Source organism: Rhizobium sp. 62_C5_N11_2, from assembly GCF_051811185.1.
Lineage (GTDB): Bacteria > Pseudomonadota > Alphaproteobacteria > Rhizobiales > Rhizobiaceae > Rhizobium > Rhizobium leguminosarum.
In genome coordinates this window covers 516,206-565,647 of sequence record NZ_JBPWPW010000003.1, presented here as the reverse complement: position 1 = coordinate 565,647, position 49,442 = coordinate 516,206, and the positions used below count along the sequence as shown (strand labels likewise).

Sequence of the window (49,442 nt, the reverse complement as noted above, 5' to 3'; positions counted from 1 at the left end):
ATCTGTCGTCGATACGCTAATGTTGTCCAAAACACCCAATCCTTTTCGATGCGCTTTTCTGTCAACATAGCGTCAAAAAGCGTATCAAAAGTGACACGATTCGGGATTCGCAGCAACAATAGGGCTAAGCCACTATCCACAGGCCCGGTTGGCCGCGGCCAACTCATCGTTCAGCCCTTGCGACGTCCAAGCTTTTTCGGCATGACCGCCAGGACTCAACGGGGAGCATCCGCTTGAAGCATATCCATATCATCGGCATCGGCACGGGCAACCCGGAGCACCTGACCATACAGGCCATCAACGCTATGAACGCAGCCGACGTGGTCTTCCTGCCGGTCAAGGGCGTCGGCAAGGAAGAGCTCGCCGAAATCCGGCGGGATATCTGCGACCGCTATTTCACACGGCCGGCCGGCAGGATTTCAGAGTTCGCGGTGCCGCAAAGGCAGACGGCAGACAAGACCTATGTGCGGAGCGTCGACGCCTGGCACGGTGAGATCGCCGGCATCTATGCAGAACTGATCTCCGGTCTCCCTGATGATGGCAGCGGCGCCTTTCTCGTCTGGGGCGATCCCAGTCTCTACGACAGCACGATCCGCATCATCGAACGCGTGCGGCAGGAAAGCAGCCTGGATTTCGATTACAGCGTCATCCCCGGCATCACCAGCATCCAGGCGCTGGCGGCCAGCCACAGAATCCCCGTCAACCTCGTCGGCAAACCGATCGAGATCACCACAGGGCGCAGGCTGGCACAGGATGGACTTCTAACCGACAGCACCGTCGTCATGCTTGACGGCGAACAGGCTTTTGCGAAGATCGACGATCCCGATGCCGAGATCTTCTGGGGCGCCTATCTCGGCACCAAGGACGAGATCGTCAGATCAGGACGACTTGGCGACATCGCCACCGACATTCTGACGCTCAGGGCCGAGGCCAGGCAGCGGCACGGCTGGATCATGGACATCTATCTTCTGCGCAAGGGACGGGATTTCGACGATTAGCCAGTGCGAAGCCTTTCCAGCATGCTTTGCCGGCCCGGCTGCGATCATGTAAGAAGTGGCCAGAGGATCGAGAATGAGCATTAAGGCCGCAAAGGCAAGCGACAGGACAGGCGAGGCGGATCTGCACGGTCGCCCGGCGGCAAAGATGGGTAGACGCGGCGCCTGCCCCGCCCTTGCCGCGCCGATGCCGACCGGCGACGGTTTGCTGGTACGGCTGCGGCCGACCGGCGGCACGTTGACGCTGTCGCAGTTCGCAAGCCTTGCCCGCTCCGCCGCAGCACATGGAAACGGCATTCTCGAAATCACCGCCCGCGGCAATCTGCAGATCCGAGGCCTTCGGGCCGAGACCGTCGGACAGCTCGCGGCCGATATCGATGCCGCCGGTATCACCGTGCCGGAAGGGCCGGCAATCGAGACATCGCCGCTGCACGGCATCGACCCGGAAGAGATAAGCGATCCGGCCGTGATGGAAATGGCCTTGCGTGCTACGCTCCACGATCTGCTTGCCTCGCCGCGGCTCGCGCCGAAGCTCTCGCTTATCGTCGACGGCGGCGGTTCCTTCGGATTGTCAGCACTGTCCGCCGACATTCGTGTCGTCGCGCAATTCGGCGCGGATTGGCTTGTCGCGATCAATGGCGACGGTGGAACTGCAATCCCAGTCGCGATCGGCCCTGCGGAGGCGGCGATATCAGCCGTTGGCGAAATTCTGAGCTTGTTGGCGACCCTCGGGCAGGGCAGGCGAGCAAAGGATATCGACGCGACGCTTCTGCGGGCGCGTTTTCCCGCGATGGATGGCATTCAATTCATTTCGTCTCGCGCGGCAGTCATGCCGCTTGCCGGCTCGCACAGGCTTGACGACGGCAAAATCATACTCGGCGTCAGGCCGGAATTCGGGCAGATGAGAGCGCCCGATCTGGTCGCTTTGCTCGATCTGGCAAAGGCCCGTGGCGCAACAGCCATCCGGCTTGCGCCCGGTCGCGGTTTCTTCCTCATCGGGCTTTCCGACGATGCAGTGCTGGCTATGCAGATCGCCGCAGCCAGACATGGCTTCAGCAGCCAGCCTGGCGAGAATACCGAGCATATCGCCGCCTGTGCCGGCGCCGGCGCCTGCGGTTCCGCTTTCTACGAGACGCGGACCCTTGCGCGCCGTCTCATTGCCGCAGCACCTGCCCTTTTCGACGGTTCGCTGACGCTGCATCTATCCGGCTGCGCCAAGGGCTGCGCTCATGCCCGGCCGGCGCTGACCCTGACGGGCTCAGCGGAAGGTTATGGGCTCATCCTCAATGGGCTTGCGGCGGATCAGCCGGACGAACGGATCGCTGGCGGTCGGATCGATTTCGCTATAGAGAGGCTCGCCCGGTCCATCGAAGACAACAAAGACGCTGGCGAATCGACCGCCGCCTGCCTTACACGGCTCGGCGCCACCGGTGTTTCGAAGGCGCTGCGACAGGAATAGGAATGCCAGACTACGATTATATCCGCAACGGCGATGCGATCTACGAGCGTTCCTTTGCCATTATCCGTGCCGAGGCCGATCTTTCGCGCTTCACCGACGATCAAGCCGAAATCGCCGTGCGCATGATCCATGCCTGCGGGCTGGTCGAGGCAGCGGAACATTTCCTGTTTTCCGCCGATTTCGTCAGCGCTGCGCGCGATGCGCTGAAGGGTGGCGCGCCAATCTTCTGCGACGCGGAAATGGTGTCCCAGGGCGTCACCCGGGCGCGGCTGCCGGCGCTGAACGAGGTGATCTGCACGCTGCGCGATCCCGCGACACCGGAGCTTGCGCGCGAGACCGGCAATACGCGTTCGGCCGCCGCCATGCATCTCTGGCTCGATCGGCTCGGCGGCAGCGTTGTCGCGATCGGCAATGCGCCGACCGCCCTCTTCCATCTGCTTGAACTCCTGCGCGACGGCGCCCCGAAACCCGCGGCGATCCTCGGCATGCCTGTGGGCTTCGTCGGCGCGGCGGAATCCAAGGATGCATTGGCGGAAAATTCCTACGGCGTACCCTTTGCCATCGTCCGCGGCCGGCTCGGCGGCAGCGCCATGACGGCTGCCGCCATCAATGCATTGGCGAGGCCAGGCCTATGACGACAAGCGGCCGTCTCATCGGCGTTGGCACGGGTCCTGGCGACCCGGAGCTCCTCACCCTCAAAGCCGTGCGCGCCATCGAAGGCGCGGATGTGATTGCTTATTTCGCCAAGCAGGGCAGGGGCGGCAACGGCAAGGCGATCGTCGAGCCGCTGCTGAAATCAGGCGTGACGCTGCTGCCGCTCTATTATCCCGTGACGACCGAGATCGACAAGAACGACGAACGCTATCAGAGCCTGATCACCCAATTCTACGATCTGTCTGCCAAAGCGGTCGCCGGGTATCTCGATGCCGGACTGACCGTCGCCGTTCTCAGCGAAGGCGATCCGCTCTTCTACGGCTCCTATATGCATCTGCATGTCAGGCTTTCCCAGCGCTACCCGACGGAAGTGATCCCCGGCATCAGCGCCATGTCGGGCTGCTGGTCGCTTGCCGGCATGCCGATCGTCCAGGGCGACGACGTGCTTACCGTACTGCCCGGTACGATGGCCGAGACCGAGCTGACGCGCCGCCTTGCCGATACGCAGGCCGCCGTCATCATGAAGGTCGGCCGCAATCTGCCGAAGATCCGCCGGGCGCTCGCAGCGGCCGGCCGGCTTGCGGAAGCCGTCTATGTCGAGCGCGGCACCATGGCGAATGCGGCGATGGAAAAGCTTGCCGACAGGACAGATGGCGATGCCCCGTATTTTTCGCTGGTGCTGGTGCCGGGCTGGGAGGGCAGCCGATGAGCGGCAGGCTTTTCGTGATCGGCACCGGCCCCGGCAATCCCGAGCAGATGACGCCGGAGGCTTTGACCGTCGTCGACCAGGCAACGGATTTCTTCGGCTACGGACCCTATCTCGACAGGCTGCAGCTTCGCGACGATCAGCTGCGCCATGCCTCGGACAATCGCGAGGAGCTCGACAGGGCGGAGGCAGCCCTCGCCATGGCGGCTGACGGCGCGAAGGTCTGCGTCGTCTCCGGCGGCGACCCCGGCGTCTTCGCCATGGCGGCCGCCGTCTGCGAGGCAATCGAGAACGGGCCGGCCGCCTGGCGCTCGGTCGATCTCACCATTCTGCCCGGCATCACGGCGATGCTGGCCGTGGCGGCAAGAGCCGGTGCCCCGCTTGGCCACGATTTCTGCGCCATATCGCTGTCTGACAATCTAAAGCCTTGGAATATAATAGAAACACGCCTTGAACTGGCGGCAAAAGCGGGCTTCGTCATCGCGCTCTATAATCCGATCAGCCGGGCGCGGCCATGGCAGCTCGGCGACGCCTTCAAGCTGTTGCGCAACCATCTGCCTGCAGCAACGCCGGTTATATTCGGGCGCGCGGCCGGGCGGCCGGACGAGCGCATCGCGGTCCAGCCGCTGTCGCAGGCGGATGCGTCGATTGCCGATATGGCGACCTGCATCATCATCGGCTCGGCCGAGACACGCATCGTCACGCGGCCAGGCAGGCTGGACCTCGTCTATACGCCGCGTTTCATGGCGGGAGGAAACAGGTGATCGATCGCCGCCAGCGCCGCCTCGACAGTTTCGACCGCCTTGACCATAGAGGCCGGCGCGCGCACCACCATCATCACCTCGATACCGAGCAGACGGGCGGCCTCGATCTTCGCATAGGTGGCCGCACCGCCGCTGTTCTTGGCGACGATGACGTCGATATCGTGCTGTCTCAGCAGATCGCATTCACCGTCCAGCGTGAACGGACCCCGATCGAGGATGTAGTCGACATTATCAAGCGCAAGCGGCGGTTCGACGGGATCGACGCTGCGAATAAGATAGTGATGTTGCGGTGCGGCTTCCGCATGATGCGCACCCTGCCGGCCCGTCGCCAGGAAGACATGGCGGGGGGAGGGGCCAAGCGCATCGATGGCAGCCGGAATGCTCTGCACGTCCCGCCATCGATCGCCCGGTCGGCGTTGCCATTCGGGACGGCGCAGTGCGATGGCAGCGATACCGCTGGCCTCAGCCGCGAAAGCGGCATTGGCCGAAATGCGCTCGGCGAAAGGGTGCGTGGCGTCGAACAACAGGTCATATCCGCCGGCCTTCAGGAAATCGGCGAGTGCGGCAGCGCCGCCGAAACCGCCGATGCGGACCGGAACAGGCTGCGTGGCCGGTTTTTCGGTGCGTCCGGCAAGCGACAACAAAACATCGCAATCATCCCGCGCCGCGAGCGCCTCGGCCAGCAGCCGCGCCTCGCTGGTGCCGCCGAGGATCAAGATGCGGGGTCGTCCCATGTCTGATGTCGCCCCTCCGTCCGGCCAGCGTTGGCTGACTATTATCGGCATCGGCGAGGATGGTCCAGAAGGGCTGGGCGAGGCGGCGAAGAGGCTGATCGCAACCGCACCCGCCGTCTTCGGCGGTGCGCGACACCACGCACTCGCTGCCTCGCTGATCACAGGCGAAAGGCTTTCCTGGCAGAGCCCGTTCGAGCGCTCGGTCGACGCTATCCTCGAAAGGCGTGGCACGCCTGTTGTCGTGCTCGCCTCTGGCGATCCCTTTCTCTATGGCGTCGGCGCAACGCTCTCCCGCCACGTGGCGGCGGAAGAGATGCGCACCATCCCCGCACCCTCGGCCTTCAGCCTTGCTGCCTCCTGCCTTGGCTGGCCGCTGCAGGACGTCGCGACGATCTCGCTGCATGGGCGGCCGATCGACCTGATCCGGCCGCATCTGCACCCCGGGCGGCGCATCCTCGCGCTGACCTCGGACGAGAATGGGCCCGGCGAACTGGCTGCCCTCATGACTGCCGCTGGCTTCGGTCAGTCGCGACTTACGGTGCTCGAGGCGCTTGGCGGTGCTCGGGAACGGCAAAGAAGTGCTGTGGCAGCGGATTTCGATCTCGTGGACATCGATCCCCTAAATGTCTGCGCCGTCGATGTTGCGGCAGGGGAGGGGGCTCGCATCCTGCCTTTTGCCGCAGGGCTCGAAGACGAGCTGTTCGAGAATGACGGACAGATCACCAAGCGTGAAATCCGGGCGATGACGCTTTCCGCACTCGCGCCGCGTCACGGCGAGCTGCTCTGGGATATTGGCGCAGGCTCGGGATCGATCGGCATCGAATGGATGCTGGTCGATCCCAGCCTGAGGGCAATCGCCGTCGAACAATCGCCGGAACGGGCAGCACGGGTCGCCCGCAACGCAGGCGCCTTCGGCGTACCGCATCTCGCCGTCATTGAGGATACGGCGCCCGACGCGCTGAAGGGCCTGCCGGAACCGGATGTGATCTTCCTCGGCGGCGGCGGTAGCGAGCCGGGTGTTGTCGATACTGCAATTGCCGCGCTGAAGCGGGGAGGGCGGCTCGTTGCCAATGCCGTGACGCTGGAGATGGAAGCGGTGCTGCTCAGTGAACATGCCAAACGCGGCGGCTTCCTCACGCGGATCGAAATATCGCGCGCCCAGCCCGTCGGCGGCATGACCGGCTGGCGGCCGGCCATGCCGGTAACGCAGTGGCGCTGGACGAAAGGATGACGAGATGACGGTGCATTTCATCGGCGCGGGACCAGGTGCTGCGGATCTGATCACGGTGCGTGGCCGTGATCTCATCGCCCGGTGCCCGGTCTGTCTCTATGCCGGCTCGATCGTCTCGGCCGAACTGCTGCAATATTGTCCGGCGGGCGCGCGCATCGTCGATACGGCGCCGATGTCGCTCGACGAGATCGAGGCAGAATATCTTCGCGCTGCCGCGGCGGGCCAGGATGTCGCCCGGCTGCATTCCGGCGATCTCTCGGTCTGGAGTGCGGTCGCCGAGCAGGTGCGCCGGCTTCAAAAACACGGCATCGACTATACGATGACGCCAGGCGTTCCGGCCTTTGCCGCCGCAGCCTCAGCCCTCGGCCGAGAGCTGACGATCCCGGCCGTGGCGCAGAGCCTGGTGCTGACCCGCGTTTCCGGCCGCGCGTCACCAATGCCCAACGACGAGACACTGGCGAAGTTCGGCGCGACGGGCGCCACGCTGGCAATCCATCTGGCAATCCACGCGCTGCAGCAGGTGGTCGAAGAGTTGACGCCGCTTTACGGCGTCGACTGCCCGGTCGCCATCGTCGTCAAGGCCTCCTGGCCAGACGAGCGCATCCTGCGCGGCACGCTCGCCGATATCGAGGCAAAGGTTGCGGCCGAACCGATCGAACGCACAGCGATCATCTTCGTCGGCCCCTCGTTGGCAGTGGAGGATTTCCGCGAAAGCTCGCTCTACGATCCGGCCTATCAGCGCCGGTTCAGAGGTAGAGAGTAGCGTCAAGCGACCGCGCGGCTTTTAGACCCGCGCGCTGAGATACTCCATGCTGGCGCGCAGCGCGCCGGCCGGGTCTTTCAGCGCATGCACCTCCGCCGCAAAGGGCTCGAAGGAGAACGGGCCGGTATAGCCCGCCTGCAGCAGCGCCCTGACCTGCCCGGCATTGTCGAGCCGGTCGTCGGCATCCACGAGCACGCGACGGGAATCGCGCATGTCGGCAACGGAAACGGAGGGATCGCTGACCCCGGAAATGTGAACGAGGCCGGCCAGCTCAGGGAAGGTCGCCGCTTCGCCGGCAAGGTGATGGTGGAAGGTGTCGTGGACAAGCCTGAAGGTCGATTCCGCGCCAAGTTCCCTGATGGCCTCGGCCGCCTCGGTCTTCGAGCGCAGCGAGCAGATCTCGAAACCGAGCGGCTCGACGAGACCGATAATGCCGGCTTCCTCGAGCATCGGCTTCAGCGCAATCAGAGACTGGCGCAGATTGGCCTGCCGTTCGCCATCGGCGCAGCCGGTGCCGTCGTTCTTCGGAACGAGGACGAGCGCCTTGGCGCCCGACGCGCCGGCATAATCGATCAGTTCCTGCGCTTCAGCGGCCCGGGTCGCGTTCCACTCATTGAAGCGCTGCAGGGCGTTGATCGAGATGATCGTCACGCCATGGCGGGCGGCCGCTTGTCTGATCGTTTCGGGTTGGGTGCCGTCGAGGATGGCATTGCCGGAAAGGTCGTTGCGGATCTCGACGGCATCGATGCCGAGCGATCGGGCCAGCGCGAAAAAATCGTCGATGGCAAGCGACGGCGCGGCCATATGGTTGAGCGCAAAACGGATCGAAGTCATGACTGGTTCTCCTCCTGATCTCCGCGTCAGGGCGGAGCGGTCCTCGTGAATGGGTCAGCGAATCTCTATCGGAATTCGCGTCGCAATCCATCCGTCATCGCCGGCGCCGGCTTTCATTGCTGAGAGAATTTCGAACGGAATGATGGAATTCCATCACGCCTTAGATGTTCTCGGAAATATGAATATCGAAAGGCAGGAAGAGCTGTCCGGGAACAGCCGTTTCGCCGTTTTCGATGGCGCCGGTCATCAGGACCATCAACTCCTTACAGAGGGCGGGCAGGGGGGTGCCGATCGCCATGGCGACGATATCGTCGGCAAGGCCGGCTTTGCTGTCGGGCGTCAGCTCGTTGACCACGAGGACGATCTTGCCGCCGACGCCTTCTTCGCGGAATGCCGAAATTGCCCCCTCCATGCCGCCGCCGCAGACATAGAGGCCGACGAGATCGGGATGTTTCTGCAGCAGCGTCAACGTCGCCTCATGCGTGATCTCGGCAGTCTCGAGATTGATCAGCGTGTCGACGACATCGAACTCAGGCGCATTCTCGCGAAAATAGGAGCGAAAGCCGATCTCTCTGAGTTCATGGCCGTGAAAGCGGTGGCTGCCGACGAAACAGGCGACCTTGCCGGGCGTGTGTGCCGTGCGCGCAATCGTCCAGGCGGCAGTACGCCCGACCTTGCGGTTGTTGACGCCGACATAGGCGTCGCGCACACCCGTGGCGAGGTCGGAGAGCAACGAGAACACCGGAATACCGCGCTCCTTCAACTCCTCGACCGCCGTCGTCACCGCCGGATAATCCGGGCCAACGAGAGCCACGGCCTGGTTGCGGGCGCCAAGCGTCTTGATCTTTTCGACGATCGCAGCCGGTGTCGCGGCTGACGGAAAGTCGATCTGCGTCTGGATGCGCGCACTCGTCAGCGCGCGCGCGGCGGTTTCGATCTCGCGCACGAAGCTCTGATAGAAGGGCTGCATCGGCTTCTGCAGCAGGAAGGCGAGCCTGTATTGCGGCAGATCCTCGAAGACGCGCTGCTTGATCAGGCCGACGGCGTGATAGCCGATCGACTGCGCCGCATCATAGACCCGTCGCGCCGTTTCCTCGCGCACGCGGTGGCGGGCGTTGAGAACGCGGTCGACGGTGGCGACGCTGACGCCGGAGGCGCGGGCGAGATCGGATATGGTGGGACGGCGCATCGGCGTTCCTGATGGATTCGATCATGAATGCAAGTCATTCGTGATGGTTTTTGATAGATTATATCAAGCCTGCATTGAGCGCTTTCCAAAGTCAACCTATTCTCCGAGGCAAGGGCAACGGGAGGCGGATAATGGCGACCCAGACAAAGAAGCGCGACTACGACCTTCTCGGCGAAAGCGGCCGCACCGCCGTCGAGACGGGGCTGGCGGCAGCCGAATGGTATCACACCGACATTCCCCGCAAGGAGATGAAGGCGCTGATGCAGCGCTCCGATGCGCCGGCGATCCGCGACACGGCCCTCTGGCTCGGCAGCATGGTCGTCCTTGCCGGGCTCGGCATCTATTTCTGGGGCTCGTGGATCGCGCTGCCCTTCTTCCTCGCCTACGGCGTGCTTTACGGCTCGGCCTCCGATAGCCGCTGGCACGAATGCGGCCATGGCACCGCCTTCAAGACGCGCTGGATGAACGATGTCGTCTACCAGATTGCCTGCTTCATGATCATGCGCAATCCGGTGACCTGGCGCTGGAGCCATGCGCGCCATCACACGGATACGGTGATCGTCGGCCGCGATCCCGAGATCGCCGTCATGCGGCCGCCCGATCTCTTCCGGCTGGTGCTTAATTTCTTCGGCATCCTCGACGCCTGGCATGCAATCGTCGACATGCTGCGCAATGCCTTCGGCGGCGTCAGCGCGGCGGAAAAAACCTTCATTCCCGAGATGGAGCAGCCAAAGGCCATCCGCATCGCCCGCATCTGGCTGGCGATCTATCTTGCAACGATCGCGGCCGCGATCGCCATGGGTTCGATCCTGCCGCTGATGCTGATCGGCCTGCCGCGCCTCTATGGCGCCTGGCACCATGTGCTGACCGGACTGCTGCAGCATGGCGGCCTTGCCGACAATGTGACCGACCATCGGCTGAACAGCCGCACGGTCTATATGAACCCCATCAGCCGATTCATCTACTGGAACATGAACTACCACGTCGAGCATCACATGTTTCCGATGGTGCCCTACCACGCGCTGCCCCAGCTGCACGCGATGATCAAGCACGACCTGCCGGCACCGAACCCGTCGATCTTGTCCGGCTATCGCGAGATGATCCCTGCCTTCCTGCGCCAGCTGCGCAACGAGGACTATTTCCTTAAGCGCGAACTGCCGGCCACCGCGCGGCCCTATCGCGAGGAATTTCACAACGAGCTGGCCCCGGCCGCGCAATAACGACAATCAAGGGAGGACAAGATGAGCGGAAATTGGATCCAGGTCTGCGACAAGGACGAGATCGACGAGGAGGATGTCATCCGCTTCGATCACGGCGGGCGCACCTTCGCGGTCTATCGCAGCCCGGACGACGAATTCTTCGCGACCGACGGGCTCTGCACGCATGAACATATCCACCTCGCCGACGGGCTTGTCATGGATGAGATCATCGAATGTCCAAAACATAATGGCCGCTTCAACTACAAGACGGGCGAAGCCAAGGGTGCGCCGGTCTGCGTCAATCTCAAGACCTATCCTGTCAAGATCGAAGACGGCGCCGTCTTCATCTCGCTCTGAGGGAGGCCGGCATGGCTCATTACGTCATCCTGGGCGCGGGCGAATGCGGTGCGCGCGCCGCCTTCGCCTTGCGGGAAAAGGGCTTTGCCGGCGAGATAACGCTAGTCGGCGCCGAGCCGCTTCCGCCCTATGAACGGCCGCCGCTTTCGAAGGCCGGCTCCACCGATGCAAGCGATCCGAAATTCATCGCCGCGGCGGAAAAATATGTCGAAAACGGCATCCGGCTGCTGACCGGCCTGGAGGCAAGGGATTTCGATCCCGCATCCAGGACCGTCACGCTTTCGGACGGGACGGTGCTTTCCTACAGCAAGCTTCTGCTTGCGACGGGTGCGGCCGCGCGGTCGTTCCCCGGCGCACCCGAAGGCAGCCCGCATATTCGTTCGCTGCGGACGCATTACGATGCGGCAGCACTGCGCGATGCGATGAAGCCGGGACGGCATATCGCCATCATCGGTGGCGGGTTCATCGGACTGGAACTTGCGGCCACGGCGCGGCTACTTGGCGCCGAGGTCACCGTCATCGAAGGGCTGGAACGCGTGCTGAAGCGTGGCGTGCCGGAGGAGATCGCTCATCTGCTCACCGAGCGCCACCGCGCTGAAGGCGTCGATATCCGCTGCGGCGTCTCCATCGAGGCAATGACTGCGGAAAACGGCAACGCCCAGATCCGATTGTCGACCGGCGAGGTGATCGAAGCCGATCTCGTCCTCGTCGGCATCGGTGCACGCCCGAATGTCGAGATCGCCGAAAGGGCCGGGCTGGCAATCGACAACGGCATTGCCGTCGACACCTATCTCCAGACCTCTGCTCCTGATGTCTTCGCAGCCGGCGATTGCTGCTCCTTTCCGCTGTCGATCTATGGCGGCCGGCGGGTGCGGCTCGAATCCTGGCGCAATGCCCAGGAGCAGGGCACATTGGCGGCGGCCAACATGCTCGGCCTTAACGAGGCCGTTTCGGCGGTGCCGTGGTTCTGGTCGGATCAATACGACATGACGCTGCAGATATCAGGCCTTGCCGAAGGGGCCGCCACGCATCAGCGCCGCGAGCTCGGCGCAGGCGCCTTCATTCTCTTCCATCTCGACGCCGACGGACGATTGATCGCCGCAAGCGGCATCGGGCCGGGCAATGCGGTGGCGCGCGACATCAGGCTCGCCGAAATGCTGATCGCAGCGCGCGCCCATCCGAACCCGGCAGCACTCGCAGCCAGCGACATCAAGCTGAAATCCCTGCTGGCCGCCTGAGCTGCCCGATATTTTCACCCGATTTTTTCAAAGGAATTGATGATGAAAAAACATAGACGCGCAACCGTCGCCGATCTGCTTTCGGAAAAAGGCAAGCGCCAGCTCACCATGCTGCGCGTCACCTCGCTGGAGGAGGCGGAAGCCGCCGAAAAGGCCGGGATCGACATTGTCTCCGTGCCGCCCTCTCTGCTCGGCCCGGTCTTTCGCGAGATCGCCCCCACGCCCTTTGCCATTCCTGGGCTCGAATATGGCGACCATGTCTCGGCCGAGGACTATCTGCGTGCGGCCTTTGCGGCGCTGAAGGCAGGCGGCGACGCGGTCTATTGCGCCGCAAGCCTGCAGACGATCCGGCGCATGCGGGACGAGGGTATCCCAGTCTGCGGTCATCTCGGACTGATCCCTTCGAAGGCGACCTGGACAGGCGGCTTCCGCGCCGTCGGCAAGACGGCGGCGAGTGCCGCCGAGATCTGGCGGCAGACCAAGGCGCTGGAAGAGGCCGGCGCCTTCGCCGCCGAAATCGAAGTCGTCCCAGGGGATGTGGCTGCCGCCATCAGCAGCAACACCTCGATGCTGATGATCTCCATGGGCGCAGGCAGCGGCTGCGACGCCCAATATCTCTTCGCCGACGACGTGCTCGGCGCCAATCGCGACCACTATCCGCGCCACGCCAAGATCTATCGCGACTTTGCCACCGAACACGACCGGCTGCAGCGCGAGCGCATCGCCGCCTTTACGGAATTTGCCGAGGATGTCAGGACCGGCGCCTATCCGGAAAAGCGCCATCTCGTCGGTATCGACAACGCGGAACTGGAAATCTTCCTGCAGCGGCTGAAAAGCGAGACGGGCAATAGCTGAGGGCAAACGCGCGCTGTTGCCTCGATCATGTGGGAAGCGCCGCAAAGGCGCTTCCCCTCCATTGGCTTCCGTCCCGGCCTGTGTCAGAAATTATCCGTTCGATTCATTCGGAACGGAGTATTCGGTCCCCTGTGACGATCGGCTTTGCGCATGCGGAATTGATTGCGGTGCTCGTCGCGGTGACGGGGGACGAGCCGCGCGTAATGACCATCCGTTCCGGCAATGCGCTGCCGTCGGGGCCTTTCGAAATGGGTCATCGCACCCTGCAATCGGGCCTGCGCGAATGGGTGCAGGAGCAGACGGAACACCCCGTCGGTTATCTCGAACAGCTCTATACTTTCGCCGACCGCGACCGGAACAACGACATCCCAGGCGGGCGGACGATCTCGATCAGCTATCTCGGCCTCGTCAACGAGCAGTCAGGCGCCGGCCGGCCGGGATGGCACGGCTGGTACGAATATTTCCCCTGGGAAGACCACCGGCAGGGCCGGCCAGCCGTGCTTGACGAGATCATGGCGCGTCTGAGGAGCTGGGCCGATGCCGATCCGGCAAGGCGCGACCATCGCCATCGCCGGGCGGATTTCACCTTCGGCCTCGATGGCGGCGGCTGGAACGAGGATCTGGCCCTGCAGCGCTACGAACTGCTTTACGAGGCGGGGCTCGTCTCGGAAGCCGGATGCGGCGCGGAGGCCAATCTCGGCCTGGCAATGTTTGCCGATCACCGCCGTATTCTCGCAACCGGAATCGCCCGGCTGCGCGCCAAGATCAAATACCGCCCCGTCGTCTTCGAGTTGATGCCGGAGAGCTTCACGCTGCTGAGGCTTCAGCGCACCATCGAAGCCTTGGCGGGGCTGACGCTGCACAAGCAGAACTTCCGCCGCCTCATCGAACAGCAGGAACTGGTCGAGGAAACCGGCGGCACCGAAAGCGAAACCGGCGGCCGGCCGGCCAAGCTTTTCCGCTTTCGCCACACCGTGCTCGAAGAACGGGCGCTGGCAGGAACGAAATTACCGCTCTCCCGCAATTGACATATGCTCACCGTGAGAATATCTCTTTGCCTATGATATGCTCAATTGGAGCATAATTAGGAGCCGGTCATGAATTATCCTGTTTCCGCATCCTCGCTCTACGAGCGCGTCAGCCGCGTCATTCCCAAAGCCGAATGGATGACGTTCGAAAATGACATCGACGCGATCCTCGAACTCAAGCGCCGCCGCAACGCCGTCATTCTCGCGCATAACTATCAGACACCGGAGATCTTCCACGGCGTGGCCGATATCGTCGGCGACAGCCTGGCGCTCGCCCGCAAGGCAATCGAGGTCGATGCCGATGTCATCGTGCTTGCCGGCGTGCATTTCATGGCCGAGACCGCCAAGCTGCTGAACCCCGAGAAAACCGTGCTGATCCCGGATCTCGCCGCCGGCTGTTCGCTGGCGGATTCGATCACGCCCGAGGATATCGCCCTGCTGCGCCAGGCCCATCCCGGCGTGCCCATCGTCACCTATGTCAATACCTCGGCCGCAGTGAAGGCTGCCTCCGATATCTGCTGCACCTCGGGCAATGCCAAACAGGTGGTGGAATCGCTCGGTGTGCCGAAGGTGCTGATGATCCCGGACGAATATCTGGCGCGCAACGTCGCCCGCGAGACTGATGTCGAGATCATCGCCTGGCACGGCCATTGCGAAGTGCATGAACTCTTCACCGCCGAGGACGTGCGCCAGCTGCGCGAAAACCATCCCGGCGTAACAGTGCTCGCCCATCCCGAATGCCCGCCCGATGTGGTGGCCGAAGCTGATTTCGCTGGCTCCACCGCTGTCATGTCGGATTATGTCGGCAGGCAGAAACCGGCGCGCGTCGTGCTGCTCACCGAATGCTCGATGAGCGACAATGTCGCCGTGCACCATCCCGATGTCGAATTTATTCGCCCCTGCAATCTCTGCCCGCACATGAAGCGGATCACCCTGGCCAATATCCGCGCCGCCCTCGAGGAAAACCGCCACGAGGTCACCGTCGATCCGGCGATTGCTGTCGCTGCGCGCCGCGCCGTCGAAAGGATGCTGGCGATATGACCGAGATTCTCGAGCATCTTGCCGGACGCACGGTAATCGTCGGCAGCGGGCTTGCGGGGTTGATGACCGCGCTGACGCTGGCGCCCGAACCTTCCGTGATCGTCACCCGCGCGGCCCTTGGCGCGGAAACATCGAGCGCCTGGGCGCAGGGCGGCATCGCCGCCAGCGTCGGCGCCGACGACAGTGCGGTGCTGCATCTTGCCGATACGCTTGCCGCCGGCGACGGGCTTTGCGATCCGGCCATTGCCGCCGGTATCATCGCCGAGGCACCGGCAGCGATCGCCGCGCTGGAGCAAGCTGGCGTGCGGTTCGACCGGAATGCCGCCGGCGAACTCTCGCTCGGGCTGGAGGCTGCGCACAATCGCCGCCGTATTGTCCATGCCGAAGGCGATGGCTCGGGTGCGGCGATCATCGCCGCGCTGATCAAGGCGGTGATGACAACGCCGGCTATATCAGTGCTCGAAGGTTTCGAGGCGCGGCGGATTCTGATGGACGGCGAGCAGGTCGCCGGCCTGCTCTGCGCGACCGCGAATGGCGCCGCCATTCTGCCGACTTCACGGGTCGTGCTCACCACCGGCGGCATTGGCGGGCTTTACGACGCGACCACCAATCCGATGGGCAATTTTGGCCAGGGGATCGCGCTCGCAGCAAGGGCCGGTGCCGCGCTCGCCGATATGGAATTCGTTCAGTTCCATCCAACGGCGCTCGATTCACGCCGCAGGCCGCTGGCGCTCATCAGCGAGGCAGTGCGCGGGGAGGGGGCTTTGCTCGTCAACGAACGCGGCGAACGGTTCATGGCCCGCATTCCAGGGGCCGAGCTTGCATCGCGTGACGTGGTGGCGCGAGCGATCAGCGCCGAAATCGCCCGCGGCGGACGAGTCTTTCTCGATACCCGCGATGCTCTCGGCAGCCGCTTTGCCGCTCGCTTTCCTGTCATCTCGTGCCTTTGCGGTGAGGCCGGCATCGATCCGGCGAGAGACCTCATTCCTGTGCGCCCGGCCGTTCACTATCACATGGGCGGCGTGGCCACGGATGCAAATGGCCGCAGTTCGGTTCCCGGTCTCTGGGTCGCCGGAGAGGCGGCCTCGACCGGCCTGCACGGCGCAAACCGGCTTGCCAGCAATTCGCTGCTGGAGGCGGCTGTCATGGGCATGCGGGCGGCACGCGACATTTCAGGCATGCCGGCGAGTGGTACCGGCACTATCTCCGCCGGGAGTCTCCCGGCGCCGGCCGATGCGTCAGTCGTGCGGCCGATCGTCTCGCGCCATCTCGGCGTGTTGCGCAATGCCGGCGCCCTTCATGGCGCGATCGCCTCCCTGCTGCCGCTGGCCGAAGGGAACGGCGCTGCCGCCGATCCGGCTATCGTCGCGCTGCTGATCGCCGTCTTTGCCAGCCTGCGAATGGAATCGCGCGGTGCCCATGCCCGCACCGACTTTCCGCTGAAGCTCGCCGACGCCAACCGGCGCCAGATGCACCTTTCCCAAGCGCTGGAGATCGCCCGCGCGACGCCGCCCTATGCCCTTGCAAGGAGTGCCTGAGATGAGCCTTGTTCCCCTTCCGCGCCTGATCGTCGAACCCTTGGTGCGGGCCGCCCTTCTCGAAGATCTGGGTCTTGCCGGCGATATCACCTCTGCATCGGTTATCCCTCGCGATCACCACTCGACGGTGGTAATGGCGGCCCGCCAGCCGGGCGTGATTGCCGGTCTCGATGCGGCCGAACTCGCCTTCGCCCTCGTCGATCCCGAGATCGTCATGCGCCGCCATCTCCAGGACGGCGACGCGGTCAAACCCGGCGATGTGATCGCCACCATCGAAGGCCCTTCGCGTGGCCTGCTGAGCGCCGAGCGCACCGCGCTGAATTTCCTCGGCCATCTCTCAGGCATCGCCACAGTGACGGCAGGGATCGCCGCCGCCATCAGGGGTACCAAGGCTTCCGTGGCCTGCACGCGCAAGACGACGCCGGGCCTCAGGGCGCTGGAGAAATATGCGGTGCGAGCCGGTGGCGGCATGAATCACCGTTTCGCGCTTTATGACGCAGTGCTGATCAAGGACAACCACGTCGCCATCGCCGGTGGGGTCGCTGAAGCGATCCGTCGGGCGCGGGCAGGCGTCGGCCACATGGTGAAGATCGAGGTCGAAGTGGACACCCTCGATCAGCTGCGTGAAGCTATGGAGACCGGCGTCGATGCCGTTCTGCTCGACAATATGACGCCGGATCAGCTGCGCGAGGCCGTCGCCATCGTCGCCGGCCGAGCCATCACCGAAGCATCCGGCCGCGTCACACCGATAACGGCTGCCGCAATCGCCGCTTCCGGTGTCGACCTCATTTCCGTCGGCTGGCTGACACACAGCGCCCCGGTGCTGGATATCGGGCTCGATTTCGTCGAGGCCGCGGCCGCAACGGGGGTTAGCCCGAAACGGATTGCACAGGTGCTGTGACCCCTCAGACCTGCTTCAGCTGGACGTCGTTGTCGCTGTCGAATTCCAGCAGTTCGATCATGACGCCGAGATCGGGTACCGTGTCGTAATAGGCATAGCGCCCGTGGCCACCGTCGAATTCGCCCGAAGGGCACCACGACGGAAGACGGTTGGGCTGCGACCGGCGACGGCATCATCGAGTAGGAAAAATTCGTACCACTCTTCCGCGAGACAAAGGCCGAGCATATCGTCACCGAGCATGACAATCCGGCCGACTGGCGCCGCTTCGCCCGGCGTTCGATCGAGCACATCAAGGCGCTCGGCCTTTAACGCGGCCGCGATTTGGTTGGGAATAGCGGGTGACAAGGACCATCGGCAGTGGAAATAACTTTCCGCCACGACACGCAAACCGCATCCTCACGAAAGTGTTGGCAAGCATTTCCTCCCCGTGTGGCGCGAGAATATGCAAATATTCGCTGAAAATTCTTCTTTTTAAAGCAAAACCGCTATGCGCCGGCCTCTTATGGCTCTAACATGCTTTGGATTGGCCGGTGCGCTTGTGCGCCTTGGCTTTCAGGGGTGAGAACCGAGATGCGATGGACATCCGGCAGATGCTGACGAACAGGCTGTGCCTGCTCGGAAGACCGCGATTGCTGGCGGCGGGGACGGAACTCCCCTTGCCGGAGAAGTCTTATTTTCTCCTCGCCATGCTCGCCGCCGAACCCAATTTCGAACTCGACCGCGAAACCGTCAGGCGACAGCTCTGGCAATCGGAACTACCGGAAAAACGGGCCGGCAGCCTGCGCCAGCTGCTGGCGCGCATCGAGCAGAGCGTTCCCGCCGGCCTTCCACAGCTGCTTGCCGCGACCCGAACCCATATCGGCCTTGCCGATGGCTGGGAGGTCGACGTTCATATCCTGAAACACAAAGGGCCACTCGCACCCGAAGACGGCGGCCTGCTGAACGGCGAATTGCTCGAAGGCGTCAAATCGCCGACGCAGGGCGCCGAGGACTGGCTGACCTTCGAGCGCCAGCGCGTCGACGAACTGCGCTCCGCCCATCTCACCCGGCTGGTCGAGACATCAGAAGACAGATCTGATGAAGAGCAGGTCACGCTTGCCAGGCGCCTGCTGGAACTCGACCCTGCCAGCGAGACGGCCTATCGCGCCTTGATGCGCACCTATGTCAGGATGAACGATCCGGCAGCGGCGCGTCAGGCCTATCTGAAGTGCAAGAGCCAGCTGAAGGACGATTTCGACACCGAGCCGGAAGAAAGCACCACTGCTCTTGCCCGCGAACTCAACCTGGTGCCGGCAGCACAGGCGACGTCGGGACATCCTCAGTCGGCGCTTAACCTTTCCGTCAATACGGTCGGCCAGCCGCGCATCATCATTCTGCCGCCGGAAAGTATCTTCACCGATCCGCTGATGGAGCGCGTCGGCAGGGCGCTTCTCGAAGACGTCACCATCGGCCTCAGCCAGCAGCGCGGCTTCAAGGTGATCGCTGCGCATACGAGCCTGGAGATCCTCAGCCGTTCGATCGATCCGTCGCGTGCCGTGCCCGGTCCGCTCGACCTCAGCTTTGACTATGCGGTCTATGTCACCATCCAGGGCCGCGACGAGGATGTCTTTGCGACCTGCCGGCTGACGCGGACGACGACCTCGGAAGTGATCTGGGCCATCGAACTGCCGCTGGTCATGCAGAAGATAAGCGAATCCTTCGCGCATCTGACGCGGCGGATCGTCTCCTCGCTCGCCGACACGATCGAGCGCCACGAACTGGCGATACCGATCGGCGAGGCGCCGCCGTCCGCCTACCGTCTCTACCTGGAAGGCAAGCGGCTGATCGCCCAGACCGATCTGCAGCATCTGCGCCAGGCGCGCAAATGGTTCAAATCCTCGCTCAATCGTTACGAACATTTCTCTGCCGCCCATGCTGGCATGTCGCGCGCGCTCGGCATGGAATGGCTGATCCGCGGCATGCGGGACAAGGAACTGCTCGACGAGGCGAACGGTGCTGCCCGGCTGGCGCAGCAGTCCGACCCGAACAGCGGCCGGGCCTACCGCGAGCTCGGCTTCGTGGCACTTTATCGCCGCCGCTTTGACGAAAGCCTGGAATATTTCCAGCAGGCCCAGGATCTCAATCCCAACGACGCCGACATCCTCGCCGATTTCGCCGACGCGCTTTCTCATGATGGCGATTTCGATCGAGCGCTGGAGCTCAGCCGCGCGGCCTTCAAACTCAATCCGCTGCCGCCGGACTATTATTACTGGAACCTCGGCGGCATCCACTTCATGCGCGAAGAATATGAAATGGCGATCGAGGCGCTGGAACCGGTGAAGGCGAAGCAGGCGACGGCCCGTCTGCTCGCCGCCTCGCATGCCATGGCAGGTGATACGAGCAAGGCCAGGAACTACGCTAGGGTGGTGTTGGAAAGTTTCCCGGATTTCCGCAGCGAGGACATCCGTCATTTCGTCCCCGATCGCGATCCCGCCTATACGGAACCGTTGATAAAGGGCCTGCATCTTGCCGGTCTTCCCTGATTGCATCGCCTTTTAACGAAGCCTGTAACGCTTAAATGACGCAGGCAATGTTTCCCTCCGATGGCTAACGGCAGCAAGGCGCTGCCCCACCAATCGGAGATGGAACATGAAGACGAATGCTGAAACCACTGCAGCTCAGACACAGTCTCTGCGTTTTTCTGCCGCCGCCAGGGCAGCCCTGAAGCAGGACGAACTCAACGTTTCCGCAAATGCGCTCGAGAGCCTGACGCATGCGCTGAGGTTCCGCTAAGGAACAGATCGGTATGTCCGCTTTCACCGACCTTGAAACGCTAGCCGGTGACCTTAAACGATCATCGGCCGGTGTCAGCGATTATCATGACCGCGCGGTCACGCCGGCTCAGACCCTCGCAGCCATCAGGCCGCATTTGCGCGAATTCGGCATCACGCGCGTCGGTCTCTTGACGGCACTCGATGTCTTGAACATCCCCGTCGCCTTCGCAACAAGGCCGAACAGCCATACGCTTTCGGTCTTTCAGGGCAAGGGTATCGACAATGATGCCGCCATGACCTCGGCGGCGATGGAAGCAGTCGAGACGCGGATCGCCGAAATTGCCCCCGCCGACCTGACGCAGGCGACGGTCGAGAGCATGCGGGCGGAGCGGGCCACGATGATCGATCTCGACAATGTCGCACGCTGCGCGCCCGACGAGATCGCCAGCAAGCCTATTCCCTGGTGCACGGGGCTCGACATCCTTTCCGGCAGCAGCGTCTTCGTGCCCTGGTGGCTCGTCGGTCTCGATCATCGCGGCGAGAGGCCGCCGGGCTTCGAGCAGTCGAGCGACGGGCTTGCCTCCGGCAACACGCCGTCCGAGGCGGTCCTGCATGGGCTTTGCGAGCTAGTGGAGCGCGACGCCTGGGCCTTGACCCAGCTGAAATCGCCGGAGCGCCTGAAGGAGAGCCGCGTCGACCCTGCCTCCTTCGGCGATGCGGTTATCGACGTCATGACCGACCGGATCACACGCGCCGGCATGAAACTGCTGCTGCTCGACATGACGACGGATATCGGCGTTCCCGCTTTTCTGGCAGTCATCATGCCGGGCAATCTTTCCGACCGTGTCGACGCGCGCTGGTCGCATGTCTGCGGTGGCTGCGGATGCCACCCCGATCCCGTGCGCGCCGCGCTGCGCGCCATCACGGAAGCGGCGCAGAGCCGGCTGACCGCGATCGCCGGCAGCCGCGACGATTTCTCGCCGCGCATCTACCAGCGGCTCGACCGGAGCGCGGCGATGCAGCAGGTGGTCGAACTTTGCGAGGGCGACGGTCGGATGCGCGCGTTCCACGACCGCCATCGCCGCCCGGCGACGATCCAGGAAACCACCGCCCATATTGCCGAGCGACTGGCGGCGACCGGCATCGAGCAGATCATCGTCGTGCCCTTTCCGCATCGATCCCTGCCGATCTCGGTCGTCAGAGTGATCGTGCCGGGACTGGAGGTCGATATATCGGGCCAATACATCCAGCTCGGCATGCGCGCGGTCAACACGATAAGAGGAGCCGAATCATGAAGGTGCTGTTTGTCGGCCCGAGCCTTGGCAGTGATCTTGCCGCCGCAAGAGCCGTATCTCCTTGCATCGACTTCCGGCCACCTGCCGCCGCCGGCGATATCTTGAAGGCGGTTCGGGACGGCGCCACTGCGATCGGCCTTGTCGACGGCTATTTCGGCAATCTGCCTTCGGTCTGGCACAAGGAAATACTCTACGCACTCGAACATGATGTCGCCGTTGCCGGCGGCGCCAGCATGGGGGCGTTGCGGGCAGCCGAATGTGCCCCCTTCGGCATGGTTGGGCTCGGCTCGATCTTCGAAGATTACGAGTCCGGACGGCTGCTCGACGATGAGGCCGTCGCGCTGGTGCATGCGCCAACCGAGTTCGGCTGGCTGCCGCTTTCCGTTCCCTGGGTCGATTTCGAGCCGACGATCGACGCGCTTCACGCCAAAGGCGAGATTTCGCCCGGCGAGCGCAAGAAGCTGTTGCTGGCCGGCCGGTTTCTGCATTTCTCCGAGCGCACCTATGCGAAGGTGGCCGACGAGTGCCATTTCCGCAAGCCGCGCCGCGACCATATCCTCGCCGCTATCCGCGGCAGCCGCGTCGAGCGCAAGCGCGACGACGCGCGACTGGTGCTGGAATGGCTTAGCCGGGATAAATTCCTCCCCGTCAATCGTGACTGGCGCTTTGCCGCGACCTCACATTGGGAGCTCTTGCACGCCGAAGTCACGCGCAATGCGGTTCCTGTAACGCTTGAATAACGGTCGCGGCGAGATGATGCAGCACCGATGGAATCGTAGGGTTCCACGACCAAGAGGCGGGAACGATGTTTGATCAATACAAAGAGGGTACCGGCAGCGAATACGCAAGGATCTTCCGGCTGCTGTCGGCAGCCAAGGATGAGGCTGAAAAGCTTCAGCTGCGCAATCTGATGCACCTGACGAACATGGCGCTGCTGCAGGTCGTCATCGATTGGGACGGCATAGATCCCGACAGGGAGCTTGACGTCAATCTCGAGAAGCTGCTCGGCAGCAAAGCCAAGATCGCAATGAAGGATGCCAGCGAGAATCTAATCCTGATCGATCGCCATTGAGCCCGATCGATTGCTACTGATCCCGATCGATCGCCATTGATCCGATCAACCGCTATTAATCCTCATGCGGTCCGTTTGGAGCGCGTGAAGGACAACCGGTCTATTCGGCCGCTTCGGTTTCCAACTGTTCGGTGTTGGCAATCGCCTGGACGAGCTTCAGGATCTTCTTGCGAAGCGCTTCGTTCTTGATCGAAAAGAACGCCGCATTGAGAAGGACGCCTTCGCGCGAAATGACGAATTCCTCGCTCGGAGCGGGGTTGTCGTTGGCCGTATCAGGGGTCGACAGATCGTCAAAAAACGTCCTGACATCGACCTTAAGCGCGCCGGCGATTTCGACCAGCATGCTGGCGGAAACGCGGTTGGAACCCTTTTCGTACTTCTGGATCTGCTGGAACGTTACGCCAACACGATCGCCCAGTTCCGTCTGAGAAACTTTCCTCAACAGACGCTGGATACGGATCGTCTTTCCGACGTGAACATCGACGGAATGCGGTTCTTCTTTCATCTCATTTTCCCTTCTGAAGGCAGCGGACAGGGGTCATTCCCCATATCCGTGTCAACAACTTTTAGCCGAGATAAATAAGGCTAGCAATTGCTTGCATGTAGATAGCGTTAAGCCCGAAAATCGGGCGTTTTTTGTCCCGGAATGGTACAAAAAACATGCCGAAATGGCACGCCCAGGAGACCGGTCGCTTTATTTTGTGACGTCAGAGCGACCAGAGGCGCTGCGCATTGGCGAAAAGCAACTTCGAGCGCTCTGCCTCGCTGCTACCTGAGAGCATCGCATGGGTCGCCGCAACCCAGGTAGAGAGGCCGCCACCGAGCGTGCAGACCGGCCAATCGCTGCCCCAGACGACGCGGTCCCAGCCGAAGCTTGCGATCACATGTTCGAGATAGGGCTGCAGCATTTCTGCCGTCCATGTCTTCGCATCGGCATAGGCGACAACGCCGGAGACCTTGCAGACCACGTTCGGCCGCCGGGCAATCTCTGATATGCCGGCCCTCCATGGCTGGAAGGCGTCCGAGCGGATATCCGGCACGCCGCAATGGTCGAGAACGAACTGCACATCAGGCGCAAGATCGACGAGGGCGGTTACACGGCTCGCCTGATGCGGCAATGTGCAGAGGTCGAAAGTCAGGCCGCTGCCGCTCATGCGCCTGATGTTTTCGCGAAACAGGGCGCCTTCGGAAACATCATCTGGCACCACATGCAGCACGCGGCGGAACCCCTTGACGAAGGGATCGGCCCTTTGCCGCTCGAGATAGGCGGCAAAGCCTTCCTCTTCCGGCCGGCAGGAGACGATGGCGCCGGCAATCAGACTGCCTTCCTTTTTGGCGATGCCGGCGACGTGATCGGTCTCGGCCTGCATCGCGGCGGGATCCACGTCGACCTCCATATGCAGCGCCGCGGTGATGCCGCAGCGCCGCGCTTCAGTCGCATAGGTCTCGTAGAGGAAATCATGATCGAGAGCGGGCGCGCCTGAGAGCCAGGGATAGGGCAGGGCCGATCGGTCGATGATGTGCAGATGGGTGTCGATGAACACGCTCTTCTCCTCCCAGAGTGGTTTGGCGGCAAACCTATTCCTGGTGAATGGATTGTTCAAATAGAAATTCTTAGGCCTCAGGCGGGGTTAACGACATCGGCGCCGGCAAGCAGCGAAAGCTGGGCGGCGGTTTTCTGCACCAGCATGATCGCCTGCGTGATATCGGGAGCGGACGGCGCATTGACGAGCGCGATAAAGGGGCAGGTGAGGGCGGCGATGCAGCGGCGGTCCGGCCCAAGAACCGGAGCGGAGAGATTGTAGACGCCTGATGTCTGGGCGCTCGCCATCATCTCGTAGCCGCGCTCGCGGATCTGGTGGAGGCGATCGTAGAATTCGGGGCCGAGTTCGATGTCCGAGCGGCTGCGCACATGTTCCGAGATCATCATCTCCCGCTCCTCCTCGCTGCGGAAGGCAAGCAGCACATGTCCCGAGCCGGTGTCGAAGAGGCTGATATGGGCGCCGATGCGGATCGAGAATCCCCAATAGTCCGGCGCCTCCTGCTGGGCGATGACAACAGCCGCGCCTCGATCGAAGACGGCAAGATGATTGGCCTGGCGCGTGCGCTGGGCGAGATCGCGCATCAGCGGCGTGGCATAGGAGGCAAGCCGGCGCACCGGCGCGTGCAGTTGCGCAAGACCGAAGAGCTTCAGCGTCAGCGAATAGCGGTCGCCATCCAGCCGGGTGACGTAACCGCGGCGCACCAGCCGGTCGAGCATGCGGTAGAATTCGTTGGGGCTGCGGTCGAGCCGTTTGGCGATTTCGGCCTGAGTGAGGCCACTGTCGACGCCGGCGAGCAATTCCAGGATATCGAGGCCCTTGTCGAGGGCAGGAGCGCGGTAGCGGTCGGACTCGTCGGTCTCCATTCCTTCCCCCTGTGAATATCACTCTGCATATACGCAGAACCGCAGCCGGAAAAGGAAAACTTCGCACTTGACCCTTGGTCAATCGTCTGTTTGTCTATAAACAGACAAATCATCACTGAAAAAGGTCGATCGGAAGCGAACGACTGAGCTACAGAAGGCGCCCGAGCGGCAGGATCATAAGCAAGCCGGGGACAGGGAGGAAGACCGTGCAGCGCATGGGAATGGTCATCGGACCCGCCGCCGGCGGAGATCGCCGAAAAAGCAGCCAATCGACTGAATCCCCCGCCGATCTGCCTGTGCAACAGCGCCAACTCCTCCATTTAACGCAGAGAGCCGCGCATCTCTGGAAGCAGACCGGCGCGCTGCATCACGCCGAGCTTCGCCAAGACATCAACCGCACTCCATCGTCCAGCGTAGACAATTCCAGAAAAGGCCCGTGACATGACAAACAGACTTTCCGGCAAGACCGTTCTCATCACCGCCGCCGGTCAGGGCATCGGCCGGGCGACGGCGGCAGCCTTTGCCGCGATCGGCGCCAGGGTTCACGCGACGGATATCAACACCGAGGCGTTGGCGACGCTTGCCGCCGAAACCGGCGTTTTCACCCATCAGTTGAACGTGCTCGAAGAGGATGCGGTCAAGGCCCTTGTCGCCGAGATCGGGGCTGTTGACGTGCTGTTCAACTGCGCCGGCTTTGTCCATGCCGGCTCGATCCTCGAGATGAAGGATTCCGATCTCGAATTCGCCTTCGACCTCAACGTCAAGGCGATGATCCGCACCATCCGCGCCGTGCTGCCCGGCATGATCGAGCGCAAGGACGGAGCGATCATCAACATGGCCTCCGTCGCCTCCAGCATCAAGGGCGTGCCGAACCGCTTCGCCTACGGCGTCACCAAGGCGGCCGTGATCGGGCTCACCAAAGCCGTTGCCGCCGATTATGTCGGTCAGGGCATCCGCTGCAACGCCATCTGCCCCGGCACGGTGGAAAGCCCGTCGCTGCAGGACCGCATGCGCGCGCAGGGCGATTACGACGCCGCGCGCGCCGCTTTCATCGCCCGCCAGCCGATGGGCCGGCTCGGCTCGCCGGAAGAGATCGCCGATCTCGCCGTCTATCTCGCCGGCGCGACCTACACGTCGGGCCAGGCGATCGCCATCGACGGCGGCTGGACGATCTGATTTCAGCTGATGCGGCCGGCCCGGCAGTCTTGCCGGCCGGCCCGGCCACTGCAATCGGCTCTATATAATCGGCGCATATAAACGGGAGGAACAACCATGACCCGCATCACCGACCTTCGTGTCTTCGATCTCCGCTTCCCCACGTCGCAAAGCCTTGATGGATCCGATGCGATGAATCCCGATCCGGATTATTCGGCGGCCTACGTCATTCTCGATACGGATGCGCCTGATCTTGCCGGCCACGGCCTGACCTTCACCATCGGCCGCGGTAACGACATTTGCTGCATGGCGATCGAAGCGATGCGCCACCTCGTCGTCGGCGCCGACCTCACCGAGGTTCTCGCCCATCCCGGCACCTTCTGGCGGCACCTGACCAGCGACAGCCAGTTGCGCTGGATCGGCCCGGAAAAGGGCGCCATTCATCTGGCGACCGGTGCGGTCGTCAATGCCGTCTGGGATCTGCTGGCCAAACAGGCCGGCAAGCCTGTCTGGCGGCTCGTCGCCGAGATGTCGGCGGAGGAGATCGCCGATATCGTCGATTACCGCTACCTCACCGATGTGCTGACGCGTGCCGAGGCGGTCGAGATCCTGAAGCGCGCCGAGGCGGGCAAGGCGGAACGCATCGCCATCCTCGAAAAGGAGGGCTACGCCTGCTACACAACCTCGGCCGGCTGGCTCGGCTACGGCGACGAAAAGCTGCGCCGCCTCTGCCAGGAGGCGATCGATGAAGGCTTCAACCATATCAAGATGAAGGTCGGCCGCGACCTGGAAGACGATATCCGCCGCCTTAGGATTGCCCGCGAGGTGATCGGACCCGATCGTTACCTGATGATCGACGCCAACCAGGTGTGGGATGTCGGTCAGGCGATCGACTGGGTCAAGGCGCTCTCCTTCGCCAAGCCCTTCTTCATCGAAGAACCGACAAGCCCCGATGATGTCGCCGGCCACCGCAAGATCCGCCAGGCGATCGCTCCGGTGAAGGTTGCGACTGGCGAGATGTGCCAGAACCGCATCATGTTCAAGCAGTTCATCGCCGAGGGCGCGATCGACATCGTGCAGATCGATTCCTGCCGCATGGGTGGGCTGAACGAGGTGCTGGCCGTACTGCTGATCGCCGCCAAGTTCGACCTGCCGGTCTGGCCGCATGCCGGCGGCGTCGGCCTGTGCGAATATGTGCAGCATCTGTCGATGATCGATTATGTCGCGGTGTCGGGCACCAAGAAAGGCCGCGTCATCGAATATGTCGATCATCTGCACGAACACTTCCTCGACCCCTGCCGGATTGAGAACGCCGCCTACATGCCGCCCACCCTGCCGGGTTTCTCGATCGAGATGAAATCGGCCTCGATCAGCAACTATACGTTTCGAGGCTAAGGAAACTTCGCCGGCCGCATGTTGAATTCTTGATTTCGACAGTCTTTCTTGTCGACGATGGGCTTCCAATCTGACGGGACTGCTCCAATTGACTTGGAGGCGGCGAAGCTTGCTTTTTAAAGCGCCGAGGAATATTTTCGTAGTGTGAATGCGGAGGGGGCCCAGCACCAGCAGGCCAGCAAATTTTATTGAACTTAAACAATAGAATGTTTGCGATCGAGCCATGCCCAAGTTTCACTACGTCAAGAGACTGTGCGCTTACCTGCTGATCGTCGCGGCAATGCTGCTGTCGGTCGGCACCGCATCTGCCGCCATCACAGAAGAGAGTGGGCGCCGCGTCGCTCTCGTCATCGGCAATTCGGTCTACAAGACGCTGCCCTCGCTTCCGAATCCCGCCAATGATGTCGAAGAGGTCGCCAGCACGTTGCGGGCGGCCGGTTTCGATGTGACGATCGGCGTCAATGTCGACCGCATCGGGCTCGAAGATACGGTGCGCCGTTTCCTGCGTTCGACCAGCAATGCCGAGGCCGGCCTCATCTATTATTCGGGCCACGGCATCCAGGTGGGCGGCCAGAACTTCATCGTGCCGGTCGATGCGACACTGGAGACGCCCTATGACGTCGAGACGCAGACCATGCCGCTCGACCTCATCCTCAACCATCTCAAGCAGAATTCGCGGGTGCAGCTGATCTTCCTCGACGCTTGCCGCAACAATCCCTTCAATGCCCAGAAATTCTGGATGGCGGAAAAACTGGAGCCGGTCGGCGCCACACGCGGACTGGCGCGCATCGACAGCGATCTCGGCAGCCTGATCGCCTTTTCCACAGAACCGGGCCAGGTGGCGCTCGATGGCACCGGGGCGCTCAGCCCCTATTCCGAATCCTTCATCAAACGCGCAAGCGAACCCAACAAGGAAATCCGCCAGGTCCTGACCGACGTGCGCCGCGATGTGATCGCCATGACTGGCGGCAAGCAGGTCCCCTGGGAAAACTCCTCGCTGACCGACAGCTTCTATTTCATCCCGGCGCCGCCGCCGCCGAGCGTCGAGCCGATGCAGCAGGTGAGCGTGCCAGAGGGGGCGGCCGCGACTAAATTGCCGATCGCCCCGCCGCATGACGAGACCGGCTCGGCGCTGCTCGTCACCCTCAACCAGCTTCCGAAGACCGGCAAGCTCAGCTTCGACGGCAAGCCGATCGACCAGGGCGCGAAGATGCCCGCCGCCGCCCTGACGGCGCTGACCTATGATTCATCAGGTGTTGCCGCCGGAACCGTCGGCCTGATCGGCTATACCGTCAGCGACCCCTATGGCCAGGCGACGCAGGGCGTGGTGGCGATCACCGTCTCGGCGGATGCCGGCGCCAAGCTCGCCCAGCTCGAACAGGACAAGAAGATACGGCTTGCCGATGCCGATGCCTATCTGAAGACGCTGCCGCGCGATGTGGACACGACAATCGGCGTCGGCCCCGTCGAGGCCGGCCTGCCTGAAGTACCGGCATCGGCCACGGAGATGACCTTCAAGGTCGCGACCCTGCCCGACAAGGGCACGCTGCGCGCCGGAGACCGGGTGATCGGGCTCGGTCACGTGCTGGAGTCCGCGGATATTCCATTGCTCACTTACGAGCCGCAGATCGGCACCGAAAACCAGCCTTTCGCCCTGACGCTGCAGGCCGCCAACGACGATCTGCCGCCCGCCACCGTCACCTTCAAGCCGGCGCTCGACGCCTGCGACACATCAGCCGCCGCCCCCCTTGACCTGCAGGGCGTGACATCGGGCAAACTGCCGAACGAGATCGATCCCGCTGATGCATTGCCGGCCTGTACGGAGGCGGTGAAGGCCTATCCCAAGGTGGCGCGCTTCGTCTATCAGCTCGGCCGCGCCCAGCTTGCCAACCGCGACACCAAGACGGCCTTTGCGACGATCACAAAGGCGATGGATGCCGGGCACCTAAGGGCGATTTCCGAACTCTCTGCGCTCTATCTTGTCGGAGCTTCCGTACCGGCGAACCTCGACAAATCTAGCGAGATCGCCGCTATGGGCGCAAAGAAGGGGGACCCTTATGCGCTCTATGCCTACGGGAAAAGCCTCTACTATGGCCGGGGCGCGAAAGCCGATGCACAAGTAGGCCTTAGGCTTATGCTTCAAGCAGCCGATTTGGGCCACACTTATGCAATGAACGAACTTGGCTACATCTTCGTAAACGGCGTCAACGTTCCACCTGACACGGAACGTGGCATTCGCTTTTACGAGTCAGGTCTCAAGCGAGACGACATATATTCGATGAATAGCCTCGGGATGATTTATCGCGCCGGCAAAAACGTGCCGCAGGACCTTGAGAAGGCCCTTGAGCTTTTTAAAAGGGCAGCAGAGGGCGGCCAGCCTTATGCGCCCCGAAATATCGGCCTTATGTACCGAGACGGCCTGGGAGTGCCTAAAGACGAAGCCGCAGCCATCACATGGCTGGAGATGGGCGCCGAGCGTGGTGATTATTGGAGCGCGTTCGAGCGAGCCAAAATGGCTAAGGGCGACGGTTCAAACACACAAAGCCTAGTTGTCGCAGCTCACTATTTCGCTTTTGCAAGCGCACTCAACAGGCCGGGTAGCGGCGACCCTAAGAAGCAATCGGACAAAGAACTCGCAGCCCTGCCGGACTCGGCAAAGAAAAAGGCAGAAGCAGCTTTCTCCGGCGAAATGACTGCACAAGAGCGCAAGGCTCTTCCGAAGACCAAATCGCTCAACGAGAGGCTGGTGCTGCTCGCAAAAACCACTTGGGTAAAACGGAATCCTAGATATGACCTTTTCTAAACCGCGATCCGGGGGGCGATCATCATGCAGAGAACTAGTAAGCTTTTAATCCGCATTTTGTTGTGCTCGACCTTCATGGCCGGCTCGGCGGCGTTGTTGCAAGGCTGTGTTTTCACACCGGAAGGTAAGCAGCTATTTTCCCCCAGACCGGCGGTCGCTGCGAACCAATCGATCCCGAGAAAACGGCCTCAGACAACGAACGTGGCAGCAGCAAACGGGGGAACTTTCGGGCGGGCGGGCAACGATTCTAGTGGCGGCTATTCTGGTGGCAGCTCTTCTAGCTCTTCGTCCAGTAGCAGTTCCTCTTCCAGCAGTTCCTCTTCCAGCGACAGCTCGGGCGGCAGTGATCCCGGTGGTAGTGATCCCGGTGGTAGCGATCCCGGTGGTAGCGATCCCGGCGGTTGGAATTCGGATCGCCGCCTAAAGACCGATATTCGCCGCCTCGGCATCTCACCCGCCGGAATTCCGGTGTACGCATTTCGCTACGTATGGGGTGGGCCACTCTTTATCGGCACGATGGCTCAAGACCTCCTGCTGATTAGACCTGAGGCCGCGATCGAAACTGCGTCCGGATACTACATGGTGAACTACGAGAAGCTCGATATCGATATGATATATGTCGCAGAAGGAATCTCGCTCGCTACTGCAGGAGCAGGCGCCACGGCTGTGGCACTTTCTGTTGACGCAGCAAGCAAACGCCAGCGGAAACCACCCGCCGTTTTTTCTTCGCAACGCGCCGTGCAACCGGCAATCTGATCAAAGAAATCGGCTAAGCGTGCCATCCGTAGACGGAATTTCATCAACCTGAAGCCCACTGGTTATTCGGGTTGCGCCCTCATAGCCGTCCAGCACCCTATCGCCTCGCTACCTCCTCTATCGGGACTATGCCGAAAGCGTCTCCGCGCATGGGCTTTTAGCAATAGCTAAGCGGCGGCTGATGCCTACAGCGCCGCGCGTCTGAAAAGACGCGCAAAGGACGCTGTAACACTTTGAATTGCGGCATGAGACCCCGTCCGTTCAGCCATCCAGCCCCTTAAAACGCACCGGCTGGTAGCCGCGCATCAACAGGCTGCCGAGCGAATAGGTGTTGCGGCAGACGCGGCCCTTGCAGGCATTTGGCGAGGCTTCCATCACTTCCACTTTGCGGTCGTCGGTGAAGCGCATGAACAACAGCACATGCGAGCCCGGCTTGTTCAGCGCGTCGCCCGGCCGCATCGACCAGGGGTCAGACAGGCGCTTGGTGATCCCGGGGATGGCGCGCGTCGAGACATGCATCTTCAGACCCCAGGCGTCGCTGACGAAGCCGGAGCAGTCGACGCCAAGGATATTGGATTGCGGCGCGCTCTTGGTGCAGACATTGCCGGCAGTCTGGCCCTTTTCGACGCCGCCGACGAAATTCTCGAGCGGCGTCTTGCAGCCCCAGCAGTAGGGAACACCCTTGACCGTCTGGCCGCGCTTGCCGATCAGGTAGATCGGGCGGCGCAGCCGGTTCATGTTAATGCAGCCTGGGCCTGGATCCTTGCCATAGGCGGTTGATGTCACTAGCCAGTTCAGCGTCTCGAAGCCGATTGCCCGCTCGATGACGTCGTTGCGCGATTTCGGCACGATCGCCACCTTCGGCGTCTTTCCGGGCTTGCCGGTATTCAACTGCTTCGCGGGCAGGGCGACGGCAAGCTTGCGGCCAGGCTCCCGGCCGTCGAGCCGCAGGACCTGCGCCCGGCCTTCCCCAGAGCGGAGATACAGCACGTCGCCGCGCGGACCGATCGCCACGAAACGCCTGGAGAATACCGTGCCGGGATCGATCGGCAGGTCGTAGACCCGGTCCATCGCGCCGTTCGGCGTGAAGCGCACCACCAGCATGCCGGTGCGCTCGGGCCGGTCGGCCGGCACCAGCTCGACCAGCGCATAGGGCCTGCCTGTGGTGTCGATGTCGAGAAGCTCCACCGTGCCGATCCGCCCTTCCGAAGTCAGCTGCAGCGAGAGGAAATTCTCCTCGGAGCTGCTGCGCCGTAGCAGGATTTCCGCCTTGTCGTTTGCGGCAGCCGAGACCTCGGCGACGATATCGCCGAGCCCGCGGCTCGGCACGTACTGAATGACCGGCGGGCGGGCCTCGGGCCGGCTGGTGCTGCGGCCGATCTCGTCGATGATGCTGTTGAGCGGACCCGGCGATACCGAGCCCATCGAGGCGAAGACCGAGCGGGTGTAGTCGTCGGCATCGCCACCGCCGTCGACGGCGCGCAGCGTCTGCGACCGGCCGTCGGCATCTGTGGAGCGCTCGAGCGGCACGACACCATCCGACCAGAGGTAGAGTTCGTTGTGGACGACGGCGAGATCCTCCGGCGCGGCATTATCAGGCAGCGGCAGGATTTCGGGATCGGCCTGCGAGCGTTCGGCGTCGATGGCGAGCACGCGGCCGTTATTCTGGTCGAGGATGTAGATGGTGCCGTCGTCGCCGACGGTGATCGCCGCCGGACCGGATGCCTCCACTTCCTCGTTGGACGAGATGATACCGACCGAACGCGCGCCGTCGCCGCCGCGAAGCTCGATCATCACAGTGTCTTTGGCAAAAACCGGCGAGGCGACCGCAAGTACCGCGGCAAACAAAAAATGCGACCCTGAACTACGCATTGCCTCGACCCCCGGCATCATGCTCTGTGACCAAGTCTTTAAAATGGTAGGCTAGATATGCCCCCTCAGCAAGCCGTTGCTTTCCAAACGATTTGGAGATCTGCGCCTGGAATAGTACAAGATCATCGTCTCGAAGATTTGCTGGCAGGAAATGCTTATGCTGGAATGGAACGGTGACGAACTGGCGCTCGATATAAGCCTGCTGGAGCAGGTTCGCGCCGCGCGCATAGGCTTCTCCGATCGCGTCTGCGCGGCGTCTGCCAGCAAGGATGACAAGCATCTGGCGCAGCTGCGTTCCGAGCCGACCTATCTGATGGCCGAGTTCCTCTATTCGATGAAGGTCTTCGGCATCAGCACCGCCGAGGATATCGAACGCTTCGCCGATCTGCACAACGACTACGTGGTTTCGCTCACCCGCGATCCGGCCAAGCTGCAGCGCCTGGGACTGTCGCAGGATCGGGCGCTCGCCTCGATGTTCACCGCCGACACCAAGCCGCGGCTGATCCAGAACTGGGCAGAAAAATCAGGCGCAATCGACCAGTCCAATCTCGCCCGTTTCCTCGTCGCGGTGATGTCGAGCGAGACCTGCCGCAAGACATTGATCGATTTCGAGACGGCGGGCTTCATGCAGCGCAAGCGCTCGCCTTACGGCACCATGGTCGTCTGGTCGACCGGAATGATCGAGGAGATCTTCGGCGAGATGCTGCGCGACCTGCGCCTTAACCTGCAGCAATTGAAGATCCTCTGACCACAGCGCCGCGCGACCCGATTTTCTGGGCGATGCGTTCGTGGCCAGTCGATTTCAACCCTCCCAATCGATTGGCGCGGAGCACCGTTGCCTTCCTTCCGGCCTCTCCCTATTGTCGTGCTGCTTGCCCTCTTGCGGCGCGCATCAGGTTGATAACGGATTTGACGACGATGACGAAATCCTGGCTCATACCCTTGTCGATCGGCCTTCTGCTGGCGCTGCAGACACCTCGGCTTGCCTATTCCGGCCCGGCTGAGGACGCACTAGCGGCGCGAAACCCCTCGCTGGCGGCGTTGCGCCACCATGACGAAAAGGCCTTTGCTGCGGCGACTGCGATCATCGCCGAACATGAGCGCGCCAAGGGGCTTGCACCCGGCGAAGACAAGCTGCCCGACGCGACCTCGCCCGGCCGCGACATGGGCTCGGGTCCCGGCAAGGAATTCACCGTCGACAATCCCGATATTCTCTGGCTCTACAATTCCTCGCCCGAGGGAATGAGCGACCTGATCTCGATTTTGAAATCAGCCGGGCAGAAACCGAAGAACTAACCGCCTGTCTGCAGTCGAACGGGACTATAAAAGGCGCCGGTTATTGCCGGGCGTGAGTCTTGCTCACGTCTTTGCCTCGCAAAATCTTCCAGGCTCCAAATAATTTGTAACCCTCCCTCAAGCAAGACAGGCGAAGCCATCCCAATTTCGCCGGTCAGTGCTATTCTCATCTTCAACACAGTGTGAGATTGTTCGAAGAGGAGGTTTTCCAATGCCGAACCGCAAAGCCATCCTAGCAGCAGCCACCTTTCTTTCGCTTTTTTCGATGGTTCCCGCCGTCGAGGCGCAGAACGAACGCACACTGACCGAGGCGCCCGCGCAGACCGGGCCTGTCAGCATCACCTTCGATCGCGCCGAGGCCAAATACGCCATTGGCGAAGTTGTCGGCCTCTTCATCCAATCGACCGAAAACAGCTATGTCACGGTGCTAAACGTTTCGCCGAACGGCGCGGTCGTGAAGCTTTTCCCGAACAAGTACCAGACCGATGCCCTTGTCGGCGCCGGCAAGCGCGTGCAGGTGCCGGATCCGGCAAGCGGCGCCCGGCTGCAGGTTTCAGGCCCGGTCGGCCAGGAGCAGATCAAGGTCTTCTATTCCTCCAAGCCGCTCACCATCTTCGCCGATCTCGGCAGCAGCGGCGGTGGCATGTTCCGCTCGATCGACGGCGGCATGGAGGCCGTTTCCCGCAGTCTCGAAGAAGCCCGCAGCCTCGGCACCAAGATCAGCAGCAAGACGCTGATGCTGACGACCGTCGACAGTCCGGCGGCCCTGCCGCCCTCTGTCGCTCCGCCCGTCGCAGCCGCCCCTGCAGCAAAACCCGCACCGGTCGAACAGGCTGCCAAGCCGCCCGTTGCGCCGAAGCCGAAGCCGGTGACGAAACAGGAAGTCGCCAAGAAGCCGGAAACGGTGGTGGAAAAACCGAAGCCCGTTACCCCGAAAAAGGTGACGCCGAAACCCGTCGAGCAGGCCACGACACAGCCGCCGAAGAAATACAAGATCGTCACCAATCTGGCGCCCGGCCAGGAGCTTGCCGCCGATGAACTGGAGCTGATCGGCCCGGCCGACACCACCTCATCCACCCGGCCGACCCAATATAAGCAGCCGACGCAGTACAAGCAGCCGGCCCAGACTTCCCAAACGAAGATGCCCAAACTGCCGATGCCGCAGATCAAGATGCCGCAATTCAAGCTTCCCGGCGGCTTTAGCATCAAGATGCCGCAGCTAAATCTCGGCCGCTCGGCCGAACCTGGCCAAGCCGGCGAGGAGATCGAGGTGGCAAATGCCGATACGCCTGTTTGCACCGCCCTTCTCGACAAGCTGAACACGGCCGTTGCCGCCAAGGATATCACAGCTGCCGCCGCTGAAGCCGATACGATCGCCGTCAGCGCCGATTGCGGCCAGTTCCAGGTGAATGCCCAGCGCCGCGTCGCAGCCCTCAGGCTCTCCGCTGCTCAGGAGATGATGGCCGCCAACCAGCCGGTCGCCGATTACGAGCCGCTGCTGATCGCCGCCGACAGTCCGCAGGTGCTCTGGCAGGCCTCCGCCACGCTCGGCGAGATCTATTTCTCCGCTCGCCGTTTCGCCGATGCCGCCGCCGATTACCAGCAGGCGATCGAGATCATCAAGAACGAGACCCGCACGCCGAAGGCGCCGCCGGCCGAGACGATCTCCGATCTCATCCAGCGCGCCGCCCAGGCCCGCATCCTTGCCGCCAACCCGACAAGCGACAATCCCGAAGGTAGCTTCGTGCCGGCCGAAAAGGATCACCGCAGCGGCGTGCTCGGCGGCATCTATTCCGAGAATGTGCGCGGCATCGTGCCGGTCTCCATTCCGGTTCCGATCACCTTCGATTTCGACAAGTCGAGCTTCACCTCGATCGGCACCGAAGCTGCTGAGGAATTGCTGGAAGCGCTGAAGGAGCAGAAGCCCGGCCGCGTCATCCTCATCGGCCATACCGATCGGCGCGGCGGTGACGACTATAATCAGAAGCTGTCCGAACGCCGGGCCCAGGCCGTTGCCGATTTCCTGAAGAGCCACGGCATCGATGCGACGATCGACGCCGAAGGCCGCGGCGCATCCGAGCCGGTCGACGTGACCGCAACCGCAAACCTCACCGAAGACGATGTCGATGCGCTGAACCGGCGCGTCGAATGGCGCCGCGAATAGCCAGGGCGAGGGGAGTTTGGCCATGTCTGCATCCGTTTCCATGGCCGCCGCATTTGCCCTCCTCACCTTGGCGGCCACCGACAGCCTGGCAAGGGTGATCGAGGCGCCGGAGCGCGGCGCGGTCAGGGCGGTGCTGATCGGCATCGACCTCTACCGCAACGTCCCGCCGCTGCATGGCGCCGTCGCCGATGCCGAGGATCTCTCGCTTTCGCTGCGCTCGGTCGGCGTCGAGGACATGACGCTCTTGAAGAATGGTGCTGCCGACCGCGAGGGCATCTTCCATGCGATCGAGGCCGTCACGGAACGGGCAGGGCCTGGCGACCTCGTCGTGCTCGGCATTGCCGGTCACGGGTCGAGCGAGCCGGAACGCGTCAAGGGCTCGAAACCGAGCGGCCGCGACGAGGTTTATGTGCTCGCCGGCTTCGACACCCGGCTTCCCGGATCACGCGAGCGCATCTTCGGCGACGAGTTCAAGGCGCTGATCCGCAATCTTGAGACCAAGGGCGCCGATGTCGTCTTCATCGCCGATACCTGCCATGCCGGCGGCATGACCCGCGACGTCGATCCGCGCGGCGCCAAAATCACCTGGCGTCAGGCGCCTTCCTATACGATCGAGGAGGACGACCTCGCGCCGATCTCGACCACGGCGGATGCACTGTCCACCGGCTTCGATTTCAAGCGGCTGACCTTCCTCGCCGCCGTCGACGAGAACACCAAATCGCCCGAGATATCAATTCCCGGCATCCCGCAGAAACGCGGCGCGCTGAGCTATGCCACCGCCCGCGCTTTCGAGGGGGCGGCCGACCGCAACGGCGACGGCGCCGTCAGCCGCCGCGAACTGTTCGAATATGTGCGCCAGGCGGTCTACCAGTTCACCGACCAACGGCAGAACATCTTTACCGAAAGCCCGCCCGGAACCGATCTCGATCGCGCGGTCGTCTATAATTACGAAGGGGCGGGGGCGCAGGCGGCGGCGGAGAAATCAAACGCTCCGCTGCCCGCCGGGCCCGCGCCGATCAGCGTTGCCGCCCTCGGCTCGGAGCCGGTGCTGCAGGGGATCGACCCTGCCGTCACCCCGTTCAAGCTGACGGAAGGTGCCGATGCCGAACTCGTCTTCGATCCTGAAAAACGCGAGGCGATTGCCGGCGGCGATGTCGTCGCCTCCGCCGTCGGCGCCGGCGACATGCCTTTCGTCGTCGACCGGATGGCCGCGCTCGACACCCTGAAGCGACTGTCCGAGACAAACCCGCAAACCACGCGCGTGACGCCTTCAGACACTGTCCATCGCGAAGGTGAGCGCGTCGGCGTCACTGTTTCGGATCTATCAGGCCGCAAGCTCGTGCTCTTCGACGTCACCGGCGATGGAACCGTGCAGTTCCTCTATCCCAACGAGAAGGAGGTCGATGCCGAGATGTCTCAGACCTTCGATCTCGATCTTTCCGTCGTCGCCCCGTTCGGGACCGACCTGCTCGTCGCCGTCACCTCTGAAAGCCCGATGCCCGAACTTGTGAAGTTCCTGAAGCAGAACGACAGGCGCCGCACCGCCGGCAATATCGCCAAGCGCCTCGGCGAATTCCTGCCCGAAGGCGCACGCGTCGGATTTACGGTCCTCTATACCTCCGCCGGAGCCAAGCTATGAGCACGTCGATCAGCCGGGTCCTCAATATTGCGACCGTCATGCTGCTTCTGGCCCCGCCTGCGCTGGCGCAGCAGGATACCGATTTTGCCGGCGAGGATGGCGGGCGGGTCATCGGCGGCGAGACGGCGAAGAAGGGCGAATGGCCCTGGCAGGTGAAGATCCTGGCGCCCGACCCCGAACAGCGCGGCCGCTTCGGCGGCCATTGCGGCGGCTCGCTGATCGCGCCCCGCTGGATCCTGACGGCCGCCCATTGCGTCACCAGCGGCCGCTCCGGCAAGCAGGATCTCTTTGCCCGCGACCTGCTGATCGTCGAGGGCAAGTCGAAGATCGACAAGGTGATCGCGGTCGACGGGCCGGACAAGCCCGGCCTTGCCGTCGAAGACGTGATCATTCACGAGGATTTCGACCGCAAGGTCTTTGCCAACGACATCGCCCTCATCAAGTTGGGCGAGCCCGCCAAATCGAAGCCGGCGATCCTCGCCTCGGCCTCCGACGACGAGGTGGAGGCCGCCGGCCACCCGGCCGTCGTCACCGGCTGGGGCTATACCAAGGCCGATCACGGCTGGGACGACAAGTACCTGCCGACCGAGCTGCAGGAAGTCGAACTGCCGATCGTCCCGCGCGAGGACTGCCGCGCCGCCTATCGCGACAGCTCGATGCGCATGAACCCGATCGACGAGCGCAATGTCTGCGCCGGCTATGCCGAAGGCGGCAAGGATGCCTGCCAGGGCGACAGCGGCGGACCGCTCGTCGCCCAGCGCCCCGACAAGCGCTGGATCCAGCTCGGCATCGTCAGCTGGGGCGCCGGCTGCGCCGAGGCCGAGCACTACGGCGTCTATACCCGGGTTGCCGCCTTCCGTGACTGGATCGCCGCAAAGACCGACGGCGACGTGCCAAATGTTGAAGGGCCCGCTGCCGGCGATCAGGTCGCGTCCACCACGACCGGTGGCGGGACGAAGCAGAGGAAGTCCGGACAGGAAGAGGCCAATCTCGCCATCACCACCCCGCCCGCCGGCGATACGGCGCCGGCCGGCACGACCGAAACACCTGCTGCCGACACGCCCGCCGGCGATACTCCGCCGGCGGACAAGCCTGCCACCGACGAACCCGCCGTGCAGCCGCCAGTCGTCCAGACGCCGGTGATCGAAAGCTCGCCCGGCGACCGCGCGCTGTTGATCGGCATCGACGATTACGAGATGCGCGAGGCGAAACTGACCGGCTCCGCCACCGATGTGAAGGCGATGCAGGTCTTCCTCGCCAAGACGCTCGCCTACCGCCCGGAACAGATCCACACGCTGACCAACCGCAAGGCGACCCGCGAGGCGATCCTTGCCGAGATCGACGACTGGCTGGTGCGCCAATCGACGCCGGGGAGCCGCGTCTTCCTCTATTTCAGCGGCCAGGGCTCGGAGGAAATGGGCGCCGAGGAAACGACGAGCCCGACGCTGGTTGCAGTCGACGCCAAGCTGGTGCGCGAGGGCGGCAAGGTGATGGTCACCAACCAGATCCGCGAAACCGAGATTGCCGCACGGCTGAACAGCCTCAAGGACCGCCGCGTGACGCTGCTGATCGACGCCTGCCATGTCGGGCCTGGCAGCCGCAGCGCGGTGGCAGCGCCCTCCGGCACCGTGCGATGCCTCGGCCCGGCGCTGGCAGCGCTCGAACCACCGAACAAGTCAGGCAAGGAAGCGAAATTCTCCTTCGGCGGCGAAAACGCGATGGTCTGGTCGGCCGTCAACGCAGGGCAGTGGGCGCTCGTCGACCGCGAGGCCAAACCGGCGCTCGGGGTCTTCACCCGCCACTTCATCGAAGGCGTGCAGGACGGCGTGGCGCGCGCGGCCGACAAGCCGAATGTCAGCAATGCCGCTTTGCTCGATTATGTCCGGCGCAAATCCGACGAATATTGCCGGACGCATGCCGAGGATTGCCGCTTCACCCCGGTGCCGCAATTTTATGGCCAGCCGGATGCGCTCGGCCGGGATGTGATCACCGGCGAGGAGGCGAAGACGGCGGTCGCCGCCGTCGAGAACACGCTGAAGAGCGACAATGAGGCGGGCGTTGCCGTCGACGTGCTGCCCGGCACCGCTGTCAGCGTCGGCGACAAGGTGGCGATGCGTGTCTCCACCAAAAAGTCCGGTTACCTGATCCTGGTCGATATCGACGCCTCCGGCAAGCTGACGCAGCTTTACCCGAACAAGCGCTCGATGGGCCTGAAGCCAACGGCCAAAAGCGGCGACAACCGGCTCGATCCGGCCCGGCCGGTCGTCGTGCCCGATGCCCGCAATCCCTATACCGGCTTCGAATATGTGGTGGAGGGACCGGCCGGCGTCGGCATGGTCGTCGCCATCCTCAGCGACAAGCCGATCGAAGTGCTCGACCTGCCGGATGTGCCGACACCGCTCGTCGGCCAGCGCGCCGCCTTCAACTATGTCTACGATCTCGCCCGAAGCCTCAGGATCGTCGGCGACGACGAGAACGGCGCCCAAGGCAAATGGTCGTTCGATTCCAAATTCTATCGCATCCGCTGAACAGGAGCGAACCATGCCGAAATCCATTCTGCTGGCGGGCCTTGCCGCTTCCCTGATGGCGCTTGCCCCAGCCGGCCATGCCGGCGAGACTGGCGACAGCCAGGCGATGCTAACAGCGCAGGCGGGGCTTGCCGCCGAACTCATCGACCGCACCCTGGCAAAGGAAGGGGGGGCCAATATCATGGTGTCGCCGGCAAGCCTTGCCGCCGCGCTCGGTCTTGCAAGCCTCGGCGCCTCCGATGAGGGCAAGGCGTCGATCGCCAAAGGCCTCGGCTTCGGCGGCGAGGTGAAGGGACCGGAGACAGTGCTCGACGCGATGTCTCCGGAAAAGCCGGCAGCGGCTGATGCGCCTTTGACGACGGCGGTCGCGATCGTCTTCGACGACAGACTGGTGCTCGTCCCCGATGCGCTATCCATGCTCGCCACCCACCGGATCAAGCCTTCGATCGAGGACCTCGACGGACCGAAATCGGTCGAGCACATCAACGGCTGGGTCAAGCAAGCGACGCGGGGCGCCATTCCATCAATCCTGGATGCACCACCCGGCGGCGGCTTCGTCAGCCTCGGCGCACTCTCGTTCAAGGCCCGTTGGAAAACCTCCTTCGACAGGGAAAGCCCGGCAAGCCCCTTTCAGCGGCCGGATGGCTCGACGATTTCGGTACCGATGATGCATCTTGCCGGCGACGGGCATAACTTCCGCTCCGATGAGAAATTCTCAGCTGTCGACCTTGCCTATGCCGGCGAGGGCTACAGCATGGTCGTGGTGGCGGCGCGCTCCGGCAAGGGTGTGGGCGGCGCCGACCTGAAGACGCTTGCCTCCTGGCTTCAGGGCGAGAAATTCGAAGCGGCCAAGGGCGAAATCTTCCTGCCCCGCTTTTCCCTGAACGACGGGCGTGATTTGATGCCGGTACTCAATGCGATGGGAGTGGCGCCCGAGAAGGCCAAGGATGCGGGTTTCCCGGGTTTCACCAAGGAAAACATCCGCTTGTCGCGCGTCCTGCAGAAGACGATGATCAAGGTTGACGAAAACGGCACGGAGGCAGCGGCAGCCACGGCTGTTATCACGGAACGCAGCATCGATCCGAAGCTTGTTCGCGTCGTCGCCGATGCCCGTTTCGCTTTCGCGCTTCGCGATACCAAGACCGGTCTGCTGCTGGCCGCAGGCCTTATCGGCGATCCATTACTGGCAGGCGAATAGAATTCGGTTTCATGAATGCAATGAATGCAGGGGGACAAGTGCATGAGAAGTGATCTGATCGCCCGCTACACGATCGGCGAGCCGATCTATGAAAACGAGTTCATCGTCTATCCCGCCCAGGACAAGCGGATGGACCATGCGGTCTTCATCGTCACACCCGATGTGGCGCTGAAACTGGACAAGGCTCGTTTCGAGCGGGTCTGGACCTCGATCAACGAGGCCAAATCTCTGACGGCCCGACGCTTCGTCGAAATCGAGGACCTCATCCCGCCGTCCCCGGAAGACGACAATTTCTATATCGTCGAGAAGCGGCCATCGAAAACGCTGCACCAATATCTCGACGAAACGGAGATGGTGGCTTACGAGCGCGCCGTCGAGATCGGCCGCCACATCCTCGAAGGGCTGGCGACGCTGCACGGCGCCGGTTACGCCCACAATGCCCTGACCGACCAGTGCATCTATGTCTCCGAAGATTATTCCGGCCTCTCGGTCCGGATCGGCAACCTGCATCTGATCTCGAAGATCGGCGAGCATATCATCCCGCCCTATGTGCCGGAATTCGGCGCGCCCGAAATCTATGCCAGCGGCACCTTCTCCGCCTCATCGGCACTCGATATCTACGCAATGGGCATGATTGCCTACAAGCTCTTACTGCCGCGGCAGACCTATGCCAGCGTCTTCGACAGCGTCATGGTCTGGGAGGACGAGCACCAGCGCGAGCAGAGCTGGAAGAACATCCATCTCGACCCTTCCAACGTCTTTCCCCGCCTGGACGTGCTGATCCCCGGTTTTCCCGAAGGTCTTGCAAGCCTTGTGGAAAAGATGCTGAGCCGCGACCCTGCTCAGCGTCCGCGCATGGGCGCCGATGCGCTGGGCGAATTCGCCCGGGTGACGACGGGCATCCAGCCTATGTCGTGGGATCCGCGCGGCGGCATGCAACAGCAGCAGGAGGCGCCGAAACCGAAAAAATGGACGCTTGCCAAGCGGTCCATGATCGGGGCGCTGCTGCTGATCTGCATTGGCGTCGGTGTCGTCACCATTCCGAAGCTGCTGCGCCCGGATCCGAAGCTCGTCGCCGATGTCGGCACCTGGAAGAAGGAGGCCGAAAGCCGAAAGCAGAAGGCGATCGCCGCCAAGGCGCCGGAGCGCCCTTCCGGTGACCAGGCAAAGCTTTCCTATGACACCGGTGCTGCGGCGCTGACCTCGGCCGATGCGCTGCTCAAGGACGAAGATTACGAAAAGGCGCTTCCGGGCTTCCAGACGGCCGCCATCAATCTCGGCAATGCGCTGATCGGCATCTCCAAGGAGAATGCCGAAAAGGCGAAAGCTGCCGCTTCGGCCGCAGGCGGCGACAAGGCGCCAGGCTTTGCCGAGGCGGACGCCAAGATGAAGACCGCCGCCGACGCCGCCACCGCAAAGCAGATGCATGCTGCGGTCGACGCCTACGACGCATCGAAAACGACGTTTGACGATCTCGCCAAGGCGCTCACCGCGCTGGCCGCCGCCGAAAAGGACGCGGCGGCAAAACGCGAAACCGTCAATCGCATCGGCGCCGGCGATAGCCCCGACGTCAAAAAGGCGAGCGGGCTGATGGCGGACGCCAAGACCAAGGCCGAGCAATGGCAGATGCCGGCCGCGACCACAGGCTATGGCGACGCCGCCAAGCTGTTCGACGCCGTCATCGCCGACGTCATGGCGGCAAAGGACGAGGCGACGGCGCTGAAGCAGAAAGTCACCGATCTCAGCGCCTCGATCGCGACACGTGCAGGTGCTGCCGAACCGACGCTTGCAGCCCTCGCCCCGAAGATCGGCGAAGCCGACGGCCGCTACACCGCGGAAGCCTATAAGCTTGCCGTCGTCGCCTACCAGCCGATCCTGGCCGATCTCGAGGCGCTATCGGCGCGCGGCTTCTGCCCGGTTTCGCAGACCCTTGCCTTCGAGACCGTCCCGGCGGGAAGTTATTCGCTGGAGAATGTCCGGCTGATGACCTCGTCGATGAAGGAACTCGGCGGCATGCTTGGCGTTGCCAATGGCGCCGTGAAGATCGACAAGTCCTTCTGCATGCAGAGGAAGGCCGTCACCCGTGCCGAGATGGCGGAATATTACACCGCCAACTCAGATCCCGCCGCAGCCCAGGCCTATGCCGACAATCCGCAGCAGCCGGCCGACGACGTGCCGCTTGCCGTGGCGGAGAACTATACGGCCTGGCTGTCGAAACAGCTGAACGCCCCGGTCCACCTGCCGTCGGCGACGGAATGGATGGCAAGTGCGGCGAAGATCACGCCGGAAAAACTGCCCGACAACGGCGATATCATCCTGCAATGGAGCGCCACCCCCTGCGAAGCCGGCGGCAATGTCGCCTTCATGGCGCAGGAGGGCTCGACCTTCGTCGTCTGCTCCGACGCCTCGGCCGGCGGGATCTTCCGGGTTACTGCTGAATTGCGGTAAGGGATCAGAAGGGTGGAGATCGGAAAGCGGGAGCTGTGTGCCGATTACTAGCCAATCTCAATGCGGTGAAGGCCAAGTACGACCAGAGCCGGGGCCGTCTCGAACAGGCCGAATATCGCCGGACGGCATTCCTGAGCGGTCCAATGCCTGATTGCGGATATATTGGAAGAGGCGGGACGCACTGCTGACGCGGCCGGAGCTGAAAAAGGCTCCGAAAATCGAGGCCGTCGCCAGGAAAAAGAGAGAGTTCTAGCCGCGGGCAAACGCCGCCAGCTTCTCTCCCGCCATCCGATAGCGGATCCATTCCTTCTGCGGCTCCGCGCCGATCGCCTCATAGACGCGGATCGAAGGTTCGTTCCAGTCGAGCACACTCCATTCAAAGCGGCCGCAGCTCTTCTCCAGCGCGATCTGTGCTAGGCGCCGCAGCAGCGCCTTGCCGGCCCCCGAGCCGCGCGCGTCCGGTGTTACGTAGAGATCTTCCAGATAAAGGCCGTTCTTCGCCTGCCAAGTCGAATAGCTGAAGAAATAGACCGCCATGCCGATCGCTTGGCCTTCGCGTTCGCAGATCAGCGCATGCGTGACCGAACCGTCGCCGAAGATCGCCGCACGCGTGCTCTCCTCGGTCGCCTCGACCTCGTGGATTGCCTTTTCATAGTCGGCCAATTCGCGGACGAATCGCAGGATCGTTGCCGCGTCTAAAGGCGTCGCGGGGCGTACGGTAAGGGTCATGTGAGAGGCTCCTGATCTTGCGCTCCAGATGAAAGAACCGTCCCGGCCTGTCAACTGCATGAAGTGCAGAGTGCATCTGTAGGCCTGCAGTTTTGTTCCCCCCTGCTCCACGGCGGCTCTGCGGTTCGATTTACGTCAAGGCGGTGTAACTTTCGATTGAAATGCCTTGGCTTGGCTCTCAAGCCACCGGCAGAAAATTGACGATTTCCTGCTCCGTCTCGCCCGCCTCAATGCCACCTACTCGTGCCCACTCGAGATTGCGATCAAGTCCCGAACGGCGTGAAGATCCGCCAAGACGCAAGCGCAGCGACCAAGAAGATCTGGTGCCGGCTGAACCAGATCCGGCACCATGATGGTCATCGCTCCGGCGCCTGATGCGGAGAGAACCCCATTTCGGGAGTCTTCCAGGGCAACGCATTCTGAAATGGACAGGTTGAGCCGCTCGGCGGCCAGTAGGTATGGAGCGGGATGCGGTTTTCCCATCCCGTAATCGCCATAGGCAACAATGGTTTGGAACCGGTCTTGCAGCCCGGTTGCGGAAAGATGGCCCTCGACGGCCGTCCGATCCGATGAGGTTACGATGGCCGAAGGGATCCGCGCCTCTTCGAGGAAGGATAGAATTTCCGGCAAGCCTGCTTTCGTTCGTAAATCCGTTTGCACCATCTGCGTGAAGAGTTCCGAAGCCTGCCTCCAGAGATCGTCCAGAGGGGCATCCTTGCCGAACCGGGCCAACAAAAGTTCGCGGACACTGGAAGCCGGCAAACCAATGGTTTCAAGATAGGCCGGCAGAGGCAATTCGAAGCCTGCATTCCGTGCAGCCGTGATCGTGGCATCGCGATACAGAGCTTCGGTATCGAACATCAAACCGTCCATGTCGAACAGGACGGCTTTGGGAGCACGGGGCAGGCGCTGCATGTATGGCTTTCGACAGTGGGGATCCGCTTGACTGTATACTGCCTTGCCGTGACTGCGCCATGAAAACACAAAGCGGATTGTCCCCGCCCGATCATCAATGACTGCGTCGCTGTGCTTCTGCCAGAGCTTCGTCGAGCCATCTGTCATGCACGATCATACGGTCACAGTTTGGATAGTAGCACTTCGTAAACTCATAGGTGAAGCGGCTCCGATCCATCCCTTCGAGCGACAGATTGCTTAGCGAATAAGCCCCGGCCAAGCCTGCAAAGAGGCCGAGCAGAATTGCCGCAGAGGTGAAGTGACGTGTGGTGATCAATCGCACAGCTCCAAAGCCGCAAGCTTACAGAAAGGCTGTTTTTAGTTTCGTCACCAAAGTCGTTAAAATCACAAAATAACCCACCGTTCGATCATCAGGGTGATGTGGAGGGTCGCTTCGCCCCGCCGGCGGCATCTTCAGCGTCACCGCGGAATTGCGGTGAGGGATTCCGAAGCGTGGAGATCGAAAAAAGAAAGCGGTGCGCCGCTGATAATGGGGCGGGTAATCGGTTGCGAACCCGGAATGCATCCATCAGTGCAACCCTTGTCGACGGAGCGCAGGGCGCTCCGACATAAGGTTCCAGAGTGCCCTTTCTTCTTCATTCGACAGCTCGCGCTCAGGCCGCATACCTCTACACTTTTCAATTCCAAATTTCAGAATACGCGCGTATATTGAGCTGGGGACTGCAGTATCCGTGCCTTGAGGGGTCGAGGACAATGTGCTGGAATACATCATCAGCATTCACGCCGGTTGGATTTGCTTTGCGAGGCCCGGCATCTCGCAAGATCGTATGGACGCTGGGCGACGCGGCGCGTCTCCTGATCAACGACTGGCCTTGCGATGACGGCGAGGAATATGTGGCTGCCGTCAAAGCCTGCGTCGACGCATTGAGCGGGAAGATTGCCCCGGAACAATTCCGGGAAGCGCTTCTGCGTGCGGCCGATGAGGCGGGTATCGCTACTCTGTCGCTCGTCCCGCAGGGAGTTCGAGAGCGACGGCCCGACCTTCCCCCGATGATGCGAACATAGGCCTTATATCAAGGGTCTACCCGCTTTTCGACGTCACGTTTGCGCCGGCAGCGGACATCGTGGCGTCGCAAACTTTTTCTATTTCTCCGTCGATTTGATCACGACCGCCAGGGATATTGTCAATGGGATGGGAAGCAATGGGGCAATGGGGTGAAGGTGCGGTCCGCATCGAACCACTTGCCGGTGGAGTCGCCAACGACGTGTGGAGCGTTCGCATCCACGGGCAGATCGCGGTCGGTCGTTTCGGCTCCAGGACCGACGCTGATCTCGCATGGGAAACCGAACTGCTCCAACATCTCGACCGTGAAGGGATGAACGTTCCAGTGCCGATCCCCACGACTGACGGCCGGCTGTTCGCGAACGGTCTGGTGGTCATGAAGTACATGGAGGGCGGACCGCCCGAGACGGAGTCCGACTGGCGTCGCGTGGCCGAAACGCTCCGCGAACTGCATCGGTTGACGCAGGGCTGGCCGCAGCGCCTAGGTTGGCGATCGTCGAGCGACCTCCTGCATGCCGAAACCGGAACAAGGATCAACCTTGCCGCGATGCCGCCGGAGGGCGTTGTTCGATGTCGAGCAGCATGGGCGCGGCTAATCGGACGCCAGACATGTGTTGTCCACGGCAACCCCAGCAACCCCGGCAACGTCCGCATGACCGCGGATCGGGTCGCGTTGATCGACTGGGACGAGGCACATGTCGACGTCCCCGACCTTGACCTGGTGCTGCCCGGCAACGCTGCCGACCTCGACGACGGCGCGCATGACATCGCCGCGCAAGCATCAGCTGCATGGGAAGCCGCCGTCTGCTGGCGGGACGAGTATGCAGTCAAGCGGCTTGCCGAAGTTCGCCCGGTCTGAACGGTTCCGGCGGATCGACGTTTTCCCAAAGCTGTAGGAGAATATAATGCGGGATGATGAATCCAATCATCTAAGCGGCATTCAGCCCCTTTTTTTGTGAATCGTCTGTCCGCAATACAGGGACCGGCACTACCGGCGCCAAATGGGGTCAGCTTGTTACGTACAATTTGAAGTCGTTCAGGGGTCTACGATTGGACGCTGTTTAAGAATCGCCACTTGTGAAGGAGTAGGAGGAAGGTTGGGCCCTCCGCATCGGAACTCTCCTTCAACGACGAGATGTTGAGAGTCAGGACATTTTGACCAAACCGCAGGATATGGAAAGGCGCAGCCGCCAAGCACGGACGTCACAGGTCCGATCACGCATGTACCTGCGACGAAATAGGCAACCCGCCCCAAACCTAGCATTTTGCCCTTTCCTCGTTCCCATCAGGTTACCTGAGGCAATAAAGCTAAAAATGACGGGTTTCTAGTCAAAAACTACACTCAGCGAGCCCCCAGAGTACCCCCTCGGTAAAGGCTTCAACGGATGCTTACAAAGTAAGCGTCCGGTTAACTGGTTTTCCAAGTGCATGATGGCGTTTCCTGAGGCTGTAATGCTACGATAACAGCTCCGGCGTGAAGAGGTTGAGCTTGTGGTGCGTGCGATTGTTTTGCTTTTGATCGGGACTCTGGCAACGCCGAGTTACGGCCAGAGTCCGGCGGAGCTTGGACCGAATACAAACGAGCATCCTTTCCAGTGTGGAGCGGCCTTTGCGATCATGGCTAAGGTCTATCAGGAAGCCGGAGATGCCAACAAAGCCGGAGATTACCAAACAAAATTCGATAAGCTAGCTGTCCAGGCGGAAGGCATTTTCGAACAATCTCATCGACCTAAAAGCGATGCACAAGCCTACATGCAGAAGCATGTAGATTCCTTGGCCGCTATCGCTGAGAAAGACGCCGCGCTCGTAATCAATTTTGCCCGACGTTGCGACCAGCGCTTTCCCGGTTAGATGCGGTGTTCCATGGCAATTCACCGATTCTGTTGATGGGATGATCGGCGATGCGGGCAAGGATGTCCCGCAGAGAGGCCTCTGGATCGAGACGATTGAGCTTTGCGGTTTATGCCGACCGGCGAACTATGCCGAGTGCGTCTTCTGGCAGGAACGGCAAACCGTGCGTTCCGAGCCAGTTTGGCGGGTCGCCGTTGTTTGGCACTCGGCATAGTTCTCATGCTCAGAGGGTGTTCAGGAATTCCAGAAGCCGGTCGCTTGGTCGAAATCGCTCGGCCTTGGCGCCTTCGTACGGCTTCAGCTTTGCGAGTGCAGATTCCTTCAGTTCGAGATGCGCATGAAGATAGGTCAACGTCGTTTCCATCGCTTCATGGCCCAACCACAGGGCAATGACGGAGCAGTCGACGCCCGCCTGCAGCAACTCCATGGCAGCAGAGTGCCGCAAGACATGGGGCGACACCCGCTTTGAGCGAAGGGAGACGCAGTGCTCACGTGCTTTGGCGACATATTTGTTCAGCAGTGCCTGCACGCCGTCGGCGCTGAGCCTGCCACCGTGCGTATTCGGAAAGAGGGCTGTTGAGCCTCGCTTCCCTGGTTCCTTGAGCCAATAACGGAGG

General features: G+C 62.4%; 47 protein-coding genes and 1 pseudogene (1 of these 48 cut by a window edge). 35 read left to right on the top strand and 13 right to left on the bottom strand.

Annotated elements, in window-relative coordinates; all coding sequences use genetic code 11:
* The first annotated feature begins 233 nt into the window (after positions 1–233).
* From cobF to AB8B31_RS31720, 5 genes are all read left to right on the top strand, one after another.
* Entirely contained in the window at positions 234–998 is a 765-nt protein-coding gene (gene cobF, locus AB8B31_RS31740) for a precorrin-6A synthase (deacetylating) (protein WP_130748252.1), read from the top strand.
* Between the two features lie 73 nt (positions 999–1,071).
* Positions 1,072–2,454 carry a precorrin-3B synthase gene (gene cobG / locus AB8B31_RS31735; protein ID WP_130759797.1) on the top strand — a complete coding sequence of 461 codons (1,383 nt, stop codon included), beginning with the start codon at positions 1,072–1,074 and terminating at the stop codon, positions 2,452–2,454.
* A gap of 2 nt (positions 2,455–2,456) precedes the next feature.
* Positions 2,457–3,089, top strand: coding sequence for a precorrin-8X methylmutase (locus tag AB8B31_RS31730; protein ID WP_130759798.1), 633 nt, complete (start codon positions 2,457–2,459; stop codon positions 3,087–3,089).
* Entirely contained in the window at positions 3,086–3,817 is a 732-nt protein-coding gene (locus AB8B31_RS31725; protein WP_130759799.1) for a precorrin-2 C(20)-methyltransferase, read from the top strand. Before AB8B31_RS31730 ends, AB8B31_RS31725 begins: the two co-directional genes overlap by 4 nt.
* Positions 3,814–4,578, top strand: coding sequence for a precorrin-3B C(17)-methyltransferase (locus AB8B31_RS31720; protein ID WP_130748255.1), 765 nt, complete (start codon positions 3,814–3,816; stop codon positions 4,576–4,578). The genes AB8B31_RS31725 and AB8B31_RS31720 overlap by 4 nt, the downstream gene beginning before the upstream one ends.
* Here AB8B31_RS31720 and AB8B31_RS31715 read toward each other — a convergent pair.
* The gene (locus tag AB8B31_RS31715; RefSeq protein ID WP_130748256.1) at positions 4,542–5,312 is read right to left on the bottom strand and encodes a cobalt-precorrin-6A reductase; all 771 of its coding nucleotides are present in this window, start codon (positions 5,310–5,312) and stop codon (positions 4,542–4,544) included. The genes AB8B31_RS31720 and AB8B31_RS31715 overlap by 37 nt on opposite strands.
* Here AB8B31_RS31715 and cbiE point away from each other — a divergent pair.
* Together cbiE and cobM are read left to right on the top strand one after the other, a co-directional pair.
* Entirely contained in the window at positions 5,311–6,543 is a 1,233-nt protein-coding gene (gene cbiE / locus AB8B31_RS31710; protein ID WP_130748257.1) for a precorrin-6y C5,15-methyltransferase (decarboxylating) subunit CbiE, read from the top strand. The genes AB8B31_RS31715 and cbiE overlap by 2 nt on opposite strands.
* Positions 6,544–6,547: 4 nt before the next feature.
* Entirely contained in the window at positions 6,548–7,306 is a 759-nt protein-coding gene (gene cobM / locus AB8B31_RS31705; RefSeq protein ID WP_130748258.1) for a precorrin-4 C(11)-methyltransferase, read from the top strand.
* A gap of 21 nt (positions 7,307–7,327) precedes the next feature.
* Here cobM and AB8B31_RS31700 read toward each other — a convergent pair whose 3' ends face one another.
* Both AB8B31_RS31700 and AB8B31_RS31695 read right to left on the bottom strand, forming a co-directional pair.
* The gene (locus AB8B31_RS31700) at positions 7,328–8,140 is read right to left on the bottom strand and encodes a TIM barrel protein (protein ID WP_130748259.1); all 813 of its coding nucleotides are present in this window, start codon (positions 8,138–8,140) and stop codon (positions 7,328–7,330) included.
* 160 nt (positions 8,141–8,300) lie between these two features.
* Positions 8,301–9,329, bottom strand: a complete 1,029-nt coding sequence (locus tag AB8B31_RS31695) for a LacI family DNA-binding transcriptional regulator (RefSeq protein WP_130748260.1) — start codon at positions 9,327–9,329, stop codon at positions 8,301–8,303.
* Positions 9,330–9,460: 131 nt separating this feature from the next.
* On the opposite strand from AB8B31_RS31695, the gene AB8B31_RS31690 reads away from it, so the two are divergent.
* From AB8B31_RS31690 to nadC, 8 genes are all read left to right on the top strand, one after another.
* Positions 9,461–10,549 carry a fatty acid desaturase family protein gene (locus tag AB8B31_RS31690; protein WP_130748261.1) on the top strand — a complete coding sequence of 363 codons (1,089 nt, stop codon included), beginning with the start codon at positions 9,461–9,463 and terminating at the stop codon, positions 10,547–10,549.
* Between the two features lie 21 nt (positions 10,550–10,570).
* Positions 10,571–10,885, top strand: a complete 315-nt coding sequence (locus AB8B31_RS31685; RefSeq protein WP_003553420.1) for a MocE family 2Fe-2S type ferredoxin — start codon at positions 10,571–10,573, stop codon at positions 10,883–10,885.
* Between the two features lie 11 nt (positions 10,886–10,896).
* Entirely contained in the window at positions 10,897–12,123 is a 1,227-nt protein-coding gene (locus AB8B31_RS31680) for an NAD(P)/FAD-dependent oxidoreductase (RefSeq protein WP_130748262.1), read from the top strand.
* Positions 12,124–12,162: 39 nt separating this feature from the next.
* Complete coding sequence (locus AB8B31_RS31675; RefSeq protein WP_197728783.1) at positions 12,163–12,978, top strand: 3-methyl-2-oxobutanoate hydroxymethyltransferase; 816 nt, start codon at positions 12,163–12,165, stop codon at positions 12,976–12,978.
* Between the two features lie 29 nt (positions 12,979–13,007).
* Positions 13,008–14,006, top strand: coding sequence for an NUDIX hydrolase (locus tag AB8B31_RS31670; protein ID WP_197728785.1), 999 nt, complete (start codon positions 13,008–13,010; stop codon positions 14,004–14,006).
* A 69-nt stretch (positions 14,007–14,075) separates the two neighbouring features.
* Complete coding sequence (gene nadA / locus AB8B31_RS31665) at positions 14,076–15,047, top strand: quinolinate synthase NadA (RefSeq protein ID WP_130759801.1); 972 nt, start codon at positions 14,076–14,078, stop codon at positions 15,045–15,047.
* Positions 15,044–16,585 (top strand): L-aspartate oxidase, encoded by a 1,542-nt coding sequence (locus AB8B31_RS31660; RefSeq protein ID WP_130759802.1) that lies wholly within the window; start codon positions 15,044–15,046, stop codon positions 16,583–16,585. Before nadA ends, AB8B31_RS31660 begins: the two co-directional genes overlap by 4 nt.
* A complete protein-coding gene (gene nadC, locus AB8B31_RS31655; RefSeq protein ID WP_197728786.1) occupies positions 16,563–17,486 on the top strand; it encodes a carboxylating nicotinate-nucleotide diphosphorylase in 924 nt (307 codons plus the stop codon). Before AB8B31_RS31660 ends, nadC begins: the two co-directional genes overlap by 23 nt.
* Positions 17,487–17,543: 57 nt before the next feature.
* Here nadC and AB8B31_RS31650 read toward each other — a convergent pair whose 3' ends face one another.
* Entirely contained in the window at positions 17,544–17,864 is a 321-nt protein-coding gene (locus tag AB8B31_RS31650) for a hypothetical protein (RefSeq protein ID WP_245494134.1), read from the bottom strand.
* Between the two features lie 197 nt (positions 17,865–18,061).
* Between AB8B31_RS31650 and AB8B31_RS31645 the strand changes: the two genes are divergently transcribed.
* The 5 genes from AB8B31_RS31645 to AB8B31_RS31625 all read left to right on the top strand — a co-directional run bounded on the left by AB8B31_RS31645 (position 18,062) and on the right by AB8B31_RS31625 (position 22,606).
* The gene (locus tag AB8B31_RS31645) at positions 18,062–20,008 is read left to right on the top strand and encodes a BTAD domain-containing putative transcriptional regulator (RefSeq protein ID WP_130759804.1); all 1,947 of its coding nucleotides are present in this window, start codon (positions 18,062–18,064) and stop codon (positions 20,006–20,008) included.
* Positions 20,009–20,114: 106 nt separating this feature from the next.
* Positions 20,115–20,258, top strand: a complete 144-nt coding sequence (locus AB8B31_RS31640) for a hypothetical protein (RefSeq protein ID WP_003553391.1) — start codon at positions 20,115–20,117, stop codon at positions 20,256–20,258.
* A 13-nt stretch (positions 20,259–20,271) separates the two neighbouring features.
* Entirely contained in the window at positions 20,272–21,534 is a 1,263-nt protein-coding gene (locus tag AB8B31_RS31635) for a YcaO-like family protein (RefSeq protein WP_130759805.1), read from the top strand.
* Positions 21,531–22,274 (top strand): TfuA-like protein, encoded by a 744-nt coding sequence (locus AB8B31_RS31630; protein ID WP_130759806.1) that lies wholly within the window; start codon positions 21,531–21,533, stop codon positions 22,272–22,274. Before AB8B31_RS31635 ends, AB8B31_RS31630 begins: the two co-directional genes overlap by 4 nt.
* A gap of 65 nt (positions 22,275–22,339) precedes the next feature.
* A complete protein-coding gene (locus AB8B31_RS31625) occupies positions 22,340–22,606 on the top strand; it encodes a hypothetical protein (RefSeq protein WP_112908786.1) in 267 nt (88 codons plus the stop codon).
* A gap of 100 nt (positions 22,607–22,706) precedes the next feature.
* Here the strand turns inward: AB8B31_RS31625 and AB8B31_RS31620 are convergent, their stop codons facing one another.
* From AB8B31_RS31620 to AB8B31_RS31610, 3 genes are all read right to left on the bottom strand, one after another.
* Complete coding sequence (locus AB8B31_RS31620) at positions 22,707–23,111, bottom strand: helix-turn-helix domain-containing protein (RefSeq protein WP_018246197.1); 405 nt, start codon at positions 23,109–23,111, stop codon at positions 22,707–22,709.
* Between the two features lie 202 nt (positions 23,112–23,313).
* Positions 23,314–24,150, bottom strand: a complete 837-nt coding sequence (locus AB8B31_RS31615) for an amidohydrolase family protein (RefSeq protein ID WP_130759807.1) — start codon at positions 24,148–24,150, stop codon at positions 23,314–23,316.
* Positions 24,151–24,227: 77 nt separating this feature from the next.
* Positions 24,228–25,013 carry an IclR family transcriptional regulator gene (locus AB8B31_RS31610; RefSeq protein ID WP_130653841.1) on the bottom strand — a complete coding sequence of 262 codons (786 nt, stop codon included), beginning with the start codon at positions 25,011–25,013 and terminating at the stop codon, positions 24,228–24,230.
* Between the two features lie 206 nt (positions 25,014–25,219).
* Between AB8B31_RS31610 and AB8B31_RS31605 the strand changes: the two genes are divergently transcribed.
* From AB8B31_RS31605 to AB8B31_RS31585, 5 genes are all read left to right on the top strand, one after another.
* The gene (locus tag AB8B31_RS31605) at positions 25,220–25,453 is read left to right on the top strand and encodes a hypothetical protein (protein WP_165420887.1); all 234 of its coding nucleotides are present in this window, start codon (positions 25,220–25,222) and stop codon (positions 25,451–25,453) included.
* Between the two features lies 1 nt (position 25,454).
* Entirely contained in the window at positions 25,455–26,189 is a 735-nt protein-coding gene (locus AB8B31_RS31600) for an SDR family oxidoreductase (protein WP_018246192.1), read from the top strand.
* A 96-nt stretch (positions 26,190–26,285) separates the two neighbouring features.
* Positions 26,286–27,563 carry an L-fuconate dehydratase gene (locus AB8B31_RS31595; RefSeq protein ID WP_130759808.1) on the top strand — a complete coding sequence of 426 codons (1,278 nt, stop codon included), beginning with the start codon at positions 26,286–26,288 and terminating at the stop codon, positions 27,561–27,563.
* A gap of 223 nt (positions 27,564–27,786) precedes the next feature.
* Positions 27,787–30,366 (top strand): caspase family protein, encoded by a 2,580-nt coding sequence (locus AB8B31_RS31590; RefSeq protein WP_130759809.1) that lies wholly within the window; start codon positions 27,787–27,789, stop codon positions 30,364–30,366.
* A gap of 24 nt (positions 30,367–30,390) precedes the next feature.
* Positions 30,391–31,122: a tail fiber domain-containing protein gene (locus AB8B31_RS31585; RefSeq protein ID WP_282681813.1), complete on the top strand. Its 732-nt coding sequence runs from the start codon at positions 30,391–30,393 to the stop codon at positions 31,120–31,122.
* A 261-nt stretch (positions 31,123–31,383) separates the two neighbouring features.
* On the opposite strand, the gene AB8B31_RS31580 is transcribed toward AB8B31_RS31585, so the two are convergent.
* Positions 31,384–32,994, bottom strand: coding sequence for a hypothetical protein (locus tag AB8B31_RS31580; RefSeq protein ID WP_130759313.1), 1,611 nt, complete (start codon positions 32,992–32,994; stop codon positions 31,384–31,386).
* A 157-nt stretch (positions 32,995–33,151) separates the two neighbouring features.
* Between AB8B31_RS31580 and AB8B31_RS31575 the strand changes: the two genes are divergently transcribed.
* The 7 genes from AB8B31_RS31575 to AB8B31_RS31545 all read left to right on the top strand — a co-directional run bounded on the left by AB8B31_RS31575 (position 33,152) and on the right by AB8B31_RS31545 (position 44,267).
* The gene (locus AB8B31_RS31575) at positions 33,152–33,742 is read left to right on the top strand and encodes a hypothetical protein (RefSeq protein WP_097611708.1); all 591 of its coding nucleotides are present in this window, start codon (positions 33,152–33,154) and stop codon (positions 33,740–33,742) included.
* Between the two features lie 170 nt (positions 33,743–33,912).
* A complete protein-coding gene (locus AB8B31_RS31570; RefSeq protein ID WP_130719214.1) occupies positions 33,913–34,290 on the top strand; it encodes a hypothetical protein in 378 nt (125 codons plus the stop codon).
* 211 nt (positions 34,291–34,501) lie between these two features.
* Entirely contained in the window at positions 34,502–36,454 is a 1,953-nt protein-coding gene (locus AB8B31_RS31565; protein WP_130759312.1) for a DUF4384 domain-containing protein, read from the top strand.
* Between the two features lie 22 nt (positions 36,455–36,476).
* Entirely contained in the window at positions 36,477–38,093 is a 1,617-nt protein-coding gene (locus AB8B31_RS31560; RefSeq protein WP_130759311.1) for a caspase family protein, read from the top strand.
* A complete protein-coding gene (locus AB8B31_RS31555; RefSeq protein WP_130759310.1) occupies positions 38,090–40,621 on the top strand; it encodes a trypsin-like serine protease in 2,532 nt (843 codons plus the stop codon). The genes AB8B31_RS31560 and AB8B31_RS31555 overlap by 4 nt, the downstream gene beginning before the upstream one ends.
* Before the next feature lie 13 nt (positions 40,622–40,634).
* The gene (locus AB8B31_RS31550) at positions 40,635–41,819 is read left to right on the top strand and encodes a serpin family protein (RefSeq protein WP_130759309.1); all 1,185 of its coding nucleotides are present in this window, start codon (positions 40,635–40,637) and stop codon (positions 41,817–41,819) included.
* A gap of 42 nt (positions 41,820–41,861) precedes the next feature.
* Positions 41,862–44,267: a protein kinase domain-containing protein gene (locus AB8B31_RS31545; protein WP_130759308.1), complete on the top strand. Its 2,406-nt coding sequence runs from the start codon at positions 41,862–41,864 to the stop codon at positions 44,265–44,267.
* Between the two features lie 249 nt (positions 44,268–44,516).
* On the opposite strand, the gene AB8B31_RS31540 is transcribed toward AB8B31_RS31545, so the two are convergent.
* The 3 genes from AB8B31_RS31540 to AB8B31_RS31530 form a co-directional block, all read right to left on the bottom strand.
* Complete coding sequence (locus AB8B31_RS31540) at positions 44,517–44,996, bottom strand: GNAT family N-acetyltransferase (protein WP_018246177.1); 480 nt, start codon at positions 44,994–44,996, stop codon at positions 44,517–44,519.
* 237 nt (positions 44,997–45,233) lie between these two features.
* The gene (locus AB8B31_RS31535) at positions 45,234–45,911 is read right to left on the bottom strand and encodes an HAD family hydrolase (protein WP_130759307.1); all 678 of its coding nucleotides are present in this window, start codon (positions 45,909–45,911) and stop codon (positions 45,234–45,236) included.
* Between the two features lie 94 nt (positions 45,912–46,005).
* Entirely contained in the window at positions 46,006–46,227 is a 222-nt protein-coding gene (locus AB8B31_RS31530; protein ID WP_130759306.1) for a hypothetical protein, read from the bottom strand.
* A gap of 437 nt (positions 46,228–46,664) precedes the next feature.
* On the opposite strand from AB8B31_RS31530, the gene AB8B31_RS31525 reads away from it, so the two are divergent.
* From AB8B31_RS31525 to AB8B31_RS31515, 3 genes are all read left to right on the top strand, one after another.
* Positions 46,665–46,976: a DUF982 domain-containing protein gene (locus tag AB8B31_RS31525; RefSeq protein ID WP_028732734.1), complete on the top strand. Its 312-nt coding sequence runs from the start codon at positions 46,665–46,667 to the stop codon at positions 46,974–46,976.
* A gap of 122 nt (positions 46,977–47,098) precedes the next feature.
* Positions 47,099–47,833, top strand: coding sequence for a phosphotransferase enzyme family protein (locus AB8B31_RS31520; RefSeq protein ID WP_130759305.1), 735 nt, complete (start codon positions 47,099–47,101; stop codon positions 47,831–47,833).
* Between the two features lie 632 nt (positions 47,834–48,465).
* Positions 48,466–48,825, top strand: a complete 360-nt coding sequence (locus AB8B31_RS31515) for a hypothetical protein (RefSeq protein ID WP_130759304.1) — start codon at positions 48,466–48,468, stop codon at positions 48,823–48,825.
* Here the strand turns inward: AB8B31_RS31515 and AB8B31_RS31510 are convergent.
* Together AB8B31_RS31510 and AB8B31_RS31505 are read right to left on the bottom strand one after the other, a co-directional pair.
* Positions 48,785–48,934, bottom strand: a pseudogene (locus tag AB8B31_RS31510) (transposase domain-containing protein); the annotation flags it as partial. The gene AB8B31_RS31515 and the pseudogene AB8B31_RS31510 sit on opposite strands and share 41 nt — an antisense overlap.
* 114 nt (positions 48,935–49,048) lie before the next feature.
* Positions 49,049–49,442 carry the 3' end of a tyrosine-type recombinase/integrase gene (locus AB8B31_RS31505; RefSeq protein ID WP_096772358.1) on the bottom strand. 608 nt of this gene lie beyond the right edge of the window, so only the last 394 of its 1,002 coding nucleotides appear in the window; the start codon falls outside the window, past its right edge; its stop codon occupies positions 49,049–49,051.

Excerpts from the sequence above, each read along its gene's own strand:
- AB8B31_RS31635 (WP_130759805.1), top strand. The coding sequence starts at position 20,272 with ATGTCCGCTTTCACCGACCTTGAAACGCTAGCCGGTGACCTTAAACGA.
- AB8B31_RS31680 (WP_130748262.1), top strand. The coding sequence starts at position 10,897 with ATGGCTCATTACGTCATCCTGGGCGCGGGCGAATGCGGTGCGCGCGCC.
- AB8B31_RS31725 (WP_130759799.1), top strand. The coding sequence starts at position 3,086 with ATGACGACAAGCGGCCGTCTCATCGGCGTTGGCACGGGTCCTGGCGAC.
- AB8B31_RS31540 (WP_018246177.1), bottom strand. The coding sequence starts at position 44,996 with ATGACCCTTACCGTACGCCCCGCGACGCCTTTAGACGCGGCAACGATC.
- cbiE (WP_130748257.1), top strand. The coding sequence starts at position 5,311 with ATGTCTGATGTCGCCCCTCCGTCCGGCCAGCGTTGGCTGACTATTATC.
- AB8B31_RS31525 (WP_028732734.1), top strand. The coding sequence starts at position 46,665 with ATGTGCTGGAATACATCATCAGCATTCACGCCGGTTGGATTTGCTTTG.
- AB8B31_RS31535 (WP_130759307.1), bottom strand. The coding sequence starts at position 45,911 with ATGCAGCGCCTGCCCCGTGCTCCCAAAGCCGTCCTGTTCGACATGGAC.
- cobG (WP_130759797.1), top strand. The coding sequence starts at position 1,072 with ATGAGCATTAAGGCCGCAAAGGCAAGCGACAGGACAGGCGAGGCGGAT.
- AB8B31_RS31550 (WP_130759309.1), top strand. The coding sequence starts at position 40,635 with ATGCCGAAATCCATTCTGCTGGCGGGCCTTGCCGCTTCCCTGATGGCG.
- AB8B31_RS31640 (WP_003553391.1), top strand. The coding sequence starts at position 20,115 with ATGAAGACGAATGCTGAAACCACTGCAGCTCAGACACAGTCTCTGCGT.
- AB8B31_RS31690 (WP_130748261.1), top strand. The coding sequence starts at position 9,461 with ATGGCGACCCAGACAAAGAAGCGCGACTACGACCTTCTCGGCGAAAGC.
- AB8B31_RS31520 (WP_130759305.1), top strand. The coding sequence starts at position 47,099 with ATGGGATGGGAAGCAATGGGGCAATGGGGTGAAGGTGCGGTCCGCATC.
- AB8B31_RS31630 (WP_130759806.1), top strand. The coding sequence starts at position 21,531 with ATGAAGGTGCTGTTTGTCGGCCCGAGCCTTGGCAGTGATCTTGCCGCC.
- AB8B31_RS31620 (WP_018246197.1), bottom strand. The coding sequence starts at position 23,111 with ATGAAAGAAGAACCGCATTCCGTCGATGTTCACGTCGGAAAGACGATC.
- AB8B31_RS31590 (WP_130759809.1), top strand. The coding sequence starts at position 27,787 with ATGCCCAAGTTTCACTACGTCAAGAGACTGTGCGCTTACCTGCTGATC.
- AB8B31_RS31580 (WP_130759313.1), bottom strand. The coding sequence starts at position 32,994 with ATGCGTAGTTCAGGGTCGCATTTTTTGTTTGCCGCGGTACTTGCGGTC.
- AB8B31_RS31700 (WP_130748259.1), bottom strand. The coding sequence starts at position 8,140 with ATGACTTCGATCCGTTTTGCGCTCAACCATATGGCCGCGCCGTCGCTT.
- AB8B31_RS31685 (WP_003553420.1), top strand. The coding sequence starts at position 10,571 with ATGAGCGGAAATTGGATCCAGGTCTGCGACAAGGACGAGATCGACGAG.
- AB8B31_RS31730 (WP_130759798.1), top strand. The coding sequence starts at position 2,457 with ATGCCAGACTACGATTATATCCGCAACGGCGATGCGATCTACGAGCGT.
- AB8B31_RS31695 (WP_130748260.1), bottom strand. The coding sequence starts at position 9,329 with ATGCGCCGTCCCACCATATCCGATCTCGCCCGCGCCTCCGGCGTCAGC.
- AB8B31_RS31565 (WP_130759312.1), top strand. The coding sequence starts at position 34,502 with ATGCCGAACCGCAAAGCCATCCTAGCAGCAGCCACCTTTCTTTCGCTT.
- AB8B31_RS31585 (WP_282681813.1), top strand. The coding sequence starts at position 30,391 with ATGCAGAGAACTAGTAAGCTTTTAATCCGCATTTTGTTGTGCTCGACC.
- AB8B31_RS31575 (WP_097611708.1), top strand. The coding sequence starts at position 33,152 with ATGCTGGAATGGAACGGTGACGAACTGGCGCTCGATATAAGCCTGCTG.
- AB8B31_RS31595 (WP_130759808.1), top strand. The coding sequence starts at position 26,286 with ATGACCCGCATCACCGACCTTCGTGTCTTCGATCTCCGCTTCCCCACG.
- AB8B31_RS31600 (WP_018246192.1), top strand. The coding sequence starts at position 25,455 with ATGACAAACAGACTTTCCGGCAAGACCGTTCTCATCACCGCCGCCGGT.
- AB8B31_RS31675 (WP_197728783.1), top strand. The coding sequence starts at position 12,163 with ATGATGAAAAAACATAGACGCGCAACCGTCGCCGATCTGCTTTCGGAA.
- AB8B31_RS31555 (WP_130759310.1), top strand. The coding sequence starts at position 38,090 with ATGAGCACGTCGATCAGCCGGGTCCTCAATATTGCGACCGTCATGCTG.
- AB8B31_RS31560 (WP_130759311.1), top strand. The coding sequence starts at position 36,477 with ATGTCTGCATCCGTTTCCATGGCCGCCGCATTTGCCCTCCTCACCTTG.
- AB8B31_RS31545 (WP_130759308.1), top strand. The coding sequence starts at position 41,862 with ATGAGAAGTGATCTGATCGCCCGCTACACGATCGGCGAGCCGATCTAT.
- AB8B31_RS31715 (WP_130748256.1), bottom strand. The coding sequence starts at position 5,312 with ATGGGACGACCCCGCATCTTGATCCTCGGCGGCACCAGCGAGGCGCGG.
- cobM (WP_130748258.1), top strand. The coding sequence starts at position 6,548 with ATGACGGTGCATTTCATCGGCGCGGGACCAGGTGCTGCGGATCTGATC.
- AB8B31_RS31570 (WP_130719214.1), top strand. The coding sequence starts at position 33,913 with ATGACGAAATCCTGGCTCATACCCTTGTCGATCGGCCTTCTGCTGGCG.
- AB8B31_RS31610 (WP_130653841.1), bottom strand. The coding sequence starts at position 25,013 with ATGGAGACCGACGAGTCCGACCGCTACCGCGCTCCTGCCCTCGACAAG.
- AB8B31_RS31645 (WP_130759804.1), top strand. The coding sequence starts at position 18,062 with ATGGACATCCGGCAGATGCTGACGAACAGGCTGTGCCTGCTCGGAAGA.
- AB8B31_RS31720 (WP_130748255.1), top strand. The coding sequence starts at position 3,814 with ATGAGCGGCAGGCTTTTCGTGATCGGCACCGGCCCCGGCAATCCCGAG.
- AB8B31_RS31660 (WP_130759802.1), top strand. The coding sequence starts at position 15,044 with ATGACCGAGATTCTCGAGCATCTTGCCGGACGCACGGTAATCGTCGGC.
- nadA (WP_130759801.1), top strand. The coding sequence starts at position 14,076 with ATGAATTATCCTGTTTCCGCATCCTCGCTCTACGAGCGCGTCAGCCGC.
- AB8B31_RS31625 (WP_112908786.1), top strand. The coding sequence starts at position 22,340 with ATGTTTGATCAATACAAAGAGGGTACCGGCAGCGAATACGCAAGGATC.
- nadC (WP_197728786.1), top strand. The coding sequence starts at position 16,563 with ATGCCCTTGCAAGGAGTGCCTGAGATGAGCCTTGTTCCCCTTCCGCGC.